Annotated in this window: 61 protein-coding genes (1 of these 61 only partly in view); 30 read left to right on the forward strand and 31 right to left on the reverse strand. The window is 71.2% G+C overall.

Annotation, left to right across the window (positions count from 1 at the left end):
* Positions 1-66: 66 nt before the first annotated feature.
* Genes VM938_00790 through VM938_00825 form a run of 8 tightly spaced genes read right to left on the reverse strand, consistent with a single transcriptional unit; the run spans position 67 to position 4361 of the window.
* On the reverse strand, positions 67-972 hold the full coding sequence (locus tag VM938_00790; GenBank protein ID HVF73554.1) for an ATP-binding protein: 906 nt from the start codon (positions 970-972) through the stop codon (positions 67-69).
* Positions 973-1173, reverse strand: coding sequence for a MoaD/ThiS family protein (locus tag VM938_00795; protein HVF73555.1), 201 nt, complete (start codon positions 1171-1173; stop codon positions 973-975).
* The gene (locus tag VM938_00800) at positions 1170-1376 is read right to left on the reverse strand and encodes a hypothetical protein (protein ID HVF73556.1); all 207 of its coding nucleotides are present in this window, start codon (positions 1374-1376) and stop codon (positions 1170-1172) included. Before VM938_00800 ends, VM938_00795 begins: the two co-directional genes overlap by 4 nt.
* A complete protein-coding gene (locus tag VM938_00805; GenBank protein HVF73557.1) occupies positions 1376-1585 on the reverse strand; it encodes a hypothetical protein in 210 nt (69 codons plus the stop codon). The genes VM938_00800 and VM938_00805 overlap by 1 nt, the downstream gene beginning before the upstream one ends.
* A complete protein-coding gene (locus VM938_00810; protein ID HVF73558.1) occupies positions 1585-1905 on the reverse strand; it encodes a hypothetical protein in 321 nt (106 codons plus the stop codon). Before VM938_00810 ends, VM938_00805 begins: the two co-directional genes overlap by 1 nt.
* A 34-nt stretch (positions 1906-1939) precedes the next feature.
* Positions 1940-2578, reverse strand: coding sequence for an LON peptidase substrate-binding domain-containing protein (locus VM938_00815; protein HVF73559.1), 639 nt, complete (start codon positions 2576-2578; stop codon positions 1940-1942).
* A gap of 2 nt (positions 2579-2580) precedes the next feature.
* Positions 2581-3975, reverse strand: coding sequence for a D-alanyl-D-alanine carboxypeptidase/D-alanyl-D-alanine-endopeptidase (gene dacB / locus VM938_00820; GenBank protein HVF73560.1), 1395 nt, complete (start codon positions 3973-3975; stop codon positions 2581-2583).
* The gene (locus VM938_00825; GenBank protein ID HVF73561.1) at positions 3972-4361 is read right to left on the reverse strand and encodes a PaaI family thioesterase; all 390 of its coding nucleotides are present in this window, start codon (positions 4359-4361) and stop codon (positions 3972-3974) included. Before VM938_00825 ends, dacB begins: the two co-directional genes overlap by 4 nt.
* A gap of 45 nt (positions 4362-4406) precedes the next feature.
* Here VM938_00825 and VM938_00830 point away from each other — a divergent pair, with 45 nt between their 5' ends.
* Positions 4407-4745, forward strand: a complete 339-nt coding sequence (locus VM938_00830) for a hypothetical protein (protein HVF73562.1) — start codon at positions 4407-4409, stop codon at positions 4743-4745.
* Here the strand turns inward: VM938_00830 and VM938_00835 are convergent.
* Positions 4742-5350 carry a TetR family transcriptional regulator gene (locus tag VM938_00835; protein ID HVF73563.1) on the reverse strand — a complete coding sequence of 203 codons (609 nt, stop codon included), beginning with the start codon at positions 5348-5350 and terminating at the stop codon, positions 4742-4744. The two genes, VM938_00830 and VM938_00835, sit on opposite strands and share 4 nt — an antisense overlap.
* 80 nt (positions 5351-5430) lie before the next feature.
* Between VM938_00835 and VM938_00840 the strand changes: the two genes are divergently transcribed.
* The 13 genes from VM938_00840 to VM938_00900 all read left to right on the forward strand — a co-directional run bounded on the left by VM938_00840 (position 5431) and on the right by VM938_00900 (position 20202).
* Positions 5431-6156 (forward strand): fatty acid desaturase, encoded by a 726-nt coding sequence (locus VM938_00840; protein HVF73564.1) that lies wholly within the window; start codon positions 5431-5433, stop codon positions 6154-6156.
* A 21-nt stretch (positions 6157-6177) separates the two neighbouring features.
* Complete coding sequence (locus VM938_00845) at positions 6178-6564, forward strand: hypothetical protein (GenBank protein ID HVF73565.1); 387 nt, start codon at positions 6178-6180, stop codon at positions 6562-6564.
* Positions 6564-7667 (forward strand): FIST N-terminal domain-containing protein, encoded by a 1104-nt coding sequence (locus tag VM938_00850; protein HVF73566.1) that lies wholly within the window; start codon positions 6564-6566, stop codon positions 7665-7667. Before VM938_00845 ends, VM938_00850 begins: the two co-directional genes overlap by 1 nt.
* 44 nt (positions 7668-7711) lie before the next feature.
* Complete coding sequence (tkt, locus tag VM938_00855; protein ID HVF73567.1) at positions 7712-9709, forward strand: transketolase; 1998 nt, start codon at positions 7712-7714, stop codon at positions 9707-9709.
* On the forward strand, positions 9706-10797 hold the full coding sequence (gene tal, locus VM938_00860) for a transaldolase (protein HVF73568.1): 1092 nt from the start codon (positions 9706-9708) through the stop codon (positions 10795-10797). The genes tkt and tal overlap by 4 nt, the downstream gene beginning before the upstream one ends.
* A complete protein-coding gene (locus VM938_00865) occupies positions 10790-12130 on the forward strand; it encodes a hypothetical protein (GenBank protein ID HVF73569.1) in 1341 nt (446 codons plus the stop codon). The genes tal and VM938_00865 overlap by 8 nt, the downstream gene beginning before the upstream one ends.
* Positions 12131-12143: 13 nt before the next feature.
* On the forward strand, positions 12144-13142 hold the full coding sequence (gene gnd, locus VM938_00870; GenBank protein HVF73570.1) for a decarboxylating 6-phosphogluconate dehydrogenase: 999 nt from the start codon (positions 12144-12146) through the stop codon (positions 13140-13142).
* Between the two features lies 1 nt (position 13143).
* On the forward strand, positions 13144-14661 hold the full coding sequence (zwf, locus tag VM938_00875) for a glucose-6-phosphate dehydrogenase (protein ID HVF73571.1): 1518 nt from the start codon (positions 13144-13146) through the stop codon (positions 14659-14661).
* Entirely contained in the window at positions 14646-15620 is a 975-nt protein-coding gene (locus VM938_00880) for a glucose-6-phosphate dehydrogenase assembly protein OpcA (protein HVF73572.1), read from the forward strand. The genes zwf and VM938_00880 overlap by 16 nt, the downstream gene beginning before the upstream one ends.
* Entirely contained in the window at positions 15617-16279 is a 663-nt protein-coding gene (pgl, locus tag VM938_00885) for a 6-phosphogluconolactonase (protein ID HVF73573.1), read from the forward strand. Before VM938_00880 ends, pgl begins: the two co-directional genes overlap by 4 nt.
* 102 nt (positions 16280-16381) lie before the next feature.
* A complete protein-coding gene (locus VM938_00890; GenBank protein HVF73574.1) occupies positions 16382-17194 on the forward strand; it encodes a hypothetical protein in 813 nt (270 codons plus the stop codon).
* Positions 17195-17221: 27 nt separating this feature from the next.
* On the forward strand, positions 17222-19480 hold the full coding sequence (gene cofH / locus VM938_00895) for a 5-amino-6-(D-ribitylamino)uracil--L-tyrosine 4-hydroxyphenyl transferase CofH (GenBank protein ID HVF73575.1): 2259 nt from the start codon (positions 17222-17224) through the stop codon (positions 19478-19480).
* A gap of 5 nt (positions 19481-19485) precedes the next feature.
* On the forward strand, positions 19486-20202 hold the full coding sequence (locus VM938_00900) for an oxygenase MpaB family protein (GenBank protein HVF73576.1): 717 nt from the start codon (positions 19486-19488) through the stop codon (positions 20200-20202).
* Between the two features lie 41 nt (positions 20203-20243).
* Here VM938_00900 and VM938_00905 read toward each other — a convergent pair whose 3' ends face one another.
* Complete coding sequence (locus VM938_00905; GenBank protein ID HVF73577.1) at positions 20244-20417, reverse strand: hypothetical protein; 174 nt, start codon at positions 20415-20417, stop codon at positions 20244-20246.
* A 34-nt stretch (positions 20418-20451) separates the two neighbouring features.
* On the opposite strand from VM938_00905, the gene VM938_00910 reads away from it, so the two are divergent.
* Together VM938_00910 and VM938_00915 are read left to right on the forward strand one after the other, a co-directional pair.
* A complete protein-coding gene (locus VM938_00910; protein HVF73578.1) occupies positions 20452-21525 on the forward strand; it encodes a TIGR00730 family Rossman fold protein in 1074 nt (357 codons plus the stop codon).
* A 98-nt stretch (positions 21526-21623) separates the two neighbouring features.
* Positions 21624-22100 (forward strand): hypothetical protein, encoded by a 477-nt coding sequence (locus tag VM938_00915; protein ID HVF73579.1) that lies wholly within the window; start codon positions 21624-21626, stop codon positions 22098-22100.
* Between the two features lie 79 nt (positions 22101-22179).
* Here the strand turns inward: VM938_00915 and VM938_00920 are convergent, their stop codons facing one another.
* Positions 22180-24315, reverse strand: a complete 2136-nt coding sequence (locus VM938_00920) for an EAL domain-containing protein (GenBank protein HVF73580.1) — start codon at positions 24313-24315, stop codon at positions 22180-22182.
* Between the two features lie 253 nt (positions 24316-24568).
* Between VM938_00920 and VM938_00925 the strand changes: the two genes are divergently transcribed.
* The gene (locus VM938_00925; protein ID HVF73581.1) at positions 24569-26404 is read left to right on the forward strand and encodes an MFS transporter; all 1836 of its coding nucleotides are present in this window, start codon (positions 24569-24571) and stop codon (positions 26402-26404) included.
* Here VM938_00925 and VM938_00930 read toward each other — a convergent pair.
* Genes VM938_00930 through VM938_00950 form a run of 5 tightly spaced genes read right to left on the reverse strand, consistent with a single transcriptional unit; the run spans position 26315 to position 30307 of the window.
* Positions 26315-26743 carry a pyridoxamine 5'-phosphate oxidase family protein gene (locus VM938_00930; protein ID HVF73582.1) on the reverse strand — a complete coding sequence of 143 codons (429 nt, stop codon included), beginning with the start codon at positions 26741-26743 and terminating at the stop codon, positions 26315-26317. The genes VM938_00925 and VM938_00930 overlap by 90 nt on opposite strands.
* Complete coding sequence (locus tag VM938_00935) at positions 26727-26936, reverse strand: hypothetical protein (protein ID HVF73583.1); 210 nt, start codon at positions 26934-26936, stop codon at positions 26727-26729. Before VM938_00935 ends, VM938_00930 begins: the two co-directional genes overlap by 17 nt.
* Complete coding sequence (locus VM938_00940) at positions 26926-28050, reverse strand: heterodisulfide reductase-related iron-sulfur binding cluster (GenBank protein ID HVF73584.1); 1125 nt, start codon at positions 28048-28050, stop codon at positions 26926-26928. Before VM938_00940 ends, VM938_00935 begins: the two co-directional genes overlap by 11 nt.
* The gene (locus VM938_00945) at positions 28047-28895 is read right to left on the reverse strand and encodes an FAD-binding protein (GenBank protein HVF73585.1); all 849 of its coding nucleotides are present in this window, start codon (positions 28893-28895) and stop codon (positions 28047-28049) included. The genes VM938_00940 and VM938_00945 overlap by 4 nt, the downstream gene beginning before the upstream one ends.
* The gene (locus tag VM938_00950) at positions 28886-30307 is read right to left on the reverse strand and encodes an FAD-linked oxidase C-terminal domain-containing protein (GenBank protein HVF73586.1); all 1422 of its coding nucleotides are present in this window, start codon (positions 30305-30307) and stop codon (positions 28886-28888) included. Before VM938_00950 ends, VM938_00945 begins: the two co-directional genes overlap by 10 nt.
* A 30-nt stretch (positions 30308-30337) precedes the next feature.
* On the opposite strand from VM938_00950, the gene VM938_00955 reads away from it, so the two are divergent.
* The 3 genes from VM938_00955 to VM938_00965 are packed head-to-tail and all read left to right on the forward strand — an operon-like array spanning position 30338 to position 33182.
* Complete coding sequence (locus VM938_00955; GenBank protein HVF73587.1) at positions 30338-31717, forward strand: dipeptidase; 1380 nt, start codon at positions 30338-30340, stop codon at positions 31715-31717.
* Complete coding sequence (locus tag VM938_00960; GenBank protein ID HVF73588.1) at positions 31714-32424, forward strand: hypothetical protein; 711 nt, start codon at positions 31714-31716, stop codon at positions 32422-32424. The genes VM938_00955 and VM938_00960 overlap by 4 nt, the downstream gene beginning before the upstream one ends.
* On the forward strand, positions 32421-33182 hold the full coding sequence (locus VM938_00965) for a maleylpyruvate isomerase family mycothiol-dependent enzyme (GenBank protein ID HVF73589.1): 762 nt from the start codon (positions 32421-32423) through the stop codon (positions 33180-33182). The genes VM938_00960 and VM938_00965 overlap by 4 nt, the downstream gene beginning before the upstream one ends.
* A gap of 61 nt (positions 33183-33243) precedes the next feature.
* Here the strand turns inward: VM938_00965 and VM938_00970 are convergent, their stop codons facing one another.
* The 3 genes from VM938_00970 to VM938_00980 are packed head-to-tail and all read right to left on the reverse strand — an operon-like array spanning position 33244 to position 35639.
* Entirely contained in the window at positions 33244-34305 is a 1062-nt protein-coding gene (locus VM938_00970; GenBank protein HVF73590.1) for an ATPase, T2SS/T4P/T4SS family, read from the reverse strand.
* Positions 34306-34353: 48 nt separating this feature from the next.
* Positions 34354-35451 carry a hypothetical protein gene (locus VM938_00975; protein ID HVF73591.1) on the reverse strand — a complete coding sequence of 366 codons (1098 nt, stop codon included), beginning with the start codon at positions 35449-35451 and terminating at the stop codon, positions 34354-34356.
* 11 nt (positions 35452-35462) lie between these two features.
* Positions 35463-35639: a hypothetical protein gene (locus VM938_00980; protein HVF73592.1), complete on the reverse strand. Its 177-nt coding sequence runs from the start codon at positions 35637-35639 to the stop codon at positions 35463-35465.
* Between the two features lie 96 nt (positions 35640-35735).
* Here VM938_00980 and VM938_00985 point away from each other — a divergent pair, with 96 nt between their 5' ends.
* Both VM938_00985 and VM938_00990 read left to right on the forward strand, forming a co-directional pair.
* Positions 35736-35954, forward strand: a complete 219-nt coding sequence (locus VM938_00985) for a hypothetical protein (GenBank protein HVF73593.1) — start codon at positions 35736-35738, stop codon at positions 35952-35954.
* Positions 35955-35974: 20 nt separating this feature from the next.
* Entirely contained in the window at positions 35975-36523 is a 549-nt protein-coding gene (locus tag VM938_00990) for a DUF6338 family protein (GenBank protein HVF73594.1), read from the forward strand.
* A gap of 93 nt (positions 36524-36616) precedes the next feature.
* Here the strand turns inward: VM938_00990 and VM938_00995 are convergent, their stop codons facing one another.
* Both VM938_00995 and VM938_01000 read right to left on the reverse strand, forming a co-directional pair.
* Entirely contained in the window at positions 36617-37816 is a 1200-nt protein-coding gene (locus tag VM938_00995) for an HRDC domain-containing protein (GenBank protein HVF73595.1), read from the reverse strand.
* Positions 37817-37820: 4 nt separating this feature from the next.
* Positions 37821-38915: an AI-2E family transporter gene (locus VM938_01000; protein ID HVF73596.1), complete on the reverse strand. Its 1095-nt coding sequence runs from the start codon at positions 38913-38915 to the stop codon at positions 37821-37823.
* Between the two features lie 19 nt (positions 38916-38934).
* Here VM938_01000 and VM938_01005 point away from each other — a divergent pair, with 19 nt between their 5' ends.
* Positions 38935-39963, forward strand: coding sequence for an AI-2E family transporter (locus tag VM938_01005; GenBank protein HVF73597.1), 1029 nt, complete (start codon positions 38935-38937; stop codon positions 39961-39963).
* 4 nt (positions 39964-39967) lie between these two features.
* Here the strand turns inward: VM938_01005 and VM938_01010 are convergent, their stop codons facing one another.
* The gene (locus VM938_01010; GenBank protein ID HVF73598.1) at positions 39968-40897 is read right to left on the reverse strand and encodes a hypothetical protein; all 930 of its coding nucleotides are present in this window, start codon (positions 40895-40897) and stop codon (positions 39968-39970) included.
* On the opposite strand from VM938_01010, the gene VM938_01015 reads away from it, so the two are divergent.
* Entirely contained in the window at positions 40896-41423 is a 528-nt protein-coding gene (locus tag VM938_01015; GenBank protein HVF73599.1) for a gamma carbonic anhydrase family protein, read from the forward strand. The genes VM938_01010 and VM938_01015 overlap by 2 nt on opposite strands.
* Here the strand turns inward: VM938_01015 and VM938_01020 are convergent.
* A complete protein-coding gene (locus VM938_01020; GenBank protein ID HVF73600.1) occupies positions 41420-41962 on the reverse strand; it encodes a flavin reductase family protein in 543 nt (180 codons plus the stop codon). The two genes, VM938_01015 and VM938_01020, sit on opposite strands and share 4 nt — an antisense overlap.
* 34 nt (positions 41963-41996) lie before the next feature.
* On the opposite strand from VM938_01020, the gene VM938_01025 reads away from it, so the two are divergent.
* Positions 41997-42458: an RDD family protein gene (locus VM938_01025; protein HVF73601.1), complete on the forward strand. Its 462-nt coding sequence runs from the start codon at positions 41997-41999 to the stop codon at positions 42456-42458.
* Positions 42459-42496: 38 nt separating this feature from the next.
* On the forward strand, positions 42497-43000 hold the full coding sequence (locus tag VM938_01030; protein HVF73602.1) for a hypothetical protein: 504 nt from the start codon (positions 42497-42499) through the stop codon (positions 42998-43000).
* Positions 43001-43010: 10 nt separating this feature from the next.
* Here VM938_01030 and VM938_01035 read toward each other — a convergent pair whose 3' ends face one another.
* A complete protein-coding gene (locus VM938_01035; GenBank protein HVF73603.1) occupies positions 43011-45974 on the reverse strand; it encodes a proline dehydrogenase family protein in 2964 nt (987 codons plus the stop codon).
* A complete protein-coding gene (locus VM938_01040; protein HVF73604.1) occupies positions 45958-46398 on the reverse strand; it encodes a DUF3151 family protein in 441 nt (146 codons plus the stop codon). Before VM938_01040 ends, VM938_01035 begins: the two co-directional genes overlap by 17 nt.
* On the opposite strand from VM938_01040, the gene VM938_01045 reads away from it, so the two are divergent.
* Positions 46397-46849, forward strand: coding sequence for an HIT family protein (locus VM938_01045; protein ID HVF73605.1), 453 nt, complete (start codon positions 46397-46399; stop codon positions 46847-46849). The two genes, VM938_01040 and VM938_01045, sit on opposite strands and share 2 nt — an antisense overlap.
* 22 nt (positions 46850-46871) lie before the next feature.
* Positions 46872-47453, forward strand: coding sequence for a L,D-transpeptidase (locus VM938_01050; GenBank protein HVF73606.1), 582 nt, complete (start codon positions 46872-46874; stop codon positions 47451-47453).
* On the opposite strand, the gene tyrS is transcribed toward VM938_01050, so the two are convergent.
* Positions 47443-48696, reverse strand: a complete 1254-nt coding sequence (gene tyrS, locus VM938_01055; GenBank protein ID HVF73607.1) for a tyrosine--tRNA ligase — start codon at positions 48694-48696, stop codon at positions 47443-47445. The two genes, VM938_01050 and tyrS, sit on opposite strands and share 11 nt — an antisense overlap.
* Before the next feature lie 28 nt (positions 48697-48724).
* On the opposite strand from tyrS, the gene VM938_01060 reads away from it, so the two are divergent.
* Positions 48725-49597: a hypothetical protein gene (locus tag VM938_01060; GenBank protein HVF73608.1), complete on the forward strand. Its 873-nt coding sequence runs from the start codon at positions 48725-48727 to the stop codon at positions 49595-49597.
* Between the two features lie 89 nt (positions 49598-49686).
* On the opposite strand, the gene VM938_01065 is transcribed toward VM938_01060, so the two are convergent.
* From VM938_01065 to VM938_01080, 4 genes are all read right to left on the reverse strand, one after another.
* Positions 49687-49926, reverse strand: a complete 240-nt coding sequence (locus tag VM938_01065; protein HVF73609.1) for a hypothetical protein — start codon at positions 49924-49926, stop codon at positions 49687-49689.
* A gap of 170 nt (positions 49927-50096) precedes the next feature.
* Positions 50097-50549 carry a GNAT family N-acetyltransferase gene (locus VM938_01070; GenBank protein HVF73610.1) on the reverse strand — a complete coding sequence of 151 codons (453 nt, stop codon included), beginning with the start codon at positions 50547-50549 and terminating at the stop codon, positions 50097-50099.
* Positions 50470-51978, reverse strand: coding sequence for a GGDEF domain-containing protein (locus tag VM938_01075; GenBank protein HVF73611.1), 1509 nt, complete (start codon positions 51976-51978; stop codon positions 50470-50472). Before VM938_01075 ends, VM938_01070 begins: the two co-directional genes overlap by 80 nt.
* The gene (locus VM938_01080; protein ID HVF73612.1) at positions 51975-52517 is read right to left on the reverse strand and encodes a hypothetical protein; all 543 of its coding nucleotides are present in this window, start codon (positions 52515-52517) and stop codon (positions 51975-51977) included. Before VM938_01080 ends, VM938_01075 begins: the two co-directional genes overlap by 4 nt.
* A 116-nt stretch (positions 52518-52633) precedes the next feature.
* On the opposite strand from VM938_01080, the gene VM938_01085 reads away from it, so the two are divergent.
* Positions 52634-54163, forward strand: coding sequence for an AMP-binding protein (locus tag VM938_01085; GenBank protein HVF73613.1), 1530 nt, complete (start codon positions 52634-52636; stop codon positions 54161-54163).
* A 55-nt stretch (positions 54164-54218) separates the two neighbouring features.
* On the opposite strand, the gene VM938_01090 is transcribed toward VM938_01085, so the two are convergent.
* Positions 54219-54309 carry the final stretch of a transglutaminase-like domain-containing protein gene (locus VM938_01090; protein ID HVF73614.1) on the reverse strand. The gene runs 695 nt beyond the window's last position, so only the last 91 of its 786 coding nucleotides appear in the window; its start codon lies off the right edge, out of view; its stop codon occupies positions 54219-54221.

Below are 54309 nucleotides of genomic sequence, written 5' to 3' on the forward strand. Positions count from 1 at the left end.
CGACGTACTTGCGTCCCTTGGAGTCGACGAACAGGGCCCGCTCGCCCGCGGCAAAGGCGCGCCCATTCACGGAGCGGCCGCCCGCTCGACCAGGCGACAGAACGCGCACACCTCCGCGGTGGTGGGCGCACCGCAGCGATCACACCGGCCGAGGTCGCCACCCTGGGGTACGGCCTCGGCCGCGAACCGCGCGTGCGTGCGGTCGACGAACCCGAAGTAGAACGCGTGCTTGGTGCCGGGCGAGGTTTCTTCGATCGCGTTGAGCGCCTCCTTGTACCCGATGTGCTTGTTGCCGGCCGCCATCGGGCACTCCTCGACGATGTAGTCGATGCCCTTCAGCACGCAGAACGCCGCCATCTCCCGTTCGCCCAGCCGCACCAGCGGCTTGACCTTGCGGGGGAAGCCGTGTTCGCCGGGCAGCACCGGCAACTGGCGGCCCAGGTAGTCGGTCGACCACCGCAACACGTTGCCGAACAGCACGGCGGCCTCGTCGTCGAGATTGTGGCCCGTCGCCACCACGTCGTAGCCGCCGTCGAGCGCCGCCTTGTTGAACAGCGACCGCTTCGACAGCCCGCACGCCGAGCACGGCACCCGCCGCGCCGCCTTCGACCCCGACGGGATGTCGAAGCCGTAGTCGTCGCGTAGGTCGACCTCGATCAGCTTGGCGCCCCGCTTGTCGGCATAGGCCCGGGTCATGCGCCCCGACTCGTCGCTGTACTCGCCGATGCCCAGGCCGAGGTAGAGCCCGTCGGCCTCGTAGCCCATGTCGAGCAAGAGGTCCCACAGGGCCAACGAGTCCTTGCCGCCGGAGACCGCCACGAGCACCCGTTCACCGGGAGCGATCATCTTGAAGTCGTCGATGGTGCGCCGCACCTGTTCCGTGCAGTGGTGGAGAAAGCACGTCGCGCAGAACGAGGCGTTGTGGCGGCGGATGTCCATGACCGCAGGCGCCTTGCAGCGGCGGCACTTCATCTAGGCCGCCCCTCCGGAGATGACGGGGCGCACCTCGACCGAGTCGTCGTCGGCCAGCATGGCGTCGCCGGTTACCAAGGTGTCGCCCTTGATCACCAGGACGGACTCCCGGTTGAGGTCGAGCTGGGCCAACAGCGCGTTGACCCGCAGGGGGCCGGGCACGTCGAGCTCACGTCGGGGGTTCCGAAGGAGGACCTTCACCCCTTCATTGTCGCGTCCCGCTCATGGGCGATGACGACGGACTCCCCTGGTTCCAGTTTCTCGGAGTAGACGACCTCGGGCTCGCTGCCCGAGAGCTTGCGCAGGACCTTCACGCCGAGGGCGGCGCCGCCGATGACCAGCCAGCGCCGGCTCCCCCCCAGCACCCCCAGTTGGAAGCCGCGCCGCAGCAGGAAACGCAGCATCAGACGCGCCGCACCTCGACCACGGTGGTGCGCTTCTTCCCCTTGCGCCGGCCCATGGTGTAGACGAGCGCCACCACGGCGACGGCCACGGCCACGCCCGCGGCCAAGGCGTAGGGCTTGGCGGTGTCGGTGGTGGTGTCGACCTCGCCGCGGATCTCACGCAGCTTGGCCTCGATGTCGCTCCGGGTGACCGGTTCCTGCACGGCCATCACCGCCCCTTTCGTTTGTTGGCGCTGACGGCCCGGGCCGACCAGGCGGCCACCCCCGCACTGACCACCAGGAGGATGGCGTAGGGCGCCCACGACCAGTTGCCGGTGAAGCGGCTGCCGGTCTCGGTCTGCAGGGCCCGCAGCCCGCCCACGGCGAGGAGGACGAGCCCGGTCCCGAACAGCAACGCGCCCGGCACGCCGTAACGCAGGAAACGGCCCAGCCGCTTCAGCGGGTCGACCGTCTCCTGCTTGGCATAGGCGACGACCATCTCCCACAGCTCGCTCGCCAGGGTCGGCAAGCTCTTGTCGGACTGCGCCACGGCATTCCTCCGGTTTCGCCAGATGCGGACGTGCCTATCCCCCCGAGAGCCTGTACGCAAGCAGATCGCCCGCTTCCGACGCCAGCCCGACCAGCAGCCGCACCCGCTCGCCGGGGTCGTGCACCTCCAGCAGCCGTTGGCGGTCGACGGGGCCAAGCGGTGCGAGTGCGGCCAGCTGCCAGGCGGCCACGTCGGGGTCGTCGTCGAGCTCGAAGCGGCTCGACGGACCTGCTTCGCCCAACTCGGCCTGCAGCGACAAGGCGCGCCGCACCGCCCGCGCCGCGGCGTCGATGACGAGGGCGCCGCGCTCGTCGAGCCGGCGCTCCGGCAACGTCTCCACCAGGGCCAGCGGGTACGGGTCGTCGGGCAGCCAGGTGGCGACCCGCACGCGGCGCCGTCCCACCGTCAGCAGTGCCCACCGTCCGTCGGGGAACTCGGTGGCCTCGGTGATGTGGGCCACCGTGCCCACGCCGAACCGGGTGTCGCCCCCGCCCACTTCCGAGCCCCGCTCGATGAGCACGACGCCGAACTCCAGGCCGCTGCTCATGCAGTCGCGGGCCAGCGCCCGGTAGCGCGATTCGAAGATGTGCAGGGGTAGGACGGCATGGGGCAGCAGCACCGTGCTCAACGGGAACATCGGTAACGGCGTGAGGACCGGCGCGTCGTCGGCCATGGCTACGGACGCAGTTCTTCGGGCTTGGGGGCCTCGGGGTAGGCCGCCAACGCGGCGGCCACCGCCTCCTGCAGCGCTCGCCCGACCGCGTCGCGGCCGAAGTCGTTGGCCACCAAGGCGAAGGCCAAGCGGGGACCGTCGGGGGTGGCCGCAGGCGGGTTCATCCATCCGCTGAGCGAGGCAACGTTGTCGAGCGAACCGGTCTTGGCCCGCAGCCGTCCCGCCGCCGGGTGGTTCTGGAAGCGCCGGGCCAAGGTGCCGTCCTGGGCGGCCACCGGCATGCCCGCGGCCAGCGCACCGGTCGGGCCGTCGCGCGCCACGCTCTCGATCAGCACCCGGCAGGTGGCCCGGTCGCCGCGGTCGAGCCCCGACCCGTCGAACAAGGCCAGAGGCTCGGCGGGCAGCCCGGCAGCGGCCACCGTCTCCCGGATGACCCGCAGCCCGGCCTCGGTCGACCCGTCGCCCCCGAATCGGTGGCCCAACTCCTTGACCAACAGCTCGGCCGTCATGTTGTCGCTCTCCCGCAACATCTGGGCCACCACGTCGCGCATGGGCGGCGAGTCGAGCCGGGCCACTGTCGGCCCCGCCTCGGCCCTGCCCTCACCGGCCCCGCCCGCAACCGTCACGCCCCGGGCCTGCAACAGGGCCACCAGCACGGCGGCGGCGTGGGTGGCGGGTGCCGGGGCAGGCTGTGTGCGGGCCCCGAAGGCGGCGAAGCCGTCGTTCACCACCAGCGCGCTCTGCGGCCCGATCTCGCCGTCGGCCCGGTAGCCCGGCTTCCACGTGGGGATGTAGCGCTGCCGGTCGTAACGCGACTCGTCGCCCCGAACCACCCCGGTGACGGTGGTGATGCCTTGCGCCTTGATCTCGTCGGCCAGCCGCTCCAGCGGCGTGAACACCTGGGGCTGGTTGCGGAACGTGGCCGCGTAGTCGGCCGTGCCCAGCAGGGGGTCGCCGCCGCCGACCAGGAAGAGGTCGCCGTCGAGCACGCCGTTCGACGGCGGTCGCGTCGACCGGGCCTCGGTGGTGTAGCGGGCCTCCCGGCCCAGTCGGGTCAGGGCCGCGAACCCGGTCAACAGCTTGAGGTTCGACGCCGGGATGAGCCGTTCGTCGGGTCGCACGTCGTAGAGGCGCCGCCCGTCGCGGTCGACGCTGAGGCACGACCGCCGGTAGGCGGGGTCGGCCAGTGCGGCGTCGAGCCGCGACCGCAGGCGGGCATCGGCGATGGCGCCCGACAACACAACGGGCACTCGCCGCACCGACAGCACCGGCACCTTGGGAGGCGCGGCGGGGACCGCGGAGGCGAGCACCACCGGCTCGGACAGCGCCAACGCGCCCGAGCACAGGGACAGGACGCCGAGGACCGCCGGCAGCCACCACCGCCGCACCGGCGTCACTCCCGGTCGGAGAGGAGGTAGGTGGACGATGCCTTCACCACCATGCGGCCTTCGTCGTCGACGATCTCGGCCTCCACGAACGCGGTGCGCTTGCCGCCGGAGATGACCCAGGCCGTGCACGTGAGGACCGATCCGATCCGGGCGGGGCGCAGGAAGCTGACCTTCATCTCGGCGTTCATGGCGTAGACCTTGCGGCCCTGCACCCACGTCACCGCCGACGCCCCCATGGCGGAGTCGGCCATGGCCCCCAGGAAGCCGCCCTGCACGATGCCGGCCGGGTTGGCGAAGCGTTCGTCGGCCGCCATGCGCCACGTGGTACGGCCCGGCTCCGACTTGTCGGTGCACACCATGCCGAGGGTGAGGTCGCAGTTGGGGGGCACCTGCACGATGACGGAGGCTAGCGACGCTCGCGGTGTGGGTAGGTGCCCCCCATGTCGAGCACTTCCGAGTACGCGTCCGACGGCACCACGCTCGTCGAGGTCATCCGCCAGTTCGAAGCCGACGGTTACGACGGCCAGTTCGCGGCTGCGGCCGAGGGCAAGGTCCACTGCTTCGGCTGCGACATGGACCACAGCGCCGACGAGGTCGCCCTCGACCACCTGCGCCGAACCGAGGGGGCGTCCGACCCCGACGACATGGTGGCGGTGGCGGCGCTGACCTGCGCGCACTGCGGCAACAAGGGCACCTTGGCCCTGAAGTACGGCCCCGAGGCGCCCATGGAAGAAGCCGACGTGCTGGCCCGCCTCGACGACCAACGCCAAGCGGGCTAGGGCTCCAGCGCCGCCCGGAAGAAGCCGCGGATGTGGTCGAGGCGGGCCTCGAGGGCGTCTGTGTCGAGCGGGTCGCGGTCGAGCAACGAGGCCAGCAGCGGCAGGTCGCTGAAGTAGCTGAGCAGGGCCCCGTAGCCGGTGAGCAGGAGCTGCTCGGGGTCGTGGCGCCGGAAGCGGCCTGCGTCCATCTCCTTGGCCAGGAACCCGGCGGCTCGGCTGAGCAGAGGGCGCAGCGCCTGGCCCAGGTCGATGCCCAGGCGGTCGCCGCCTTCCAGCGCCTCACGCCGCACCAGGCGCACGAACTCGGGGTTCTCCATGAAGAAGCGGAAGCCCGCGGTGAGCACGTGGTCGACCTGGTCCCAGCCGTCCTGGGGGCGCTGGATGGCTTCGTCGACGCGGCGGAACCAGTCGCCCATGGAGGCGTTGAAGACCTCTCGGTACAGCGCTTCCTTGGACGGGAAGTGGTGCAGCAGGCTGGGGCGGCGGATGCCGACGGCGGCGGCGATGTCGTTGAGCGAGGTGCCGTCGTAGCCGCGTTCAGCGAACAGGCGGAGGGCCTCCGTGAGGATGACGGTGCGCGTGGGGACCGCCGTCGGGAGAGCCATGAGTTCGAAGGGTACTTGCGCGGGTGACATAAGGGCGCCTTCTGTTCGATCCCTACCTACCGGTAGGTAGGCTGGATTGCATGGTCCTCGCCGTCATCGTCGGGTTGGTGCTCGCCCAGTTCGCCACCCTGGTCACCACCGTCTACCTACACCGTGCCCTGTCGCACCGCGCCGTCTCGTTGGCGCCCGGTGCCATCGCCGTGTTCCGGGTGATCACCTGGATCACCACCGGCATCCGGCCCCGCCAGTGGGTGGCCGTCCACCGCAAGCACCACGCCTTCACCGACGTCGAGGGCGACCCCCACTCCCCTGTGCTCGAGGGCTTCCCCAAGGTGCAGTTCGGCAACGTGATCCTCTACCGCCGCGTGGCCAACGACGCCGCCGCCGTGGCCCGATATGCCCGCGACCTGCCCGCCGACCGCTGGGACCGAGTGCTGTTCGACCGGGCGCTGGTGGGGCTGTCGCTGGGCATCGGCGTGCTGGTGGTGGCCTTCGGCTGGCGCTTCGCGCTCGTCGCCTCCGTCGTGCACACGGCGTCGTACCTGTCGCTCAACGCCGCTATCAACGCCATCGGCCACACCTTCGGCTCCCAGCCCCACCCCAACACCTCGCGCAACAACCAGTGGCTGGCGTGGATCACCTCGGGCGAGGGGCTGCACAACAACCACCACGCGGCTCCCACGTCGGCCCGGCTGGCCCTGCGCCGGGGCGAGGTCGACCCCGGTTGGTGGCTGGTGCGCCTGCTCGAACGTCGCGGGTGGGCCACCGTGCGCCATTCCGAGGTGCACCTGAAAGCTGCTGCCTGACCCAGCACTAGTTTCGGCGGCATGGACATCGTCTCCGCCCTCTTCGCCGAGAACATCAACCTGCGCCAGGCGCCGGGGCCGTCCACCCGCATCGACCTGTCGGGGATCATGTTCTCGATGGCGGCGCCCGAGCCTGCGCCGGTGACCATCGGGCCGCACCTCATCGTGTTCGTCCGCTGCCGTCCCGACGAGGCGGGCCAGGGCATCCTCGAAGTGTCCTTCAAGGACAGCGCCGGCACCGAGGTGGCCCGCAACGCGTCGCCCTTCACCGTCGAGCCGGGCAAGTTCACCTATCGACTGGTGCGGGCCGAGCTCACCTACGAGGACTACGGCACCATCGAGGCCCACTGCCGGGTCGACCGAGGGCCGTTCACCGTCGTGCCCCTCACGCTGCTGCCGCCCGCCTGATGGACCGACGGTTCGCGGCGGCCATCTCCGAGCACCCGGTCACGGCCACGGCGGTGGGCGAGGTGGCGGGCGAGGTGTTGGAACGGCTGGGCGGCGAGCCGCCCGACCTGGCGATGCTGTTCGTGACCGAAGCCCATGCGGGCGCCTTGGAGGACGCCGCCGCTGCGGTGCGGGCCATCCTGTCCCCCGGCGTGCTGCTGGGCTGCGCGGCGGTGGCCGTGGCAGGCCCGGCGCGGGAGGTCGAGGAACAGCCGGGCGTGTCGTTATGGGCGGGCCGGGTCGGGCCGGTGGCGCCCGTGCTGCTGGGGCCGGAGTTGGAGGGCTGGCCGCCCGACGGGCTGGGCTTCACGCCCTCTGCCGTGGTGCTGCTGGGCGACCCGTTCACCTTCCCGGCCGAGACATTCCTGTCGTCGGTGGGGCCGCTGCCGGTGGTGGGCGGCATGGCCTCGGCGGCCCGCGGGCCTGGCGGCAACCGGCTGGCGCTCGACGACCGCATCGTCACTGCGGGGGCGGTGGGCGCCGTGCTCGGCGCGCCGGTGCGCACGGTGGTGTCGCAAGGGTGCCGCCCCATCGGCAGCCCCTACATCGTCACCCGGTCGGAGCGGAACGTGGTCTACGAGTTGGGCGGCAAGCCCGCCGTGGAGCGGCTGCTGCGCATGGGCCTCGACGAGGAAGAGGTGCGCCTGGTCAACCAGGGCCTGCACCTGGGCCTGGTGGTCGACGAGCACAAGGCCGAGTTCGGCCGGGGCGACTTCTTGGTGCGCAACGTGATCGGCGCCGACAAGGACAACGGCGCCATCGCCGTGGGCGACCTGGTGGAGGTGGGCACAACCGCCCAGTACCACGTGCGCGACGCCACTACGGCGGACGAGGACCTGCGCTCGATGCTGGCCGATGCCGGGCCTGCGGCGGGGGCGCTGCTGTTCACCTGCAACGGGCGGGGGTCACGCCTGTTCGGCATGCCCGACCACGACGCCGCCGTGCTCGACGAGGCCTTGGACGGCGCACCGGTGGCCGGGTTCTTCGCCGCCGGCGAGTTCGGCCCCGTCGGCGGGCGCAACTTCCTGCACGGCTTCACCGCCTCGGTGGCGCTGTTCGACTGAGGTCCCCGCTTTTGCTGTCACACCCGGTGGCTAGGGTTGCCGGCATGACCGAGCAGGACCTTGAGCAGGACCTTGAACAGCTGGGCGTCAACGTCATCCGGGGGTTGTCCATGGACGCCCCCCAGGCCGCCAACTCCGGCCACCCCGGCACGGCCATGGCGCTGGCGCCGTTGGCCCACGTCCTGTTCACGCGGGTGATGCGCCACGACCCGTCCGAGCCCGACTGGCCCGACCGCGACCGCTTCATCTTGTCGGCGGGCCACGCCTCGATCCTCCTCTACTCCATGCTCTACCTGACGGGCTACGACCTCACCCTCGACGACATCAAGGCCTTCCGCCAGTACGAGTCGAAGACGCCGGGGCACCCCGAGGTGCACCACACAAAGGGCGTCGAGGTCACCACCGGGCCGTTGGGCCAAGGCTTTGCCAACGCCGTGGGCATGGGCATCGCCGAGCGCTACCTGCGGGCCCGCTTCGGTCCCGAGGTAGCCGACCACCACACCTTCGTCATCTGCTCCGACGGCGACCTGCAGGAGGGCATCAGCCACGAGGCGGCATCGCTGGCCGGCCACCTCGGCCTGGGCCGGCTCGTCTACGTCTACGACGACAACCACATCACCATCGACGGCCCCACCGAGCTGTCGTTCACGGAAGACACGGCCAAGCGCTTCGAGTCCTACGGCTGGCACGTCGACAACCTGGGCGAGGTGGCCAACGACCTCGACGCCTTGGAGGCGGGCCTGCGCCGGGGCATGGAGGTCGACGACCGGCCGTCGCTGCTCATCCTGCGTTCCCACATCGGCTGGCCCGCGCCCAACAAGACCGACACGCCCTCGGCCCACGGCGAGCCCCTGGGCGCAGACGAAATCCGGGCCACCAAAGAACTGTTGGGGCTGCCGCCCGACGAGTCGTTCTGGGTCCCCGACGAGGTGGTCGACTACTACGGCCGCTGCGTGCCCCGGGGCCAGGCACTGCGAGCCGCCTGGCAGAAGCGCTTCGACGGGTGGCAGGGCGACCGCTCCGAGCTCGAGGCCTGCCTGCGGGGCGGCGGGCTGGCCGGGTGGGAGTCGAAGTTGCCCACGTGGTCACCGGGCGCGTCGATCGCAACCCGGGTCGCCAGCGGCGACGTCGTCAACGCCGTCGCCGACGTGGTGCCGGGGCTGCTGTCGGGCGGCGCCGACCTCACCGGCAACACGGGCACCATGCTCAAGGACCGGGGCGTGCAGTCGGCCGCCGATCCGGCCGGGCGTCTCGTCTACTACGGGGTGCGCGAGCACGCCATGGGCGCGGCGATGAACGGCATGGCGTTGCACGGCGGCGTCCTGCCGGTGGGCGGCACCTTCTTCACCTTCAGCGACTACATGCGGGGTTCGGTGCGCCTGGCCGCCATCAGCGAGGCCAAGGTCGTCTACTCGTGGACGCACGACTCCGTGGGCCTGGGCGAAGACGGCCCCACCCATCAACCCATCGAGCAACTGGCCGCCATGCGGGCCATGCCGCAGCTGCGGGTGATGCGCCCCGCCGACGCCAACGAGACCGCTCATGCCTGGCGGGTGATCGTGGAGGGCGACTGCCCGGTGGCGCTGTTGCTCAGCCGCCAGAAGGTGCCGGTGCTGGAAGGCACGGCCGAGGCGGCCGAGGGCGTGGCCCGGGGCGCCTACGTGTTGGAGCCGGGCGGCGACGACCCCGACGTGGTGCTGATCGGCACGGGCTCCGAGGTGGCCGTGTGCGTGGAGGCGGCTCGCCTGCTGGAGGAGGAAGGCGTGGTGGCCCGGGTGGTGTCGATGCCGTGCTGGGAGCTGTTCGAGGACCAGGACGACGACTACCAGGAATCCGTGCTGCCCGACGACGTCCCCGCGTTGGCGGTGGAGGCCGCCACCTCGTTCGGCTGGACGCGCTGGGCCGACCACTCGGTGTCCATCGACCGGTTCGGCGCCTCGGCACCGGGTACGACCGTGTTGGAGAAGCTGGGCTTCACCCCCGACAACGTGGCCAAGGAGGCGAGGGCGCTGCTCGCCGTCTTCGAGGAGGACGACGAATGACCAAGCTGCACGACCTCTACGACCAGTACGGCCAGAGCGCCTGGCTCGACAATCTCAAGCGGGGCTACCTCACCTCCGGCGAGCTGCAACGGCTGGTCGACGCGGGCATCCGCGGGGTGACCTCCAACCCGACGATCTTCCAGAAGGCCATCGCGGGCTCGGCCGACTACGACGACCAGTTCCGCGAGCTGCTCAAGCAGCACACCGTGGAGGACGCCTACTGGGGCATGGTGGTCAAGGACGTCACCGACGCTCTGGCCGTCCTGCGTCCGGTCTACGACTCGTCGAACGGGGTCGACGGCTTCGTGTCGGTCGAGGTGGCGCCGTCGCTGGCGGGCGACACCGAAGGAACCGTCAAGGCCGCTCGTTTCCTGCACGAGCGCATCGACCAGCCCAACCTCTACGTAAAGATCCCCGGCACGCCTGAAGGCGTGCCCGCCATCCGGCAGATGTTCGCCGAGGGCCGGTCGATCAACATCACCTTGATCTTCTCGCTGGCCCGTTACGACGAGGTCATCGAGGCGTACCTGTCCGGGTTGGAGGCGTTCGAGGGCGACCTGTCGCAGGTGCAGAGCGTGGCGTCGTTCTTCGTCAGCCGGGTCGACACCGAGGTCGACCGCCGCCTCGATGCCATCGGCACCGACGAGGCTCGGGCGTTGCGAGGCAAGGCCGCAGTGGCCCAGGCCAAGCTGGCCTACGTGCTGTTCCAGGAGCGGTTCTCGGGGCCGCGCTGGGAGGCCTTGGCCGCCCGGGGCGCCAACCTGCAGCGGCCGCTGTGGGCATCGACGTCCACCAAGGACCCCGACTACCCCGACCTCCTGTACGTCGACAACCTCATCGGGCCCGACACCGTCAACACCCTGCCCGACCCCACCATCGAGGCGTTCCTCGATCACGGCACGGTGGCCCGCACCGTCGACGACGGCCTCGACGAGGCTCGGGAGGCGCTCGACCGCTTGGGCGCCCTGGGCATCGACGTCGAGGACGTGGCCCAGACGTTGGAGAACGAGGGCGTGTCGGCTTTCGTGAAGTCCTTCGACGAACTCATGCAGGCGTTGCACGACAAGGCGGCGGCGCTCGGTGGCTGACCTCTACGAACGGCTGCTCGCCCGCGACGCGGGCCTGTGGCCCGCAGGCAACGTGTCGGCGAACCGACTCGGGTGGCTCGACGTGGCGAGTCGCATGCGCGACGAAGCCGCCGACCTGCGGGCGTGGGCGGCGGGCATCGACGCCGCCCAGGTCGTGCTGTTGGGCATGGGCGGTTCCTCGCTCGGCCCCGAAGTGCTGCGGGCTGCCGTGGGTTCCGACCGACTGGTGGTGCTCGACACCACCGACCCCGAGACCATCGCCTCGGTCGACGCCGACGACGCCTTCTTCCTGGTGTCGTCGAAGTCGGGCGGCACCATCGAGGTCAAGACCCTGTTCGCCCACTTCTGGGACCGGGTGGGCGACGGCCGCCGTTTCGCAGCGATCACCGACCCCGGCACCGCCCTCGACGAACTGGCCACCGACGGCGGCTTCAACCGGGTGTTCCGCAACCCACCCGACATCGGCGGGCGTTACTCGGTCCTGTCGTACTTCGGCATGGTGCCCGCTGCCCTGCTGGGCATCGACGTGGCCGAGGTGTGCGAGCGGGCGTTGGCCGTCGACGGCCACGAGGCGGTCGAGCTCGGCTTGGCCATGGGCGAGGCGGCCAAGACAGGCCGCGACAAGGTGACGGTGGTGGTGCCCGAGCCGTTCGCCGCCTTCGGTCTGTGGGTCGAGCAGCTCATCGCCGAGTCGACCGGCAAGCAGGGCACGGGTTGCATCCCGGTGCCCACCACCGAGGTCGAGACAGGCGACGACCGCCACGTGGTCGGGCTGGAGATCGACGACGTGGCCGCCTTGGGCGCCGAGTTCCAGCGGTGGGAGATCGCCACCGCGGTGGCCGGGCACGTGCTCGGCATCGACCCCTTCGACGAGCCCAACGTCAGCGAGTCCAAAGAGAACACGGCCAAGGTCCTCGACTCGCTGCCGTTGCAGCCCCCGCCAGCAGAGGACCCGGGCACAGTGGGGGCGTGGCTGCGTTCGCAGGTGCGGCCGGGCGACTACGTATCGGTGCAGGCCTACCTCCCCTACGGAAGTTCGCTGGAGCCCCTGCGCCGGGCGCTGCGCGACGGGCTCGACGGCATGGCCGTCAACGCGGGCTACGGACCCCGGTTCTTGCACTCGACGGGACAGCTGCACAAGGGCGGCCCCGACTCCGTGGTCGCGGTGCAGGTGGTGGGGCGCACGCCGGCCCCGGCCCTGCCCATCCCCGACTATCCCTACGACTTCGGCACCCTCATCGGCGCCCAGGCGGTGGGCGACTACCAGAGCCTCCAGGCCCACGGCCGCCGCGTCCTGCGGGTGGCCGTCGACGACCTCAAGGAGATCAGTTGATCCGCGGTCGCCGATGAAGATCGGGATGGTGGGGCTGGGGCGCATGGGCGGCAACATGACCAAGCGCCTGATCGAGCGGGGCCACCAGGTGGTGGCCTACGACCGCAACTTCGAGTCGGTGGCCGCCGCCGAAGCCGACGGCGCCACGGGGGCGAGTGACCTGCCCGACCTGGTGGCCAAGCTGGAACAACCCCGGGCGGTGTGGGTGATGGTGCCGTCGGGTGATCCCACCCGAACCACGGTCGAGGAACTGAGCGGCCTTCTGGCCTCGGGCGACACCATCATCGACGGCGGCAACTCCCGCTACACCGACGCCGTCCTGCGCTCCGCAGCGTTGGCCGAGCGGGGCATCGGCTACGTCGATGCAGGGGTGTCGGGCGGCGTGTGGGGCCTTAAGGTCGGCTACTGCCTGATGGTCGGCGGCGACCCCGCCTTCGTCACCCCGCTGGAGCCCGTCTTCACCGCCTTGGCACCGGACGACGGCTATGCCCACGTGGGGCCGTCGGGGGCCGGCCACTTCACCAAGATGGTCCACAACGGCATCGAGTACGGCCTGCTCCAGGCCTACGCCGAAGGCTTCGCATTGCTGGAGGCGGCCGAGGAGATGGACCTCGACCTCCACCAAATTGCCTCGTTGTGGAACCACGGCTCGGTGGTGCGCTCCTGGCTGTTGGAGCTGGCCGAGCTCGCCCTGAGCACCCCCGAGGAGTTCCGCAACATCCGGGGCTGGGTGGAGGACTCGGGCGAGGGCCGCTGGACCGTGCAGGAGTCGATCGACCGGGCCGTGGCCACCCCGGTCATCACCGCCAGCCTCTACGCCCGCTTCGCCTCCCGCGACGACGAGCGCATGGCGGCGCGCATCGTCGCCGCGCTGCGCAACCAGTTCGGGGGGCACCGCTTCCTCACCGAGTCCGCCGCGGGCGAGGTGGCCCGCGAGCACGACCTGGAGGACGCGGGCATCACCGCTCCGGAGGCGTCGGCGAGCGACGCCGGGGGCCACGAACCGACCTGACATGACGGCCGACGAGAACCCTCTGGCGGAGGTGGGCGACGCGGGCGAACGCCGGGCGCCCCCGTGCATCCTCGTGGTGTTCGGAGCCTCGGGCGACCTCACCGCCCGCAAGCTCATGCCCGCCTTGGCCGAGTTGGCGGCCGAACGCCGCCTGCCCCCGGCCTTCAGCGTGGTGGGCGTGGCCCGCACCGAGATGTCCGACGACGACTTCCGCTCCCGCATGCTCGAAGCGGTCGACAAGCCGGGCGCGGCGTGGGAGAGCCTGGTCGGCGGCTTCCGCTATGTGGCAGGCGACTACGGCGACCCCGGCACCTTCGAGCGCCTCCGCACCGCCGTCGAGGAGATCGACGCCGAGCGGGGCACGGGCGGCAACCTCGTGCACTACCTGGCCACCGTCCCCCAAGTGTTCGGCACCGTGGCCGAGGGCTTGGCCGCCCAAGGCCTGCACCGCCCCGACAACGGCGAGAGCTTCGTCCGAGTGGTGGTCGAAAAGCCCTACGGCCGCGACCTGGCCAGCGCACGCGACCTCGACAAGGCCATGCACGCGGCGTTCGACGAGAGCCAGATCTACCGGATCGACCACTACCTGGGGAAGGAGACGGTCCAGAACGTCCTCGCCCTCCGTTTCGCCAACGCCATCTTCGAGCCCATCTGGAACCGCCGGTACGTCGACCACGTCCAGATCACCGTGGCCGAGTCGTTGGGCGTGGGGCACCGGGGCGGGTTCTACGAGGGCGCGGGCGCGCTGCGCGACATCGTGCAGAACCACGTCCTCCAGGTGCTGGCCCTCACCGTCATGGAGCCCCCCGCCACCATCGATGCCCAGGGCATCCGCGACGAGAAGGTCAAGGCCCTGCGGGCGGTCGACGTGCTCACCGTCGACGAGGTGCCCAACGAGGTGGTGCGGGCCCAGTACGAGCCGGGCTGGGTGGAAGGCGACGAGGTCGTGGGCTACCGCCAGGAGGAAGGCGTGGCCGCCGACAGCCACACCGAGACCTACATGGCCATGCGCCTGCGGGTCGACAACTGGCGCTGGGCGGGTGTGCCCTTCTACCTGCGCACCGGCAAGCGCCTGCCCAAGCGGGTCACCGAGGTGGCGATGCAGTTCCACGAGGTGCCCCACCTGCCCTTCGGCTCCAAGGAGACCCGGGGCCTCGGCCCCAACGCCCTCGTGCTGCGCATCCAGCCCGACGAAGGCATCACCCTGCGCTTCGGCGCCAAGGTGCCGGGCCAGGCCTTCCAAGTCCGCTCGGTGTCGATGGACTTCTCCTACGGCGCCGCCTTCCTGGAGGAGACGCCCGAGGCCTACGAGCGCCTGCTGCTCGACGCCATGGTGGGCGATCCCACCCTGTTCATCCGCTCCGACGAGGTGGAGCAGGCCTGGCGCATCGTGGAGCCCCTGCTGACAGCGTGGGACGACCCGCAGTTCCCGCTGGCCCACTACCCGGCGGGCTCGTGGGGCCCGCCCGAGGCCGACCGCCTCCTGGCCCGCGACGGACGGCGATGGCGCAGCCCGTAGGCGCCTGCGAGCTGGCGGCGTGGCAAGGCGAGGGCGTGCGGGTGAGCACGATCCTCGACGCCCTCGACCGCATGCGCCACGGCGAGCAGCGCACCGCCACCCGCACCAGCGTCGTGAACCTGGTGGCCATCGCCACCGACGACGCCGAGGAGCGCAGGGCCTGCGAGGCCACGCTGCGCCTGGGCGGACGCCACCCCGGTCGCACCGTGGTGGTGCGCTGTGCGAACCCCGACGACGCCGAGTCGCGCATCGACGCCGAGGTGGTCCTCCAAGGCAGCGAGGCCGAAGGCGTCGACATCTGGTGGGAGGAAGTCCGCCTGCACGTCACCGGCCCGGCCGCCCGCCACCTCGACTCCCTGGTCGAGCCGCTGACGCTGCCCGAGATCCCCACGGCGGTGTGGTTCGTGGGCCGCCTCCCCTCCCCGGCCGACCCGTTGCTGGCCACCGCCGACGTGGTGCTGGTCGACACCAAGGAGGCACCCACCGAGTTCGCCGCGGTGGCCGAGCTGGTGCAGCGCTACCCCGTCGTCGACCTCACCTGGATCCGCCTCCAGCCATGGCGGCGCCTGCTCGCCGCCCTGTTCGACGGCTCCGCCTACGGCCCGTTCGTGCGCCAGGTCACAACCGCAGAGGTGTCGGGCAAGGAAGGCCCCCGTCGCCTCCTGGCCGGGTGGTTGGCCGAGCGCCTCGACCTGCTCCCGGCGGCGGTGAAGGTGCGCGACGACCGGCACGTCTCCATCCGGCTCATCGCGGGCCCCGCCACCTTCACCGTCACCCGCCGCCCCGGCGAACGCATGGTGCGGGCGGGCGCCCACGTCGAAGGCGGCCCTTCCCACGACGACGTGCTCAGCCTGCCCGACGAGTCGCTCCCCTGGTCGCTGGGCGAGGCCCTCACCCACCTCGGCCGCGACCGCGGGTACGAGCGCGCCCTCCAGTCCCTCCTAGGCTTCGCGCCGTGAACGGAGAGCTCGTCGTCGTCGACGACGTGCCCGGCGAATTCGCCGAGCGCGTCATCGAGTGCTTCCACACCCGCCCGGGCGAGGCGTTCTCCATCGCGCTCTCGGGTGGCGCCACGGCCCGCCGGTGCTACGAGCGGTTGGCCGCCGACGGCGCCGCCCAGATCGACTGGTGGGCCGTCGACGTCTACTGGGGCGACGAACGCTGCGTGCCCGCCGACCACGCCGACTCCAACGAGCGGCTCGGGCGGGAGGCCCTGCTGGAACGGGTGGGGGCGGCCAACTCGGTGCACCCCATGCGCTGCGAGGAAGGCCCCGACCCCTACCAGATGCGGGTGGGCGAACTGGGGCGGTTCGACCTGGTGCACCTCGGGCTGGGCGCCGACGGCCACACCGCGTCGCTGTTCCCCGGCTCGCACGGGCTGGAGGCCGACCCCGGCCGCCTGGTCACCCTCAGCGACGACCCCTCCGGCCGCTACCCGCACCAGCGCATGACGCTGACGCTGTCGGGCATCGCCCGGGCCCGAGTGGTGCTGTTCACCGTGGTCGGTGAGGACAAGCGCGACGCCGTGGCCCGCATCGCCGCCGGTGAGGACCTGCCCGCCGCCCGGGTGCGGGCCGACCGGGTTGTCTGGCTGGTCGACCCCACCGCCGCGCCGTAGGCACTTTCCCCTCAAGCGCCCCCCGAGCGTTGCCGAAGGACTAGTCCTAGGCCGCCACTGTGCGTGGCTGGCCCGCGGACAGGGATGAGGAGCGGAACTCGGATGGCCCAGCCCAAGGCCAACTGGAAGCGCAGCCGGCTGGCGACCGGTGGCGCCATCGTGCTGCTGGCAGGGCTGTGGACCGGCCCCCAGATGGCCGACGCCGCCTCGGTGAAGCCCGCCGAGGCCACTCCCCGCGCCGGTGCCGAGCAGTCCAAGCCCGACAACCCCCAGCAGAAGAACAAGCCCACCACCACCACGACCACGACCAAGCCCCCGAGCACCGGGGGCGGCGGTGGCGGCGGGGGCGGGGGCGGGGGCGGGGGCGGCGGGACCACTTCACCCGGCAGCGGCACCGGCGGCGGCGGCGGTTCCGCGACCCCGGGCGGCGGCGGTTCTCCCGGCACCGGGGGCGGCAAGGCCACGACGCCTCCGCCTGCGACGGCCACCCCGGCGCCTGCGCCGAGCGCGCCTGCACCCTCCGCAAGCACCCCTGCACCGCGGTCCAGCACGCCCCGCGGCGACGGCGGGCCCAACGGCTCTCGGCCCGGCACGCGTCCGGCCCCCGCTGCGGCAGCCCCCTCGGTGGCCCCGCCCAACGGCCCTGGCGAGAGCACGGTGGCCGCCTTGCGTGGCCCCGACGGCGCCGCCCAGGCCACGGCCCGCTCCATGGGCGGCAGCCAAGGCGTCTCCGGTGTCGGCGGCCCGGCGTTCTACGCCCAGTTGGCCGCCGCGCCCAGCCCGCTGGCGTCCGACGACAACCCGGGCAACCCCTACGTGACCTTCACCATCCTCACCATCTTCGGCGTGGCCGTGTGCTTCACCGGCCGGCGTCGGGTGCGGGAGGACGAGGGCCCCGTCGTCGCATTCGCGTAACCAGCGGGCGCACCTAGTGTGGCGGCCATGAGCTCGCCCCAGCTCGACATGCCGCTCGAGGAATTGCTGGCCGCCGCCGCGGCCCGGCGCGACGCCACCTTCGGCACCCGCATCACCTACTCGCCCAAGGTCTTCATCCCGCTCACCCACCTGTGCCGCGACCGCTGCGGCTACTGCACCTTCGCCCAGCCTCCCGCCCGGGTGCAGGCCCCCTACCTCTCGCCCGACGAGGTGGTGGCGATCGCCCACGCGGGTGCTGCCGTCGGCTGCCACGAGGCCTTGTTCACCCTGGGCGAACGCCCCGAGGAGCGTTTCCCGGTGGCCCGCCAGTGGCTGGCCGAGCACGGCTACGCATCCACGGTCGACTACCTCGTCGCCATGTGCGCCTTGGTCCGCGACGAGACGGGCCTCCTCCCCCACGCCAACGCGGGCGCCCTGTTCCCCGATGAACTGGCCCGGCTGCGGGAGGTGTCGGCGAGCCAGGGGATGATGCTGGAGACCCTGGCCGACGTGCCCGCCCATCGGGGCTCGCCCGACAAGGAACCTGCCCGCCGCCTCGCCACCCTGGAAGCGGCCGGCACCCTCGCCATTCCCTTCACCACCGGCATCCTCTGCGGCATCGGCGAGACCCGCGCCGACCGGGTCGAGGCGCTGGAAGCCATCGCGGCGGCCCACCGGCGCCACGGCCACGTGCAGGAGGTGATCGTCCAGAACTTCCTGCCCAAGCCCGGCACGGCCATGCACAACGCGCCGCCGTGCCCCGACGACGAGTACCTGTGGTCGGTGGCCGCCGCTCGCCTCATCCTCCCGCCCGAGGTCCACCTGCAGGCGCCGCCCAACCTGACCGACGACTTCGGCCGCCTGCTCGAAGCGGGCATCGACGACTGGGGCGGCGTCTCGCCCGTCACTCCCGACCACGTCAACCCCGAGCGCCCGTGGCCCGCCATCGACCGCCTGCGGGCAGCCACCGAAGCTCGCGGCTTCACCCTCGCCCCCCGCCTCACCATCTATCCCGAGTACGCGCTGGCCCCCGAACGGTGGCTGGCCGAGCCTCTGCGCTTCGCCGTGCTCGACCGCAGCGACGCCGAGTCACTGGGCCGCGAGCCGGGCGAGGCCTGGTACTCGGGCGCCGACGTCGAGCCGCCCACCCTGTTGCCGTCGGCGCCCCGCGCCGGCGGCCGGGTCAACGAGGTGCTGGCCGGCGTCCTGCTCGGACAGGAGCCCGGCGTCGACGAGCTCACCGCCTTGTTCGGCGCCCGTGGCCCCGAGGTGGCGGCGGTAGCCGAGGTGGCCGACGAACTGCGAGCCCGCGCCGTCGGCGACACCGTCACCTGGGTCTCGAACCGCAACATCAACTACACCAACGTCTGCACCTTCAAGTGCAAGTTCTGCGCCTTCTCCAAGGGTCCGCTGTCGCTCAACCTGCGGGGCACGCCGTACCTGCTGGAGCTGAGTGACATCACCGATCGGGTGGTCGAGGCCGAGGAGCGCGGCGCCACCGAGGTGTGCCTGCAAGGCGGCATCCACCCGAGCTTCGACGGCGACTACTACCTCGAGGTCATCAAAGCGGTGCGGGCGGCGTCGCCCACCATCCACATCCACGGCTTCACCGCGCTGGAGGTGACCGAGGGGGCCAAGCGCCTGGGCGAGCCGCTGGCCGACTACCTGCGCCGGCTCATGGACGCCGGGCTCAAGACGTTGCCGGGCACCGCCGCCGAGATCCTCGACGACGAGATCCGCGCCGTCCTGTGCCCCGACAAGATCGACACGCAGGAGTGGCTCGACGCCCACCGCACGGCGCACTCGGTGGGCCTACGGAGCAACATCACGATCATGTTCGGCTCCATCGAACAACCCGTGCACTGGGCCCGCCACATGGTGCGCACCCGCGACCTGCAGAAGGAGACGGGCGGGTTCACCGAGTTCGTGCCGCTGCCCTTCGTACACATGGCCTCGCCCATCTACCTGCAACGCAAGTCACGCCGCGGCCCCACGTTCCGGGAGACGTTGCTCATGCACGCGGTGGCCCGCATCGCCTACGACGGTTGGGTGCCCAACATCCAGGTGTCGTGGGTGAAGACGGGTGCCACAGGCGCGCAGCAGGTGCTGCGGGCGGGAGCCAACGACCTGGGCGGCACGCTCATGGACGAGAACATCTCCCGGGCCGCGGGCGCCGCCCATGGCCAGTTGATGGACGAGGACGGCTTCCGCTCCATCGTCGAGCCGTTGGGCCGTACGCTCGAACAGCGCACCACCCTCTACGGCCGGGTGGCGGCCACGGCGTGACCGACATGTTCGCCCCCGACTCGGTGGTTCGGCGGGTCGACGGCGAACGCGTGCTGCTGCTGGGCGGCGGCCGGGCCTTGTTGATGCAGCTGGCCCATCCCTTGGTGGCCCGGGGCGTGGCCGAGCACAGCGGCTTCAAGGAAGACCCGTTCGCCCGCCTGCGGCGCACGTTGGAGGCCAGCTACACCATCAGCTTCGGCACGGTGGAACAGGCCGAGCGCATTGCCGCGGTCGTGCGCACGGTGCACGACCGGGTGCGGGGCGAGGGCTACGAAGCCAACGACCCCGCGTTGCTCATGTGGGTGCACGCCACCCTGATCGACACCGCCCTGCGGGTGTACGGCCGCTTCCACGGGCGCCTCTCGGCCGCCGATGCCGAGCGCTACTACCAGGAGTCGACCCGCAAGGCCGAGCTCCTGGGCTGCTCCCGAGCGGAGCAGCCCGACGACCTGGCCGCCTTCAAGCGCTACGTGCGCCACATGGTGGCGACACTGACGGTCAGCGACCAGGCCCGCCGCCTGGGCCGGGCCATCGTCACGCCCAAGGTCCCCGTTGTCGGCCGCGTCGGCCGCGACCTCACGGCGGGACTGCTGCCCGCTCCCCTGCGCCGCCAGTACGGCCTGCCCTGGCACCCGGTGCAGGACGCCGCCCTGGAAGCGGCCGCCCTGGCCAGCCGCCTCACCCTCCCCTGGATGCCGGCGACCCTCCGCCGCGCCGGCTGACCCCACCCCTCGGTTCTGGCCTCAACGGCTTGGGGGTCGGGCTACTCCCACCACTCTTGGGGCAGCTTGCCCTCGATGGCGCGGATGTTGGCGCGCACGCACGGGCTGCAGTGGTACTCCACCCGCTTGCCCTCGGTGGCCATCGACCACCCCTCCGGCAGCCCGTCGTCGGGGCACTCGGCCTGGGTGCCGCAACGGGAGCAGGTGCGGAGCACGGCAGCCGAGGGTAGCTGCGAAGCTGTGAGCACGATGAGCGACCGCCTCCCCCGTTACCGCACGGGCGACGACGCCCTCGACGCCAAGCTGGTCGAACTGCTCGATGCCGCGGGCGCCGAGCGCGACCGCGACCAGCTGTTCGAGATCCTGGTGACCGGGCTGCGCCTGGCCACCGACGACGTCGCCCGCCTCGACCTCAAGATCGTCAACGCCGCCCTCAAGGAGATGCGCGAGGCGTTCAAGGTCTTCGCCCCCTACCGCGACGTCCCCAAGGTCACCATGTTCGGCTCGGCCCGCACCCTGCCCGAGGACCCGCTGTACGCCCAGGCCCGCGACCTGGCCGCCGCCCTGGCCGCCCGCCACTGGATGGTGGTCACCGGCGCAGGCCCGGGCATCATGGCGGCGGGCCTGGAAGGGGCCGGCCGCGAAGCCTCCATCGGCGTCAACATTCGCCTCCCCTTCGAGCAAGGGGCCAACGAGTTCATCCTGGGCGACCCCAAGCTCGTGGAGATGAAGTACTTCTTCACCCGCAAGCTCATGCTGGTCAAGGAGTCCGACGGCTTCGTCGCCCTGCCCGGCGGGTTCGGCACCCTCGACGAGGCGCTCGAACTGCTCACCCTGGTGCAGACGGGCAAGGCCGATCCCGTGCCGATCGTCCTGCTCGAAGTCCCGGGCGGCACCTACTGGCAGGCGTTCCAGCGGTTCATGGACCAAGAGGTGGGTGAACGGGGGCTCATCTCGGCCGACGACCGCGACCTGTACTTCATCACCGACGACGTGCAGGAAGCGGCCGACGAAATCCTCGGCTTCTACCGCAACTACCACTCCCGTCGCTTCGTGCGCGACGAGTTGGTCATCCGCCTTCGGGCCCAGCCCACCGACGAAGAAGTCGCCGTCCTCGACGAGGAGTTCGCCGACATCTGCACGGAAGGCGGCTTTCGCGCCACAGCCGCGCTGCCCCCCGAGGTGTCGACGCACGACCACGTCGAACTCCCCCGCATCGCCTTCAAGTTCGACCTCATGCACCACGGGCGGCTGCGCCAGCTCATCGACCGTGTCAATCGATTCTCAAGTGCGCCGCCGCCAGGGTCGATGCCTGAACGGTGAAAACGTGTGAGGGCTGCGGCATGCCGGCGCCGAGCAGCACCCGTCGATGCGGGTACTGCGAGCGCCCCTTCGCTGTAGTCGGACCGGTCGCATATCGGTTGAGCGCCGTCGGTGACGGCTTCCGGTGGACGATCGACGGCGAAGAGGTGGCCACGGCCACCCACCACGAGGGCAACTGGGACGTCTTCGACCTCGAAGGCACGCGCCCGGCGCTGACCCTCGTGCCCGTCGAAGTCGACGGCAGCACCCGGGTCGCCCTGGTCGACCACCGCAGCCGGCTGGTCGCCACCTTCGCCCCCGACGAGCGCGAGGGCAATGGCATCGGCGTCATCCGTGACGGCTACGACCGCATCCTCATGCTGGTGCGGGGCGACGGCCCCACCGGGATCCACGTGATCGACTCGTTGGGCAACGTGTTGGCGCTCGCCAGCCGGTTCAACGACGACGAGCGCGCCGGGCTCGACGTGCTCGTGCTCTCAGGCTCTACCGACCCCAACGCGGGCGCCCTCCTGGTGCTCGGCGTCAGCCTCCTCATGGAGCTGGTCCGGGTCGGCGCCCTCCGCCGCGCCGCCTGAGCCACCCCCTCTCCGTTCTGGCCTGTCATTCGCGCCGCATGCGGCGCGAATGACAGGCCAGAACCGATTTGTGGGGGCGTCAGCCGCGGGCGCCCTGGGCTTCGCCCAGTCGGAGGCAGACTTCCTCGACGCTGGGCAACGTGCCCACCGGGTCGGGCGACGAGGGCTCGGCGGCGATGGGTACCGACGCCAGCCACGACGCCAGCTCGTCGGCGGGCTTGGGCTTGCACAGGTAGTAGCCCTGGGCGACGTCGCAGCCCAGCGCCACCAGACGGGCCCACGCCTCTTCGGTCTCCACGCCCTCGGCGACGACCCGCAGCCCCAACGACCGGGCCAGCCCGATGGTCGAGCGCACGATGAGGGCGTCGCTTTCGTCGGACGTGATGTTCATCACGAACGACTTGTCGATCTTGATCTCGGTCACCGGCAGCCGCTTGAGGTACGCCAGCGACGAGTAACCCACGCCGAAGTCGTCGAGCGACAGCCCCACCCCGAGCGACGACAGCCGAGCCAGCACCGTCATGGCCCGCAGCGGGTCGGCCATGATCACGCTCTCGGTGATCTCCAACTCCAGCATGCGGGATTCGATGCCCCACTTGTCGAGCAGCTCGGCCACCTCGTCGGCGAACGAGGGGTCGTAGAGGTTGCGCACCGACAGGTTGACGGCCACCCCCAGGCGCAACCCGTCGTCCTGCCACGCCCGGCACTGGGCCAGCGACTGGTCGAGCACCCACAGGGTGAGCGTGCGGATCAGCCCGGTGTGCTCGGCCAAGGGGATGAACTCGTCGGGCGGGACGAGCCCGTGTTCGGCATGCTCCCAGCGCACCAGCGCCTCCACGCCCCGGATGCCGCCGGTGCGCATGTCGGCCTTGGGCTGGTAGTGCACGACGAGGTTGCCCTCTTCGATCCCCCGCCGCAGCTCGCCCAGCAAGGCCAAGCGCCGCGGGCTGTGGCGGTCGCGGTCGGCGTGGTACACCTCGTAGCCGCCCCGGCTCTCCTTGGCCACGTACATGGCCACGTCGGCCCGCTGCATGAGGGTGTCGACCGTGTGCCCGTGCTCGGGGAACAGGGCGATGCCGATCGAGGCCTCGATGTCGAAGTTCCACCCCTTGAGGACGAAGGGCTCCTCCAGCACGCTCACGATCTTGCGGGCCACCTGCGCAGCGGCGGCCTCGCCGGCCACGGTGGGCAGGAGGATGGCGAACTCGTCGCCGCCCAGGCGGGCGATGGTGTCGCCCTCTCGCAGCGTCGACTGCAGGCGGGCGCCCACCTGCTGCAGCAACAGGTCGCCGATGTGGTGGCCCAAGGTGTCGTTGACGTCCTTGAACCGGTCGAGGTCGAGGATCATCACCGCAGCGGGCACGTCGGTGCGCTTGCCGTTGATCACCGCTTGGTGCACCCGGTCGCGGAACAGGCGCCGGTTGGGCAGGTTGGTCAGCGCGTCGTGCAACGCCTGGTGGCGCTCCATCGACACCGAAGCCGACGAGTACACCGCCACCATGGGCAGGGCGAACAACGGCACCAGCACCAGGCTGAACTCGGCGCTCACCACCACGACGGGCGCCAGCCCGAGGAGGATGGCGGCGATGGTGGCCTGGAACAGCAAGTCGTGGCGCAGGTACTCCAGCACCGGTGTCTCCTGGGCCAAGGCCAGCGCCACGCCGGTAACGGCGTTGTTCACCACGAAGTAGACGACGCCCGCGGCGAGGATGCCGAGCAGGTCGGCGGGCAGGAACGCTGTCGTCGTCGTGCGGGGCACGTCGACCAGCAGTTGCAACGCCAGCGCCGAGGCCGACAGCGACAGCGCGTACTGCGAGACGTTGAAGAACGACTTCCACCACGGCTTGCGCCGCAGCAGCGCAGGGACGAGCGCGGCGAGGGTTCGCACCACCAGCGCGGGCCCAAGGCCCGCGGTCAGCAGGATGGCGAAGGTGAACGTCGCCGAGGTGACGATTTCCTCTTGTTCGTCACGGCGGGGAATGCGGATGGGCCGCAAGTCGCCGAGGAGGACGAAGGCGGCGAACACCAGCAGCGGGCCGAGGTGCGGCGACACCGGCTGCGAGAACCCGCGCCAGGCGCCGAGGACCAACACCGCCGATCCCACCGCGGTGACCGCGTGGACGTAACGGCGCACACCCGACAGCGACAGCACATGGGCGACACGCGGCCGCCCGTTCCGTTCCAAGGGAACGTCGGCCGCTTGCAGGGCGCGCACCGCTACCACTGACGATCTGCGCCGAGGACCACTACCAGCGTGGCCAAGGTGCCAAGCGTGCAGCCGGCGCGCACGAGGCGAGCACGAAGTCTGTTCATACCGTCACCTCCTCTCTTCCTGCCCGACCCCGGGAGGTGGGCCTGCACAGGTCATTTCGACCCGTCCGTCCGTTTCCTTGAGAGGAAATGACTAGTTCTTTCGGACTAAGGGTCCATGGCCTGCCTGCCGATACTTCTCTGTGCTCTTCGGGGTCATGGCCGTGTGCATCTTGACGGTGCCGTTGGCCGGTGGACGCCTACTGGAGTTCGCAGGCCTGCGCTTCCGCCACCCCGAGCTCCTCTTCGCCGCCTTCGGCGTGCAGTTCGCCATCTTCAAGCTGTGGCGCCACGAGCCCGAGTGGTTCGACCCGCTGCTCTACGGCGGCTCCTACGCGCTCGGCCTTGCCTTCCTGGCCCTCAACCGCAAGGTGCCCGGCCTGTGGCTGGTAGCCATCGGGGCCGCCTGCAACGCCGCGGCCATCGCCGCCAACGGCGGCGTCATGCCCGGCTCGGTCGACGCCTTCAATGCCGCCGGGTTGGTCCCCTCGCCCGACCACTTCGTGAACTCCCGGGCGGTGGAAGGCGCCCACCTGCTGTTCCTGGGCGACGTGTTCGCCGTGCCCGACTGGCTACCCATCCACAACGTGTTCAGCCTGGGCGACCTGCTCATCGTGCTGGGGGCCTTCGTCGGGCTCCACCGCATCAGCGGGTCGCGGCTGCTGCCGTCAGGGAGCGGGCAGTTCAGCGAGCTGGTGCACGAGCGCAACTTCATGCGGCTGTGGCTGGCCCAGGCCGTGTCGAACCAGGGCGACTGGGTCTACTCGCTCGGTGTCGTCGCCAGCCTGGCCAAGCAGGACGCCGGGGCGGGCACGCTCGCTGTGCTCGTCGTCATGCAGGCTGCACCCCGGGCGGTGGCGGGCGCCTTCGGCGGGCCGTTGGTCGACCGCCTGCACCGTAAGCAGTTGATGATCGTGGCCGACTTGGTGCGAGCGGGCGCGGTGGCATCGCTGTTGCTCACCGACACACCGCGGCTGGGGCACCTCTACGCGGTGGCGGCCTGCCTCGGACTGTTCGCCGCCCTCTTCCAGCCGAGCCTGCAAGCCTCGATCCCCAACGTGGTGCCGCCCCATCGCCTGGTGGCAGCCAACGCGTTGGTGTCGGTCACCTTCCAGTTGGCGGTCATGGTCGGCCCGGTGGTGGGCGCGCTGCTGGTGGCCCACGTCGGGCTCGGCACCGCCTTCGCCGTGAACGCGCTGTCGTTCGTGGTGTCGGGGGTGCTGGTCGCCTCGATGCGCCTGCCCGACCACCGCACCACTGCGCCCAGTTCGTCGCCAATCGAAGACCTGCGCGAGGGGTTCCGGTACGTGCGCTCCACGCCGACCGTGCGCGGCGTGCTGCTCGTCACCGGCTTGGTCATGTTCGCCGCCGCCATCCGTGGCCCGCTGGAACCGCTGTTCCTGCTGCGGGTGCTCGACGCCGACATCGCCACCTTGGGACTGCCTGCGGCCATCTGGGGCCTGGGCATGCTGCTGGGCTCGTCGGCCGCGCCCGCCGCCGCTCGGGCCTGGTCGCGCGAACGGCTGCTCACCGTCAGCATCTGCGTGGTGGGCATCGCCGTGCTGGGGGCGTCGCAGGTGCACGTGCTGTCGTCGCTGCTGTGCCTGTGGCTGCTGGCCGGTTCCGGCAATGCCATCGGCACCGTCGCCTACCAGTCGCTGCTCCAGCAACGCACGCCCGACAGCTTGCGGGGCCGCACCATGGCGGCCTCGGAGATGGTGCTCGACCTCGCCTACCTGGGCGGCGTCTCGGTGGCCGGCTGGCTGGGCAGCCAACTCGGGCTGCGCTTCGCCCTGGGTGTGTCGGGCTCGATCTTCCTCACCGCGGCGGTGACCAGCCACCTGGTGCTGGGCAGTGGGCACAAGGCCCCCGCCTCGCGCCTGCGCACCGTGCCGCGGCCGCCGCTAGTACCGCTTGCGCGTGGTGACATCCTCGCCGGGCCGCCACCACTGGATGACCAGGTGGTCGAGCGGCTCGCCGGGGCGCAGCAATGACACCTCGGTGATGTCGACGTGCCACCGGTCGTGGGGATCGTCGTTCACCAGCACCGCTCGCCCGGCGACCTTGGCGTCACCGTCTTTGACCTCTTTGTCGACGCTCGCTGCGTGCAACGCCAGCCGCGGGTCGCGCCGGAGGTCTGCTCCCTTGCGCGAGCCCGCCATCATGCCCAGCACCAGCTCGCCGTCCTCGAAGGTGGGCTCGACGCCGGTGATGCGCGGCGAGCCGTCCGTGCGCAAGGTGGCCAGGAAGGCGAGGCCGGTGGCCTCGAACCGCGCTCGCACCAAGGCGGCGAGCTCGGGGGCAGCCGCCTCGACGTCAGCCCAACTCGTCATGCGAATCAGGCTCGCGCAGGATGGCGGCCGCCTTCTCGACGGCTCGACGAGCGCGCGTCAGGCGCTTCTCGTCGACGGGCAACTCGTTGCCCCCTGCGTCGATCGACTCCCGCAGCCGGGCGATGGCCAAATCGGCCAACTCCTCGGCGATGCCTTCCAACCGACCTCGTATCTCGTCGAACTCACCGGCCATTGCGCAGCACCTCGTCCACGATCTCCAACGGGTGCCTGACGGTAAGGCCTGCGGCGGCCAGGTGCATGGCACACCCGGGGTTGGCCGAGGCCACCACGGGAGCGCCGGTGCGCTGCACGGCGGCCACCTTGCGATCGCGGATGGCGCCCGCCATCTCCGCGTGCTGCGCGGCGTAGGCGCCGCCCGCGCCGCAGCACAAGCCGTCGTCGTCGAGCTCGGCCAGCTCGGCGTAGAGGCCGAGCACCATGCGCACCGCGTCGTGGGCGCCCTGCACATGGCGCAAGTGGCACGGGTCCTGCACGGCCACCCGCCGGCGGAAGTGGCCTGTGGGCAGCTTGTCGACGCGAGGTGCCAGCCACTCGTGCACGTCGAGCACCCGAGCGGAGAACTCCCGCGCCGCCTTGCTGCCCAGCAGGTGCCCGTAGTCCTTCAGGGCGGCGCCGCAGCCCGCCGAGTCGACGAGGATCGGGGCCTCGCCGGGCATGGCCGCCATGGTGCGTTCGGCCAGGCGCCGGGCGTCGGCCTTGAGGCCCGCGTGCACGTGCAAGGCGCCGCAACAGGCGGCCTCGGAGACGGCGACGCCCGCGCCCGCAGCCTCCAGCACCCGCTTGACCGCGGCGTGGGTGTCGCGCATCCAGGCGTCCATGACGCAGCCGGTAAAGAGCCACACGTCGGTGCCGCTGGATTCCAGCACGGGCCGACGGAGCGGGAGCCGGGGCAGGCCGAAGCGACGAGGCACCAGGCCGAACCGTTGGGCCACGGCCAGTGCCGTGCTCAGGGCCAGGAGGAGCCGGTGGTAGCCCAGCACGGCGTACGCCACACGCCGCCACCACGGCTGGCCGACGGCCTCACGAGCACCTTCCATGAGCCTGCCGAACGGCACCGACGACGGGCAGGCCACTTCGCAGCCCCGGCACTGCACGCACAAGTCCATATACGTCTCGAACTCGGCGCCCGGCGCGGCGCCGTCCCACTGCACCGCTCGCATGGCGCCGATCCGGCCGCGGGGCGATGCCGACTCGTCGCCGGTGACGCGGTAGGTCGGGCAGTGCGGCAGGCACAGCCCGCAGGCCACGCACGAGGCGAGGTCGGCATCGTCGAGGCGCAGCTTCATGCCACTCTCCTTCCCGGGTTGAGCCGGCCCGTGGGGTCGAACAGTTCCTTCACCCGGGCGTGCAGGTCGGGGCGGTCGGGCGCGGCAAGCGGTGGCGGGTCGTGCAGGTGGACGGTGCCGACGCCGAGCTCGGCGACAAATCGGCCGGTGAGCATGGGCAGCTTGGACGGACGCAGCGAGCGCCGGTAGCGGGGCAGCGCCGGTGGTCCTTCGACTTCGTCCCATCCGAGGGCGATGTCGACCGGGTGCCCTTCGAGCAGCACCCAACTGGTGCCGCCGTCCCACAGCACCGCGGACGGGCGATGGAGCGTGCGGTGGTCGACCAGGCCCTCGCGTCGGTACCACTTCGATGCCTTGGGCGTGGGTTGCACCCGCAGCACCACTTCGGCCAGCACGCCGATGGTTCCCAGCGAACCGACGAGCAGGCGGCAAAGGTCGAAGCCGCTGACGTTCTTGACCACCGGACCGCCCGCCTTCACCAGCCGCCCGTCGGCCGTCACGAACCGGGCTTCGAGCAGGGTGTCGCGCACCGGCCCGTACCGCAGGCGACGCAGGCCCGACTGCCCGACTGCCAACACGCCGCCGACGGTGGCGTCAGCGGAACGGGGATCGAGCGGCACCATCTGGCCGTGCTCGGTGAGCGCGGCGTCGAGCTCTGCCATGGTCGTGCCCGCCCGCACGCGCACCGTCATCTCGGCGGGCTCGTAGGCGACGATGCCTGAGGGCGCCTTGACCTCCCGGGCGTCGGGGTCGGGCGCGCCGCCGACGTCCCACTGGGTGCGGCTCCCGACGGGCACGACGGGGCCGTCGGCGCCCACCTCGGCGGCGAAGGCGGTCAGATCCATGCGCCCTCCGGGACCCGTTGCAGGTCGCCGCACCGGGCGCCCGCGGGCAGCACCTTGGCCGGGTTGCAGACGCCGTCGGGGTCGAAGACCTCGCGGGCGCGGGCTTGGGCGTCGAGGTCGTCGGGCCCGAAGAGCAGGCTCATGTAGTCGCGTTTCTCCAAGCCGATGCCGTGTTCCCCCGACAGCACGCCGCCCACGGCGATGCACGCTTCGAGGATCTCCGTCCCCGCGGCGTGCACCCGTTCCATGGCCCCGGGTTCCCGGCGGTCGAAGACGATGAGCGGGTGGAGGTTGCCGTCGCCCGCGTGGAAGACGTTCATCATCACCAGGCGGTGGCGGGCGCCGATCTCGTAGACCTTGTTCATCACCTCCACCAGCCGGGTGCGAGGCACCACGGTGTCGTGCAGGTAGTAGTTGGGGGCGATGCGGGCGATGGCGCCGAAGGCCGACTTGCGGCCTTTCCAGAGCAGGGCGCGCTCGGTCAGGTCGGCGGCCACCCGGATGGTGCGGGCACCGTTGGCCCGGCACACATCGGCCACCGCGGCGGCGTCGGCTTCGGTGCCCGCGGGCCGGCCGTCGACCTCGACCAGGAGGATGGCGGCGGCGTCGAGGGGGAAGCCTGCGTGCACGTAGGCCTCGACCGCTTTGGTGATCTCGGCGTCCATCATCTCCAGTGCGGCAGGCACGATGCCCGCGGCGATGATCCCGCTCACCGCGGCGGCGGCGTCCTCCACCGACGTGAAGTCGGCCAGCAGCGTGCGCACCGTGGACGGCACCGGGGTGAGGCGAACGGCGATGCGGGTGGCGATGCCCATGGTGCCTTCGCTGCCGACGAACAGGCCGCGTAGGTCGTAGCCGGGCGGGTCGGGGTCGAGGCCGCCGAGCATGGCCAGGGAACCGTCGGGCAGCACCACCTCGATGGCGAGGACGTGGGCGCTGGTGACGCCGTAGGCCAAGCAGTGCGGGCCGCCGGAGTTGTTGGCCACGTTGCCGCCGACCGAGCACGACTGCTGGCTCGACGGGTCGGGGGCGAAGTGCAGGCCAAGGTGGGCGACGGCGCGTGACAGGTCGAGGTTGAGGACGCCGGGCTCCACCCACGCCATTCGGTCCTCGACGTCGAAGTCGAGGATGCGGTTCATGCGGGTGGTCACGATGACCACGGGATCGCCCACCGGCACGGCCCCGCCCGCCAAGCCGGTGCCCGAGCCGCGGGGGACGATCGGATGGCCGTGGGCGCGGGCGATGCGCACCGCCGCCTGCACCTCGGCCGTCGACTCCGGGAAGCACACGGCGGCCGGTGTGCCTTCGAGCACCGACGCGTCACGGCCGTAGAGCGTCATGGCCAGCGGCTCGGCCCGCACCCGCGCCGGCGCCAGCGCGGCTTCGAGGTCGGCGACCAGTGCGGACGGCACAGCGTCAAGTCTGGCCTACCCTCTGAGGCAATGTCCGACCTGCGCCTCGCCGCTTACGTGGAGGCCGAGCGGGAGCGGATCGTCGACACCCTGTTCGACTTCCTCCGCATCCCCTCCATCTCCGCCCAACCCGAGCACGCGCCCGACGTGCGGCGGTCGGCCGACTTCATGGCGGCCATGCTGCGCGAGGCGGGCATGGAGCACGTCGAGGTGATCGAGACGCCGGGCGCCCCCGCCGTCTACGCCGACTGGCTGCACGCAGGCCCCGACGCCCCCACCGTGCTCGTCTACGGGCACCACGACGTGCAGCCCGTCGACCCCCTCGACGAATGGCGCTCTCCCCCGTTCGAGCCGGTGATCGTCGACGGCGAGTGCCTGGCCCGGGGCGCCATCGACGACAAGGGCCAGATGGCCTACGAGATCGAGGCGGCCCGAGGCCTGCTGCAACTCGAGGGCCGCCTGCCCGTCAACCTCAAGTTCCTCGTCGAGGGCGAAGAAGAGGTGGGCAGCCCCAACTTCGAGCCACTGCTGGTGGCCGAGCGCGATCGCTTCGCCTGCGACGTGGCCGTCGTCTCCGACACCGGCATGTGGTCGCTCGACGTGCCGTCCACCACCGTGGGCATGCGGGGCCTTGTGGCCTTCGATGTGCAGGTGCGCACCGCGGACATCGACCTGCACTCCGGCTTGTTCGGCGGCGCCGTGCTCAACCCGGCCCACCTGCTGGCCCGCATCGTCACGGCCCTGCACGACGACGACGGCCGCGTCACCCTGCCCGGCTTCTACGACGACGTGCGGCCGTTGACCGCGGCCGAAGAGGAGTCGCTGCGGGCGCTCCCCTTCGACGAGGACGAGTGGAAGCGCCAGGGCGGCATCCGGGTGACCGAAGGCGAGGCGGGCCGCTCGGTGCTCGAGCGCACATGGACCCGGCCCACGTGCGACGTGGTCGGCCTGTCGTCGGGCTACGCAGGCGAGGGCATCAAGACCATCGTGGCCGCCACCGGGCGCCTCAAGGTGAGCTTCCGCCTGGTGCCCGACCAGCAGCCCGCCAAGGTGATGGCGGCCTTCGAGCAATGGCTGCGGGCTCGCATCCCCGAGGGCGTCGAAGTGGTCGTGCGGCCCGAGGGCTCGGGCGTCGGTCCCGCTCTGACGCCGGTCGACCATCCCGCCGTCGGCGCCCTCTGCCGCACCATCGAGCGGGTCTGGGGCAAGCCGCCCTTGTTCACCCGCAGCGGCGGCAGCGGGCCCGAGGAGGCACTGGGCCGGGTGCTCGACGCACCGGTGATCTTCCTCGGCGTCGGCTTGCCCGACGACCGCATCCATGCTCCCAACGAGCGCATGGTGATGGACCAGTTCTGGAAAGGCCTCCTCGCCGCAGGCGAGCTGTGGCACGAGTTGGGGGAACGGCGATGACGACGCACGAATGGGTGAGCTTCGAGGACCCAGAAGAGGACCGCACCTGGGTCTTCGACGTGACCTTTTTGGCCAGCCCGTGGACCTGCATCTTCGGACGGGGGTGCCAAGGGGTGCTGACCGGCCCGGCGCCCGAGCTGGTGCAGGGGTGCTGTTCCTACGGCGCCCACTTCACCGACATGGACGACGTGAAGCGGGTCGAGGCGGTGGCCGCCACGTTGACCGCCGAGCAGTGGCAGTACCGGGCGCAAGGGCGGCGGCGTGGCGTGTGGCGCGAGACGGTCGACGGCGAGCTGGTGTCGCGGCTGGTCGACGACGCCTGCATCATGCTCAACCGCCCCGGCTTCCCGGGCGGCGCCGGCTGCTCGTTGCACCGCGCTGCCCTCGATCGCGGCGAGCGGCCGCTCGACCTGAAGCCCAACGTGTGCTGGCAGGTGCCGTTGCGGCGGGAGGACACGACTGACGACGCGGGCCATGTCACCTCCACCGTGCGCCAGTGGGACCGCAAGCACTGGGGCGAAGGCGGCGACGAGTTCCACTGGTGGTGCACGGAGTCGCCCGAGGCGTTCGTGGGCGCCGTGCCGGTCTACGCCGAGATGCGCCACGAGCTGGTGGAGCTGACCAGCGAGGCGGCCTACGACATGTTCGTGTCGTACGTGGCCACACGAACCACCACGTTCCTGCCCCACCCGGCGCTGAAGCGATGAACCCGGCGGCCCCCGACGACATCCTGGCCGACTACGAGGCCGAGCAGCAGGCGCTCTACGACGTGCTCCTGGGGCTCAGCGACGAGCAGTGGCGCCTGCCCACGCCTGCCGAAGGGTGGGACGTGCGCGACTCGGTGTCGCACCTGGCCGACACCGAGGAGGTCGCCGTCGACACCATGACCGACGGCCCGCGGTCGTTGAACGTGGAGGCCGCCCGCTACGGCAGCGGCGAGGCCTTCACCGAGGCGGGCTGCGAGCGGGGCCGGACGATGAGCGGTCCCGAGGTGCGGGAGTGGTGGTGGACCGCCGCGGCGCGGTGCCGGACCGAGCTGGCGGCCTTCGACCGCAAGGGGCGGGTGCCGTGGGGGCTCGGCATGGGTTGGCGGGCGTTCGTGACCGCCCGGCTCATGGAGCACTGGGCTCACGGGCTCGACGTGCGCACTGCCGTGGGTGCGGCGGCCGACGACACCGACCGGCTGCGCCACATCGCCTGGATCTGCGTCAACGCCCTGCCGTATGCGTTCCGGGTGGCCGACGTGACGCCGCCTGCTGACCGCACGCTGCGGGTGGAGGTCACCGGCCCGTCAGGCGACATGTGGGCGTTCGGACCCGACGACGCCACCGACCGCGTCACCGGCCCCGCAGGCGAGTGGTGCCGACTGGCGGTGCAGCGCATCACCCGGGCGGAAGCGCCGGGACTGGAGGCCGACGGCCCGCTGGCCGAGCTGGCCCTGTCGCACGCCCGCGCCTTCCTGTAGGCCGAGCGCTTCTGGCACCGAGATCGCGCCCGTGGGGCGGCGATCTCGGTTCCAGAACGGATCACATCAGGCCGCGGGATTCGAGGACGGCCGCGAAGCCGGGCCAGTCGGGGGTTGCGGCCAGGGCCGCCCGTTCGTCGATCGTGCCCGCCTCCAACAGCGAGGCCAGCGCCTGGTTGAGCGTCTGCACCATGGCGGCCCGCAGTTCGACGGGCTCGTCGTTCATGATGGCCGCCTGTACGGCGGGCGTGACCCGCAGCAGCTCGACCGCAGGCACCCGTTCGGCCCCCGCCTTGGCGGGAACGAGCCGGATCGACACCGCCCCCACCAGCGCGCCGGCCAGGGCCAGGCGGGCGTGAGGCTGGTCGTTCTCGGGGTACTGCCCGACGACGGCGGCCACCGCGCTGGGCACGTCGCCCGCCCGCACGCCCGCTATCACCAGGCATCCCGCCTCCGACGCGGCCAGCGCGGCGTCGGCCACGTCACGGCCGTCAATGTCGCCGATGACCACCACGTCGGGGTCCTGGCGCAGCGCCGAGCGCACGCCGAGGGCCACGCCGGGGGTGTCGGTGCCCACTTGGCGCTGGGAGATGGCGGCCAGGTCGTCCTTGTGCAGCACCTCGACGGGGTCCTCCACGGTGACGATGTGGCACGCCCGGGTGTGGTTCACGTGGTCGACCATGGCGGCGAGGGTGGTGGTCACGCCCGCGCCTGCAGGCCCGGCCACCAGCACGAAGCCCCGTTCGACCGAGGCCAACTCCCCCAGCTCAGGCGGTAGGCCCAGCTCGGCGAACGAGCGGGCGGCCATGGTGACCCGGCGCAGGATGAGGGCGATCGAGCCCCGCTGGAGGTAGGCAGCCACCCGGAAGCGGCCAAGCCCGTGGACCGAATAGGTGCACTCGGCCTCGCGGTGCTCGAGGAAATGGTCCTTGGCGCCCGACGTCAGCACGCCCGCCGCCATGGCGTCGATAGTGGCCTTGTCGAGGGCGGGCTCGTCGGGGATGGTGTCGAGGGTGCCCTTGACCCGTAGGCGCGGCGGTGAGCCGACCTTCAGGTGCAGGTCGGTCCCGCCATCCTTCTCGGCCAGGAGCCGGAGGTAGCCGTCCACTCGGTCGTGCGCCATGACTGTGCTTCCACCATCGTCACGCAACGACCGTTGCCTGAGAAGTCCCTATCCGCGGAAGCCCTGCATGCCCGGCCACGAGTCGGCGGCCGTGGTGCGCCAGTCGTACAGGCTGCCGCCCAGGCTCCCCGTGTCGATGGCCGCCTTGCGGTACGCCTCCACGTCGGCAGGCGTGGTGCCCGCGCCCAGGCCGCCAATGGGGTGAACGGGGACATTGGCCCCCAGATGGGCTCGCAGCCGGTCGACGTTCTCCTTGGTGTAGCGGTAGGCGTCGCGGTAGCCGGAGGACTGCTTGCGGTTGGTCCAGTAGCCCATCGTCATCCACACGTCGTAGTGCGGCGCGATGGCCTGGTAGGGAAAGTTGGGCCAGTAGCTGGTGTTGACCACGTCGAGCACGACCGGCGGCAGCACGATGGCCGAGATGGTGCGGCCCGGCAGCGCCTTGCGCAGGGCGGCGCTGAGCTCGACCAGGCGCCGGTTGCGCTCGTTGACGTCCTTCACGTTGCGGGCTTCGATGTCGACGCCGAGGCTGTCGACGTTGTGCAGGGCGGCGATGGCCACCATGCGCTGGAGGTCGCGCTGGAGGTCCTCCAGGGTGGGCAGGTACCACGCCACCACCTTGATGCCACGGGCCTTGGCCCGGTCGAGCATGGGCTGGAGCAGGTCGGGGTCGACGACGTCGGTCGTGCTGTCCCACTTCGAGGCCTGGATGTAGAGCGTCTGCACGCCCCGCTCGGCCATGCGGTCGACGTCGGCGACGCCCACCACCGGCCTGCCGCCGGTGTAGGTGCGGGTCCAGTCGTAGACGTCGACCCACGTGCCCATGCCCCGGTACGGCGCCAGCCCGGCGGGCACGGCCGGGGGGTTCAGGGGCGGCACGCCGAGCGCCGAGGCTGTGGTGCGAGGGCGAGGCGGGGCGGGCTTGGCCGTGGTCGGCGGGGGCGGCGCCGTCGTGGTGGTCGGCGCCACGGTCGTGGTGGTCGACGAGGTGGTGGTCGCCGCCTCGGCCAGCCCGAGGGCGGCCAGGTCAGGGCCGGGGACGGTGGGCTGGGCGGTCGATCGAGGCTCGGCGTGGGTGGCGGCCGCGATCACCGACAGCGCCAGGAGCGCGCCGCATGCCGCCGCCAGTGCCCGCTCGCCCCCCATGAAACGCGGCGTCAGCCGTCGTCCTCGACAAGCTCCTCGTCGTCGGTGGCCAGGCACCACGAGGCGTGGTCGGTGCCAGGCTCGGCGTTGCACTCGGGGCACGGCTCGGAGGAGGTCGGGCGCTCCCCCAAGCTCACTTGCTTGAGTGCGCGGGCCTCTTCGAAGCGGCGATGCCGACCCTTCTTCACGAGCAGCTCCCCGGGTGTCAGAGGTTCCGGTCTTCGAGCGGACAGTGTAGTGGGGCTCGACGGGTGCAGTGACAGCCCGGCGCTAGGGTCGGCGCCATGCCCGACGAGCTCGACGTCGATGCCATGATCCAGCGCTTCCGCGACCGCGCCAAGGCGGTGCGGAACCGTGGCGTGCCGCCGCTGGAAGGCGAGGACCGCAAGCGTTTCATCGAGGCCGCCCGCCTCGACTACATGGACTACGCCATGCTCGGCGACGCCCAGGCCAGCCTGGACGACGGGGTCCTGACGCTGAAAATCGACCTCCGCCCCAAGTAATTCTCATGTAGTCTCATGCTATGCCGGACGGGGTGGAGGCAGTGGCGGTGGCACTGGTGGCGATCGTGCCCGGTGCCACCTACACCTGGAGCTTCGAACGCCAAGCAGGCGCCTTCGGGTTGGCCGCCGTCGACCGCATGCTGCGCTTCCTCACCGCCTCGCTGGCCTTCCACCTGGTACTCGGCTGGCTGGAGTACCTGGCGTGGCGCACGTTGGCCGGCGACCGACTCCTGGCCGGCCAGTTCGCCGTGGTGTGGGCTGCGGCCGTCGTCCTCGTCGGCCTCCCTCTGATCGTCGGATGGACCCTCGGCACGTTGTGGGCGTCGCAGGACACACCTGACCGCCACACTCGACTCCGCCGCATGGCGATGGGACGACGTCCGGATGATCGAGATATTTCCGATGGAGGTCGAGAGATGAAACCGCGCATTCCTGTCGGGACCGTCGGCGGCTACCGCGGCGGCCGAATTCCCGAGGGCATGACAATCCCCGTGCCCACGTCGAAGGGGGCGTCGGTGAATCGTCCGGTGGCGAAGAAGAAGACGGCGAAGAAGAAGTCCGAATCCTGAGCGCGCCGTGGTGGCAGCGGGGGGTCGTCGACCAGGGCTACCCAGCACCTCGACCCTCTCGCCGGGTCGAGTCGACCCTGTAGGCACCCGCCTCTACGACGGCGCGGTGCCCGCCTCGGGGGCCTTGCTGCTGTCGACCGGGGTGTAGGACCGGGCTTCGAGCACCAGCCCGCCCCGGCCGTCGAAGGCCAGCGCGGCGTGGCCGCCCACCAGGTGGCGCACCGGCGTGCCCACCAACTCGTCGCGCCAGCCTGTAGCCAGCTTGGCGTCCTCGTCGCCGCGCAGGAACGAGTGCAGGTCGCCCCGCGTGCCCAGCAACGTGGCGTCGATGTCGAGCTCGCTCGACAGTTGCCCGATCCACGCCGACACCAGGGTGACGGCGGGTCGCAGGTGGCGGTCGAGGTCGTCTGTGGCAGGCAGCCGTACGTCGGAGCCCGACAAGGCCTGCCCCCGGTTGACCGCGTCCATGATCTCCTGGCCCAGCTCGCCCTTGACGTGACGGCCGTCGAGCCCCCGCACGCCGCCCAGCTCCGACAGCGACCGGGGCGGCCGGTGGGCGATGCCCGCCACCGCCATGTCGGGCAGCACGAACCGAGGCGGCACGTCGAGCTCGGCGGCGCGACGCTCCCGCCAGGCGGCCAGCTCCTGGGCCACGCCCCGGGCCTTGCCCCGCAACTGCCTGCTCTCCTTGATGCGCCACCACGCGATGGCCGGGTCCTGCGGCCCCCGGGCCCGGCGCAGCAGCAACTCGCACTCCTCCTCGGCCCAGGCCAGGCGCCCCCGCTCCTCCAACCCCGCCGAGATGCGCTCGTAGAGCTCGATGAGGTGGAGCACATCGGACGCCGCGTACGACTGCTGCTCGTCGGTCAGCGGCCGACGGGTCCAGTCGGTCAGGCGGTCGCCCTTGGGCAAGCGGAAGCCGAGCAGCTTCTCCACCAGCGTGAGCAACGAGGGCGACGACATGCCCAAGAAGCCCGCGGCCAACTGGGTGTCGAACAGCCGCCGGGGCGTGGCTCCACATGCCTGGTCGAGCACTTCGAGGTCTTGGTCCGCCGCGTGCAGGATGGCCAAGGCATCGCCGCGCAGGACCTCGGCGAACGGCGCCAAGTCGACGGCGAAGGGGTCGACGAGCACCAGCCCGTCGGCCCAGGCGATCTGCAACAGCGCCAGTTGTGGGAAGTAGGTGCGCTCCCGGTGGAACTCGGTGTCGAGGGCGTAGCGCTCGGCCGAGAGCAATTCGTTGACCACGGCCTCGAAACGGGCCTGGTCGTCGATCCATTCGTGCTGCGACACAGCGTCAGTCTTTCGGTTCGGGGGGACGGCGGAGTTCGACGTACACGGCTTTGGCCGCACCGACCAACGGCACGGCGAGCAAGGCGCCCACCACGCCGCCTGCCGAAACGCCGACGAGGGCCGCCGTCATCGTGGCAGGCGGCGACAGCTTGACCGCTTGGCCGACCAGCAAGGGCTGCAGCACGTTGTTCTCGATCTGCAGGTAGACGACGAAGAACACGGCGCACGCCAAGCCTGTGGGCACGCCTTGGGTGAAGCCGAGCAGCACGAACGGGATGCCGCCCGCGGCGCCGCCGATCTGCGGGATGAGGTCCCACAGCGCCACCCACACCGCGGCCAGCGGCGTCAGCGGCACGCCGAGCAGCAAGCCGACGATCAACACCGTGATCCCGGCGATGCCTGCTACGAACAGCGACCCGGCCACGTAATGGCCGACGACGCGGTAGGCGAGGCGGGCCACCTGGTCGCCTTGGCGCCGGTGTTCCAAGGGCAACAGCCGCCGCGCCCCCTTCAGCAGGCGAGGCCCGTCGAGCAAGAGCGTGACGGCCACCAAGAAGGTGAGCAGCACGGCCAGCAGCCCGTCGGCCACCCGTCGTGCCCCCCGTTCCAACGGCGTGGTGTCGCCCCGCAGCCGTTCGGGGAGCCGCTCGATGCCCCGCTGCAACTTGGCCGGGGCGTCGGACTCGACGAGGTCGTCGCCGACGACGGGCAGGTCGCCCAACTGCGCTACCACTGTGGGCAATTCGCGTCCGAGGTCCTGGGCCTGGCGCACCGCGGGCGGCACCAGCAGGAACCCGATGAGGGCGAACACGGCCGCCAACCCCGCCACCACGACGCCGAGGCCGCCCGCCCTCCCGACGCGCAGCCGCCGCGACACGATGTCGACCAACGGGTTGACGGCGAGGGCCAGGATCGTGCCGATGGCCAGTGCGGCCAAGGTGCGCGGCACCGACCGCACGAAACCGGTCAAGGCGATCAAGGCCACGAAGGCGGCCAAGACGGCGAGCACCGAGCGCCAGTCGAGGTCGACCACGCGCACCGGGGGCGGTGCGGAGACGGGCGGGTTGTCGGGAACCGGTGCCCGCTCCGGTGCAGCCATCGCCGTACTGTAAACGCCGATGGCCGACCCGATGCCGACCGAGCGCCTGCGCATCACGGCCCGCTCCTTGGTGGTGGCCGTCGCCATGCTGGGCGCCACCCTCACCGTCCTGCGCATGATCGCCGCTTCCCAGCGGGTGATCGGCTGGATGCTGGTGGCGGCCGCGGCGGCCGGGTTGCTCCAGCCCTTGGTGGCCCGCCTCGACCGCCGGGTGCCGCACGGCATTGCCGTTGCCGTGGTCTTCCTCAGTGCCCTCGCCTGCGTCGGGGTCATCGGCTACGGGACGGTCGACGGCGTGGTGCGTGAGACCCGTCACCTGCAAGACGCCGCCCCCCGCGCTGCCGAACAACTCGAACGCGAGGGCCGCTTCGCCGAGGTGGCCCAGGACATCCACCTCACCGAGCGGGTGCGCCGCTTCGTGGAAGACGCGCCGGAACGGCTGCGTGGCGGCACCCCTGCGGACGCGCTTCGTGCCGCGGCCACCCGCGGCGTTGCCTACCTCGCCACCGGCGTGCTCACGCTGTTCCTGCTTCTCCACGGGGCGCGCATCGCACGAGGCGCCCTGCAGCAGGTGCACGACGCCGAGCGGCGCGAGCGCATCGAGCAGGTGGCTGTGGCGGTGTTCCGCCGGGGCTTCGGCTACGCCCGGGGCGCCATCGCCATGGCGGCGCTCTCGGGGCTGTTCGCCTATTGCGTGGCCTCGGCCACCGACGTGCCGGGCCCCGCACCACTGGGACTGTGGGTCGCCCTGTGGGACCTCGTCCCCGTGGTGGGGGCCGTCATCGGCGGGCTCCCCATCGTCGTGCTGGCCGCGGCCACCTCCCCCACACAAGGGCTCGTCGTGCTGCTTGCCTTCGTCGCCTACGAGGTACTGGAGACGCTCGTCCTGCAGCGGTGGGTGGAGCGACGTTCCGTGCGCGTCGGACCGTTCCTCACCATTGCCGCCGGCGTCGCAGGCCTCGAGTTGTACGGCGTCGGCGGCGCCCTCGTCGGCTTGCTGGCCGTGACGCTGGCCGTCGCCCTCGTCGACGAACTGGCCGAGGACTAACCCTTTACCCGCCGTTGCGCAGGCGGGTCAGGTCGGCGCGGTCGGCGGCGTCGAAGGTGCGTGACGGCGGCCCGCCCAGCGCCTGGCCCACGACGCTCGACTCCACCGCCCAGTACATGACGGAGTCGCGGTTGGGGGAATGGCCGGGGTACTCGGGATCGGCCCGTCCGGTGTTGAGGGCGAGGTCGACCAAGCCGAGCAGGTGGCCGATCTCGTGGACGACGACGGCTTCTTCGATGGTGGCCGACGAGGCGAAAGGCGAACCTGCGCCGCGCACCGCCTCCTTGAAGATGGCGGCGGTGTCGCCGCGTACGGCGACGCCCAGCACCTTCTCCTCGTCGGCGAAGTCGCCTGTGAGGTACAGGAGCCGGATCACCGCTTGGCTGCTGGTGTGGGGCGTGCGGCTGTAACGGTCCGACAGCTGGCGGATCTGTTCGGCGCTCGTGGTCTCGCCGCCGGTCGGGACGGCCACCGGGCCCGCCAGTGAGACCGGCTTGCCGCTCACCTCGCGCAGCGTCGCGGCCAGGTGGTCAAGGGCCGACTGTCGGGGTTCGGCCCCCTGCTGGACCAGCACCTCCACCACGATGTTGGTGGCCGGTTGGGGCCGTAGCAGCGTGCGGGCGAAGGCCCCCACGCCCCCCTTGGCCCCGCTGTCGGGCGCATTGGGCGGCGGCGAGGGACGCATGGTCGTGGGGGACGACCCGTTGCGCACCGTGGTCGGCGTGCCGCCACCGCCGCCGTTGCCGTCGCCGCGGGTGGTCGTAGGGCCGTTGCCGCCGGGGGGCACCGTGGTGGTCCCCTCGTCGACGATCATCGGCGTGCCGTCGGGGTTCGTCGGCGCCGGACCTTGGCCGCCTTCGCCGTTGCGGTCCTTGGCGCACCCGGCCATGACCAGGGCGAGGCACACGAAGACCACGGCTACTGTCCGGCGCATGCCGCTCTTCTCCTTCGAGGGCAAGTCGCCTCGCGTCCACCCGGATGCCTTCATCGCTCCCACGGCCACCATTGTGGGCGACGTGGAGATCGAGGCGGGCGCGTCGGTCTGGTACGGGGCGGTGTTGCGCGCCGATTACTCCCCGGTGATCGTGCGCACGGGGGCCAACGTGCAGGACGGTTCGGTGCTCCACGGCGGCCCCGGTTCCCACACCGAGATCGGTCCCGGCGCCACCGTGGCCCACTTGTGCGTCATCCACTCGGCCCTGTTGGGCGAGGAATGCCTGGTGGCCAACGGCGCCACCGTGCTCGACGGCGCCCGCATTGGGGCACGTGCGCTGGTGGCCGCCCACTCCCTGGTCTCGGCCGGCCAGTTCGTGCCCGAGGGGTTCCTGGTGGCGGGCGCGCCCGCCGAGGTGAAGCGCCCCGTCGAGGGGTCGCCCGCCGAGATGTGGGTGCGGATGAACCCGCCCGCCTACGCGGAGCTCGCTCAGCGGCACCTGCGCGGCATCACACGCATCGACTAGCCGCCGTAGTTCATGCGGGTGTCCTCCATGCGGAGCACCGGCGTGTCCTCGGGCTTCTGGAAGCCGGCGTCGACGATCTCGCCCAGGAACAACGTGTGGTTGCCGACCTCCACCTCTTGGCGCAGTTCGCAGTCGAGGTAGGCCACGGCTTGGTTGAGGATGGGCGCACCGGTGCGGCCGTCGTGGTACGAAAAGCCGTTGAGGGTGCGGGCTTCGGCATCCACCTCTACCGGCTTGGTGAACTTGCGCACGATGGCCCGGTCCTCGCGGTCGACGATGTTGAGGCTGAATACCCGGCCCTCCCTCACCAGCTCGGCGGTGAACGCGTCGCGCTCCACGCTCACGCCGACGACCTTGGGGTCGAAGCTGACCTGCATGGCCCAGTTCAACGTCATGCCGTTGCGCCGCTCCCCCGCCCGGGAGCCCATGACGTAGAGGCCGCCGGGCATGGTCCACAACACCCGGCGGCGGCGGCGGTCGTACTCGTCGGGGTCGGCACCTTCAGGGAACGGGCCGACTGGTCCTTCCTTCACAGGCATGGCGCCGACCGTAGTGCGGTAGTTAGATGCCGCCATGACCGAGGCCGAGCCGCCCTACCGCCCCAGTGCCGCAGAGCTGGCGGCCCGGCCCCCGCTGCCGCCGTCGCTGGCGGAAGACCCGGTGCTGCCGAACGGGCTCGTCGTGTCGTCGTACGGCCAGCGCTTCTTCGGCAGTGTGCTCGACGCCGTGCTGTTGGTCGTGCTCCTCGGGATCGGCTACCTGGCATGGGCAGTATGGGCCTGGAGCAGGGGCACCTCGCCGGGCAAGCAGGTGCTGCGCATGCGCGTGGTCGACGCCCGCACCGGCGACGACGTCACGTGGGGGCGCATGTTCGTGCGCGAGTTCGTGCTCGAGATCCTGGTCTTCACGGTCGTCTCGTTCTTCACCTTGGGCCTGCTCGGCCTCATCGGCAGCGGCCTGATCTTCGCCGGCCAGTGGCGGCAGACGGCGTGGGACCGCATGGCCAAGACCGTCGTGGTCGGGGTCAGTCGGTAGGGCCGGGCCGAACTGCGGAAAAGGGGTAAAGCCAAGGTATGCCCGGTCGAAGAACGAGCGTCGTCGGGCTCACTGTCATCGTGGTGGCGGGCGTGATCGGCACCGCCGCATGGATGCTCGACAAGCGCTTTGGCACCCTGCCGCCTTGCCGAGAGTCGTCACCGCCTGCCGGCGCCCCGGACCCGAGGGATCTTTCGGCCGAGGAGAAGTCAGCGGTGGAGCAGATCGTGAGGGCCGACCCGACCATCGCCAAGATCGCCCGCGGACAGCCGCTTGCCGTCACTGCCATGGCCGAGTACCAGGCGGAGACGGGCATGACTGCCGGCGCCGCCCTTGTCGGTTGGCGTGACCCGGTCACCGCCCCCGCGCCGCTCTTCCTCGGCGTCACCGACGACCAGCCTGGCGGACGATGGAAGAACGTGACCAACGTGGCGGTGTCCGTCGACCTCGACCGGCGCACCATCTCCAAGATTCGTCCTGGCCCCGGTGCCGAATCAGATGGCGTGAGGCACGAACCGGCAGACTGCGCGAGCGACCATTGACCGGTAGAGGTCAGTCGGTAGGGGCGAACCCTTGGCGCAAGGTGTTCTCGGTGATCACGCGTGGGTCGAGGAACTGCAGGAGGTAGTCGGGGCCGCCGGCTTTGGAGCCCACGCCCGACATGCCGTAGCCGCCGAAGGGCTGGCGTCCCACTACCGCCCCGGTGGTGCCCCGGTTGACGTAGACGTTGCCCGCCCGCAGCTTGTCGGCCGCGTAACGGATGTGGGCGGGCGAACGCGACATCACCCCTGCCGTGAGGGCGTAGTCGGTGTCGTTGGCCAAGGCCACGGCGTGTTCGAAGTCGTCGGCCCGGAACACCGTCAGCACCGGCCCGAACACCTCGTCGCGGGCCAGCGACGAGTCGGTCGACACGTCGCCCACGATGGTGGGGCCGATGAACCAACCTTCCTCGGGCACGTCACGCCGTCGTAGGTACACCGTGCCCTCGGCGCCGTCGACCACCGCGTCGATGCGCTTCCATGCGTCGGCGTCGATGACCGGCCCCACGTCGACCGACGGCGAGCGGGGGTGGCCGATGCGAAGCTGCGAGGTGTAGCCGACCAAGCGCTCGACGGTGGCGTCGTAGGCGTCGCCCACCACGATCAACCGAGAGGCGGCCGAGCACTTCTGCCCGGCGAAGCCGAAGGCCGATGCAGCGATGGCAGGCACTGCTTGGTCGAGGTCGGCGTCGTTGTCGACGAGGAATGCGTTCTTGCCGCCGAGCTCGGCTACCACCCGCTTGACGTGGCGTTGGCTCGCGCCGTGCACGGCGGCCGCCTTGATGATCGACAGCCCCACGTCCTTGGAGCCGGTGAAGGTGACGAACGAGACGTCGGGGTGCGACACCAGGTAGGCGCCCACGTCCTCGCCGATGCCGGGCAGGAAGCCGAGCACGCCCGGGGGCAGCCCGCCCGCTTCGAGCGCTTCCACCAACCGGTAGGCGATGGCCGGCGTCTGCTCGGCGGGCTTGAGGATCACCGCGTTGCCCGCCACCAGCGCAGCCACGGCCATGCCCGTGGGGATGGCCAACGGGAAGTTCCACGGGGCGATGACCACGCCCACGCCCTTGCCCTGGTAGCGCAGCACGTTGTGCTCGCCCGGCGGCGACTCGACGGAGCCGCCCGCGTCGAGGCGCAGCATCTCCCGGCTGTAGTACTCGCAGAAGTCGATGGCCTCGCAGACGTCGCCGTCGGCCTCCTTCCACGGCTTGCCCGCTTCGAAGAGCATGAGGGCCGCCAGTTCGTTGCGCCGGTGGCGCATCCAGGCGGCGGCCCGGAAGAGGACGGCGGCCCGCTCGGCCGCAGGCGTCTCCCGCCACCGCTCCACTTGGCGGCAGGCGGCGGCCAATGCGGCGTCGGCTTCTTCCCGCCCACACGACGCCGAGGTGGCCACGACCGTCGAGGGCGACGCCGGGTCGACCGACTCGATGCGCGCTGCGGTGTGCACCCGCTTGCCGTCGATCACCGCGGGGATGTCGAGCCCGAAACGGGCCGACGACACCGCCGAGCCGAACGCGTCGCGCACCTCGGCCCGCCGCCACTCGGCATGGGGCTCGTGGGCATAGGCGCCCGGCGAACTCGGGTCGGTGTCGGGCCGCACGGTGGGTGGTTCCTGAGGCGGGATGCGGTCGACGTTCGGAGCCTGCAGGAGTTCGTCGAGGTCGCGCCTCTCAGCGAAGCGGGCCCGCACGAACGACTCGTTCGACGTGTTCTCCAGCAGCCGCCGCACCAGGTACGCCATGCCGGGCACCAGCTCGCCCACCGGTGCGTAGATGCGCAGGCGGAACCCCAACCGGCGTATGGCCGCCTGGATGGGCTCGGCCATGCCGTAGAGCATCTGCAGCTCGTAGCCGGTGTCGGGGATGCCCTTGGCCCGGGCGTACTCCACCGCGTAGGCCAGCGAGCGCAGGTTGTGCGAGCCGAAGGCGGCCCGCACCTCTCCGTGGTGGTCGTGCAGCAGACGGGTGCACCGCTCGAAATTGGCGTCGGTCTCGTCCTTGCGCTGGAACACCGGGGGGTCCCATCCCTCGGCCGTCGAGGTGATGGTCTCGGCGTCCCAGTAGGCGCCTTTCACCAGGCGCACAGTGACGGGCATGGCCCGGAACGACGACCAGGCGATGAGCTCGGCCACGTCGTCAACCGAGTCCTTGAGGTAGGCCTGCACGACGACGCCCGCGTCGAGCGAGGCGAACTCCGGTTCGTCGAGCAGGTCGCGGAACAACTCCAACGTGAGGTCCTTCACGTCGTAGTGCTCCATGTCGAAGTAGACGAAGGCTCCCCGTTCGGCGGCCAGGCGCAGCAAGGGGCGCAGCCGGCCTTTGGCCTGCGCCAGCCCCTCTTCCCGCGTCAGCGGCGAGTACAGCGATGCCAGCGCGGTGGGCTTGAGGCTGACGTTCACGCGGGGCAGCGGCCCGAGGTCGTCGCGTTCGAGGTGGTCGTCGGGCGCCCACGACGGCGCGGCGTCGAGCAATGCGGACAGCAGCTCGTGCACCCTCGCCGCGTAGCGGTCGGCCTCGGCCTCGGTCACCGTCTTCTCGCCCAGCAGGTCGCAGGTGAAGGCGCTGCCTTGCCGCCACAGCCGGTGCAGCCCGTCGACTGCCTCCGAGGCCGTCGAGCCCACGATGAACTGCTGGGCCATGCGGGTGATGTTGCGACGGGCCATCGAGGCCGACAGGTGGTCGCCCATCGGCACCCGCTCGGCCAGGTCGATCCCGAGCCCCATGAGCTTGGGGGTGTCGCCGCCCTCGAAGTACTCGTCGATGTGGCGCAGCACGTCGGCGTCGCCGCTGGCACTGGTGGCCGGGAAGACATCGACGAAGCGGAACAACTGGGTCTTGAACGACGGGTGCGACATGGCGTAGCCGAGCATGCGCTCGGTCCACCACGACATCTTGAAGACGTGGGCTTCCTCGCCCGTGCCGAGCTCCGCCACGCGACGGGCGAACGCCGTCACGTCGGCGTCACGGGGCGAGGCCATGCCCCCAGTCGGGGTCGAGCTGGCGCAGGAAGACTGCGCACCGATCCTCTTCGTCGGCCTCGCCTATCGCAGCGGCCGCGTGGCGCAGGCCGGCCAAAGCCAAGAGGAAGCCGCGGTTGGTCTCGTGGCGCCAGCGCACGTAGCCCGAGCCCCGCCACCCGGCACCACGCAAGGCGTCGAGGCCGCGGTGGTAGCCCACCCGGAAGCAGGCGTAGGCCTCGATGTCGTCGCGGCCCAACTCGCCGAGGCGCGCCCAGCCGTCGACGAAGCGCGGGAACGTCGCCACCACCGACGCCACCGCGTCGCGTCGGCGCTCAGGAGGTTCGGCCAAGGCGGCGGCCAACCGTTCGGCTGCTTCGGGGGGCGGAGGCGGGAGCACCGTCTCAGGCAAGCCGCTCGACAGGTGCACAGGCGCGTCCGACATGGCAGCGATCGTAGGCTCGCCGTTCACCGTGCCTCGTTCATGTGTGTTCTGTGCCATCCGCGACGGCGACCTGCCCGCCCACCTCGTGCTCGACGAGCCGCATGCGCTGGCGTTCCTCGACACCACCCCGCTCTTCCCCGGCCACGTGCTGTTGGTACCGCGCACGCACTACGACACGTTTCCGGACGTGCCCGCCGACGAAGTGGGGCCGCTGTTCGCCACCGCGCAGCGTCTCGCCGTCGCCGTGCGCGATGCCATGGAGGCCCAGGGCACGTTCGTGGCCATGAACAACGTGGTGAGCCAATCGGTCCCCCACCTGCACGTGCACGTGGTGCCGCGTACGAAGGGCGACGGGCTTCGCGGCTTCTTCTGGCCCCGCACGAAGTACGCATCGGCGGACGAAGCGGACGGCGTGGCCGCCCGAATCAGAGAATTCCTAGGCACGGGCTAGGCGCGTCTGTACCTTCGGCGCCATGGCACGGCGAACGACGTTGGTGGCGGCCCTGGTCGCCGTCCTCACTCTCCTGGGCGGCATGCCGCTGGCCATGGGCATCCCCACGCAACGCCCGCCCGAGAGCCGGCGCGCGGGCCCGTCCACACCGGGCCAGCAGCCCACCCGTGAGTGGAAGCGGCCGCCCAAGGACAACGGCCCGCCGCTGCCCGCCGGCTCGGGCAGCGGCCGGCGCATCGTCTACTCGGTCACACAGCAGCGGGTGTGGCTGGTCGACAACGTGCCGGCCAACCACATCGAGAAGTCGTACCTGGTGTCGGGCCGGGCGGGCACGCCGAGCGCAGGCACCTACCGGGTGTATTCGAAGTCGCGGTACTCGACAAGCGGCTCGCTGCGCCTGGAGTACATGGTGCGCTTCGCCCACGGCCGCACACTGGCGATCGGCTTCCACTCGATACCGCAACGGCCCGACGGATCGTTGGTGCAGAGCGAGGCGGAATTGGGCCAGTACCGCAGCAGCGGCTGCGTGCGGCAGCGCTTGAGCGACGCCGCTTACCTCTGGAACTTCGCGCCGGTCGGCACCACCGTCGTCGTCACCCGGTGAGCACCACGAGGGCGAGCTCCCGCTTGCCCCGTCGCAGCACCACGAACCGGTCGTGCAGGGCGTCGTCGCGTGCGAGCTCGCGGTCCTCGCTCTGCTGGCGGCCGTTGACGTAGATGCCCTTCTGCTGCAAGGCCCGGCGGGCATCGCCCTTCGACCCCGACAGGCCCGTTGCGACCAGCGCGTCGACCAACGACGCGCCCGCGGCGACGGTGGCCGAGGGTGCGTCGGCCAGCACCGACAGCAGGGTGGCTTCGTCGAGTGAGGCGATCTCGTCGGTGAACAGCACGGCCGCCGCGTGCTCGGCCTTGGCTGCTTCGTCGGCCCCGTGCACCAGCGCCGTCACCTCGCGAGCCAGCGTGCGTTGCGCCTCTCGGCGCTCCGGGTGCTCGGCAGTGGCGGCGTCGAGGGCTTCGATCTCCTCGTGCGACAGCCAGGTGAAGTAGCGCAGGTACTGGCCGACGACGGCGTCCTCGCTGCGAACGAAGTATTGGTAGAAGGCATACGGCGTGGTCTTGGCCGGATCGAGCCACACCGCGCCCGACTCGGTCTTGCCGAACTTGGTGCCGTCGGCCTTGAGCACCAGCGGCGAGGTGAGCCCGTAGGCGTGTTCGCCCCGGAGGCGGCGGATGAGGTCGACGCCCATGGTGATGTTGCCCCACTGGTCGCTGCCGCCCATCTGCAGGCGGCAGCCGTGGTCGTCGAACAGGCGGAGGAAGTCGTAGGCCTGCAACAGCATGTAGCTGAACTCGGTGAACGAGATCCCCTGCTCGCGGTCCTCCAGGCGGGCCCGCACCGATTCCTTGGCCACCATCTGGTTCACCGTGAAGTGCTTGCCGATGTCGCGCAGGAAGTCGAGCAGCGGGATCGACCACAACCACTCGCCGTTGTCGAGCAGCATGGCGCCCGCCTCGAAGTCGAGGAAGCGGCCGAGTTGGGCGCGGATGGCCTCGAGGTTGGCGGTGAGCTGCTCGCGGGTGAGCAGGTTGCGCTCCTCCGACTTGCCGCCGGGGTCGCCGATCATGCCGGTGCCGCCGCCCGCCAAGGAGATGGGCCGGTGGCCTGCCTGCTGGAAGCGGCGCAGCGTGCACATCTGCAGCAGGTGGCCGACGTGCAGGCTGTCGGCGGTGGGGTCGAACCCGATGTAGACGGTGAGCGAGTCGTTGTCGATCAGCTTCGGCAGGTCGGCGTCGGTCGTCTGATGCACGAGCCCGCGCCACTGCAAGTCTTCGAACAGCCCACTCATAAGCGAGGCAGCCTACGATTCCGAGGGCATGCGCATCCGCACATTCCGGCCCCGCTTCCCGGTGAACCTGCGGCTCACGCTGGTTCCCGTGCGCCGAGGCAGTGCGGACCCCACCATGCGGCTCGGCCCCGACGGGGCATGGCGGGCCACCCGCACGCCCGACGGGCCGGGGTCGGAGCACGTCGTGGCCGGGGGCGGCGAGGTGACGGTGCGGGCCTGGGGGCCGGGCGCCGACTGGCTGGTCGAGCATGCGCCTGCGTTGGTGGGAGCCGACGACGACGACTCGTCGTTCGTGGCCCACCACCCGATCGTGGCCGACCTGCACCGGCGGCTGCGGGGGCTGCGGCTGCCCCGGACGGGCGCCGTGGTGGAGGCGCTGGTGCCGTCGATCCTCGAGCAGAAGGTCATCGGCCTGGAAGCCCGCCGGTCGTATGCCTCGTTGGTGCGGCGGCTGGGCGAGCCCGCGCCGGGACCGGTCGACCTGCTGGTGCCGCCGCCGCCCGAGGCGTGGGCGCAGGCACCGTCGTGGACGTTCCACCGCTGTGGCGTCGAGCGCAAGCGGGCCGACACCGTGCGGGTCGCCTGCTCGGCGGCCCGACGGCTGGAGGAGGCGCCCGAGCGCATGACGGCGCTGCCCGGCATCGGCCCGTGGACGGCGGCCGAGGTGGCAGGCGTAGCCCTCGGTGACCCCGACGCCGTCAGCGTGGGCGACTACCACCTGCCCAACCAGGTGAGCTGGGCGTTGGCGGGCGAGCCCCGCGGCGACGATGCCCGCATGCTGGAGCTGCTCGAGCCCTACCGGGGCCACCGCGGCCGCGTGCTGCGGTTGCTGGCCGCAGGCGGCATAGGCGCCCCCCGCTACGGCCCCCGCCTCCCCCTCCAGCGCATCGCCCGCCTCTAGTCCCGAAAATGCACTCGGTCACCGGAATGAGTGTGTGAGCGCTGGACGGCATGGGCCGATGAGGTTTCCGGCCCATGCCGTCCAGCCCTTTAGTAGCAGCGGAAGACGATGCGGGGGTCGTACTCCACGGGCGTGCCTGGCGTCCGGTTGACGTTCACCCGCCCAACGCAAACGGGGTACGCATCTCCAAAGACCTTCAGGTCGACGGAGGCCGCGGCCGACGCGGTGCCGATTGGGCTCACTGAAGGGCTGGAGTTCACGCACACCGACACAAAATCGTCGGGGATGGTCGGCGACGTGCAGACCGAGGCGGCCGACACAGGTGCCATGGCCCCACTCAGCCCAATGCCACCAAGACTCAGTGCAGCGCCCGCGATGGTGAGACGTTTAAAGCGATTCATGAAGAAACTTTCCCCCTATAGAAGTGCCTGAATGGCACCCTGGATGAGGTTGTTCTTCACGGGGGCCATCCCCACCTCTTTGGGAACGGGCTGGTGAGCTACGTACTCGGGACGTCGTAGACGACGACGTGGTGGGGCAGGTGCACTTCGCCGGTGACGAAGCCGTCGCCCACCACCTGCCAGCCGTGGCGTTCGTAGAACCGGAGCGCGGTGTCGCGGCCGTTGGCCCACACCACCTCGGCGCCCAGGCCACGCAGGCGCGCCACGGCCTCGTCGAGCAACGCCGTTCCCGCGCCCCGTCCTTGTACCGACTCGTCGACGGCCATGCCCCGCAGGCGCCACGCCACCGCGCCCGGCCGGAACGGGGTGCGCTCCGGCAAGAACGAGGCCACGCCCACCATCACGTCGTCGTCGAAGGCGGCCAAGTGGAAGGCGCCGTCGACTAAGTCCTCCGGGAAGACGACGTTGGAGTCAGCCCTGTCCCCGCGCAGCACTTGCCTGCGCAGGTCGTGGGTTGCCTCGGCGGGTACGGCGTCGATGCGGAACGGCATGCCGAGACGATCGCGCACGGGCGCGCACCGTCCGGTCACGGCCCGTCCGCTTGGCGGCGTAGAGGGCGTCGTCGGCCGTGCGCAACAACTCGTCGGCGGAGGTGGCGTGGGCGGGCAGCGCAGCCACACCGGCGCTCATGGTGACGTCGACGGTGGCCGCCACCGCCGCCCGCAGGCGCTCGGCCACCCGATACGCCTCACCGGCACCGCACGCGGGCAACAGCACGGCGAACTCCTCGCCACCGTAACGAGCAGGCAGGTCGGCATCGCGGCAGGCGTCAGCCAGGGCCGCGGCCACGGCGCGCAGCACGGCGTCGCCCCCTTGGTGGCCCAACGTGTCGTTGACGGCCTTGAAGTGGTCGATGTCGAACATGGCCAAGCTGACGGCCTCGCCGCTGCGCGCGGCCCTGGCGACCTCCCGGTCCAGCGCCTCCTCGAAGGCCCGGCGGTTCGACAGCCCGGTCAGCGCGTCCACGTGCGCCAAGCGGCCCACCTCGTCGAGCAGGGCGGCGTTGCGCAACGCCAGCGCGGCGTGGGCGGCCAGCTTCGCCACCGCGGCGACCACCCGGCCCCGCATGCGGACGCGGCGACCGCCGCCCTGCTCGAGTACCAAGGCGCCGACGGGGGCACCACCGGCCACCATCGGCACCACGACGAGGTTGGTGGCGAACGGCAAGGCGGCATCCAGCAGCCCGTCGTCGTCACCCAAGACGTGTACCAAGGCGGGCACCCGGGTTTCCCATGTGCGGCCGAGCACGCCGAGCGGCGACCCGTCCGGTCCCTCCAGCACCGTCTCCACGTCGCCCGTGCGCACCCGGCAGCGCGGCCCGAGCACGACCGCACCGCGGGCGAAGCCGAAGAAGCGCACGGCGTGCGCCAGCAACAGCGATGCCACTTCGTCGGCGTTGCGCGTCTCCTCCAACTCGGCGGCCAGCTCGGCATGCGCCCGTAGCTCGGCCTTGCCCCGACGCAACTCCCGCTCGCTGACCGAGGAGAACGCCGCGGTGCCCAAGGCCACCAGCCACACGCCCAGCGACTGCACGGGGTCGACGGCCACGCCGAGGACGCCTGCGGCGAACTGCAGGAGCGTGTGCCAGGCCACGATCTTCAGCCCGGTGCGATACGACAACAGGAGGGTCACGGCCACCACGTGGAGGTGCAGCAGGAACCACAGGCTCGGCGCGTCGGCCAGCGCGGTGGCCAGCCAGATGCCGTCGACCAGGAGCATGACGTTGACCACGGCGATGCCTCGGACGCGAGCGGTGCGCCTCGCCAACTCGGCGCCGACGGCCACGGCCACGTAGGTCGCCGTGGTGGCAGCCGCATGGCCGCCGCCGACGACCACGGCGGCCATCACCAGGCGCACGACGGTGAGCACGAGCAGGCGATCGGCCAGGGGGACGAGCTCGGACTCGGCGGGCCGGTTCATTCGAAGGCCAACAGGTCGTCGTGGACGGAGATGGGGGCAGCGGCCAACTTCGGGTCGCGACGGTCGAGCCTGCCCTGCACCATGACGAAAGCCGACACCAAGGCCGCAAGGGCGAGGGGGAATCCGAGGTCGCGAGCGATGGGCACGGCGCCGTTGTCCCCGGTGTCCGCCGAGGCCTGCTGCTCCTCGCGGGCGGCCGCGGGCGCCACCACTGCTGCCACGGTCGTCGGGGGCGCAGGCTTGGGCGCGACACGCTGACGCCGGGTCTCGGTCCGAGCGGTGGTGGGCCGGGCTGCCGTCGTCGCCGGCGGTGACGCCGAAGGGGGCGAAGGCGCAAGCGTCGTCGGCGTCGGTGTTGTCGTGCCGCCGGTCTCCGGCCCCGCAGGTGCTTCGGCGATCGCTGTCGGCAGCGTCACCCCGGGCACCGTCGGGACCTGGGCGGCCGCCGGTGCCGCTGAAAGCAGGGCGAGCAGGCCTGCAGCTACTACGCCGCGCACCGACTGCCGTTGCCGTCGAGCCCTGTGATCGCCGTGGTCCATGGGCACCCCTTACCGCGCAGCGCCTCATAGTGGTATCGGCACGTCGTGGCGGGAAGTACGCGCCGATGCCCACTTCGGACGATTGCCGCAAGGCGCCCGGCACGTAGCCTTTCGCCATGCACCCCGGAACCCATGCCGCCACGCAGCCCGACAAGCCCGCATACGTCATGGCCGGCAGCGGTGACGTCGTCACCTACCGGCAGCTCGACGAAGGCGCCAACCGGCTGGCGCAGGTGCTCTGGGACCGGGGCCTGCGCCCCGGCGACAGCATCTGCATCTGCATGGAGAACAACGCCACGTTCATCGAGACGCTGTGGGCCGGACACCGCTCGGGCCTCTACTACACAGCGGCCAGCAGCCGCCTGACGCCGAACGAGCTGGCCTACATCGTCGGCGACTGTGGGGCCAAGGCACTGCTCACGTCGTACGAGAAGCGGGAACTGGCGGCGTCAGTGCTCCCCGAGGTCGACGTCGACACCCGCCTCATGGTGGGCGGCACCGTCGACGGGTTCGAGTCGTACGAAGACGTCGTGGGCACGGCGTCGTCGGACCCGCTGGCTGAGCAACCCGAGGGCCGCGACATGCTCTATTCGTCGGGCACCACGGGGCGGCCCAAGGGCGTGAAGACGCCGCTCCCCGGTCGCCCTGTAGGCGGGCCGACCGCCGTCACCCTGCTCGGCATGGGCCTGTACGGCTTCGAGGCCGACATGACCTACCTGTCGCCCGCGCCGCTGTACCACGCCGCGCCGCTGCGCTTCACAATGGCGGTCACCCAGGCCGGAGGCACGGCGATCGTCATGGAGCACTTCGACCCGGTCGAGTTCCTCGAGCTTGTCGAGCGCCATCGGGTCACCCACGTCCAGGTGGTGCCGACCATGTTCGTGCGGCTGCTCAAGCTGCCCGAAGAGGTGCGGTCCCGTTACGACGTGTCGTCGCTGCGCTACGTCATCCACGCTGCCGCCCCGTGCCCCGCACCGGTGAAGGAACAGATGATCGACTGGTTCGGGCCGGTCATCTACGAGTACTACGCGGCCACCGAGGGCAACGGCTTCGTGGCCTGCAACTCCGAGGAATGGGTCGCTCACCGCGGCACCGTGGGCAAGCCGCTCATCGGGATCGTGCACATCGCCGACGACGAAGGCAACGAACTGCCGCCCGGCCAGTCGGGCACCGTGTGGTTCGAAGGGGCGACCGATTTCGAGTACCACAACGACCCCGAGAAGACCCGTCAGTCGCGCAACGAACAGGGCTGGTCGACGGTGGGCGACGTCGGTTACGTCGACGACGACGGCTACCTCTACCTCACCGACCGCAAGGCGTACATGATCATCACCGGCGGCGTGAACGTGTATCCGCAGGAAGCCGAGAACGTGTTGGTCACGCACCCCAAGGTGATGGACGCCGCCGTGTTCGGGGTGCCCAACGAGGACTTCGGTGAAGAGGTCAAGGCCGTGGTGCAGCCCGTCGACATGGCCGACGCAGGCCCCGAGCTCGAGCGGGAGCTCATCGCCTACTGCCGCTCGCAACTGGCCGACGTGAAGTGCCCGCGCTCGATCGACTTCGAGGCGGAGCTCCCCCGCCACCCCACCGGCAAGCTCTACAAGCGCTTGCTCAAGGACCGCTACTGGGCCGCCGCCGGCCGCTGACCCCACGCCCCGAGTACATAGCGCTTCAGAACGAAGCGCTATGTACTCGAAGCGGTCAGTTGAGGCGGGCGCGGAGGCGGCGGGCGCGGGCGACGGCCTTGGCGGCGGCGTCCTCGGGCAGTTGGGTGGCCATGTCCTCCAACGTC

It is taken from the genome of Acidimicrobiales bacterium, from assembly GCA_035536915.1.
In the GTDB taxonomy this organism is placed as follows: Bacteria; Actinomycetota; Acidimicrobiia; order Acidimicrobiales; family JAHWLA01; genus JAHWLA01.

Bases quoted from the DNA above. Each gene is read 5' to 3' on its own strand.
- VM938_01045 (HVF73605.1), top strand. From the start codon at position 46,397: ATGGCAGCGATCGTAGGCTCGCCGTTCACCGTGCCTCGTTCATGTGTG.
- VM938_00985 (HVF73593.1), top strand. From the start codon at position 35,736: ATGCCCGACGAGCTCGACGTCGATGCCATGATCCAGCGCTTCCGCGAC.
- VM938_01075 (HVF73611.1), bottom strand. From the start codon at position 51,978: ATGAACCGGCCCGCCGAGTCCGAGCTCGTCCCCCTGGCCGATCGCCTG.
- tal (HVF73568.1), top strand. From the start codon at position 9,706: ATGACCAAGCTGCACGACCTCTACGACCAGTACGGCCAGAGCGCCTGG.
- VM938_00990 (HVF73594.1), top strand. From the start codon at position 35,975: ATGCCGGACGGGGTGGAGGCAGTGGCGGTGGCACTGGTGGCGATCGTG.
- VM938_00930 (HVF73582.1), bottom strand. From the start codon at position 26,743: ATGACGAGTTGGGCTGACGTCGAGGCGGCTGCCCCCGAGCTCGCCGCC.
- VM938_00960 (HVF73588.1), top strand. From the start codon at position 31,714: ATGACGACGCACGAATGGGTGAGCTTCGAGGACCCAGAAGAGGACCGC.
- VM938_00965 (HVF73589.1), top strand. From the start codon at position 32,421: ATGAACCCGGCGGCCCCCGACGACATCCTGGCCGACTACGAGGCCGAG.
- tyrS (HVF73607.1), bottom strand. From the start codon at position 48,696: ATGAGTGGGCTGTTCGAAGACTTGCAGTGGCGCGGGCTCGTGCATCAG.
- VM938_01035 (HVF73603.1), bottom strand. From the start codon at position 45,974: ATGGCCTCGCCCCGTGACGCCGACGTGACGGCGTTCGCCCGTCGCGTG.
- VM938_00805 (HVF73557.1), bottom strand. From the start codon at position 1,585: ATGGCCGTGCAGGAACCGGTCACCCGGAGCGACATCGAGGCCAAGCTG.
- VM938_00790 (HVF73554.1), bottom strand. From the start codon at position 972: ATGAAGTGCCGCCGCTGCAAGGCGCCTGCGGTCATGGACATCCGCCGC.
- VM938_00880 (HVF73572.1), top strand. From the start codon at position 14,646: ATGGCGCAGCCCGTAGGCGCCTGCGAGCTGGCGGCGTGGCAAGGCGAG.
- VM938_00910 (HVF73578.1), top strand. From the start codon at position 20,452: ATGAGCGACCGCCTCCCCCGTTACCGCACGGGCGACGACGCCCTCGAC.
- cofH (HVF73575.1), top strand. From the start codon at position 17,222: ATGAGCTCGCCCCAGCTCGACATGCCGCTCGAGGAATTGCTGGCCGCC.
- VM938_00940 (HVF73584.1), bottom strand. From the start codon at position 28,050: ATGAAGCTGCGCCTCGACGATGCCGACCTCGCCTCGTGCGTGGCCTGC.
- VM938_01060 (HVF73608.1), top strand. From the start codon at position 48,725: ATGCGCATCCGCACATTCCGGCCCCGCTTCCCGGTGAACCTGCGGCTC.
- tkt (HVF73567.1), top strand. From the start codon at position 7,712: ATGACCGAGCAGGACCTTGAGCAGGACCTTGAACAGCTGGGCGTCAAC.
- VM938_00935 (HVF73583.1), bottom strand. From the start codon at position 26,936: ATGGCCGGTGAGTTCGACGAGATACGAGGTCGGTTGGAAGGCATCGCC.
- VM938_01070 (HVF73610.1), bottom strand. From the start codon at position 50,549: ATGCCGTTCCGCATCGACGCCGTACCCGCCGAGGCAACCCACGACCTG.
- VM938_00850 (HVF73566.1), top strand. From the start codon at position 6,564: ATGGACCGACGGTTCGCGGCGGCCATCTCCGAGCACCCGGTCACGGCC.
- VM938_00945 (HVF73585.1), bottom strand. From the start codon at position 28,895: ATGGATCTGACCGCCTTCGCCGCCGAGGTGGGCGCCGACGGCCCCGTC.
- VM938_00800 (HVF73556.1), bottom strand. From the start codon at position 1,376: ATGCTGCGTTTCCTGCTGCGGCGCGGCTTCCAACTGGGGGTGCTGGGG.
- VM938_00815 (HVF73559.1), bottom strand. From the start codon at position 2,578: ATGGCCGACGACGCGCCGGTCCTCACGCCGTTACCGATGTTCCCGTTG.
- VM938_00900 (HVF73576.1), top strand. From the start codon at position 19,486: ATGTTCGCCCCCGACTCGGTGGTTCGGCGGGTCGACGGCGAACGCGTG.
- VM938_00975 (HVF73591.1), bottom strand. From the start codon at position 35,451: ATGGGGGGCGAGCGGGCACTGGCGGCGGCATGCGGCGCGCTCCTGGCG.
- VM938_00840 (HVF73564.1), top strand. From the start codon at position 5,431: ATGGTCCTCGCCGTCATCGTCGGGTTGGTGCTCGCCCAGTTCGCCACC.
- VM938_00955 (HVF73587.1), top strand. From the start codon at position 30,338: ATGTCCGACCTGCGCCTCGCCGCTTACGTGGAGGCCGAGCGGGAGCGG.
- VM938_00845 (HVF73565.1), top strand. From the start codon at position 6,178: ATGGACATCGTCTCCGCCCTCTTCGCCGAGAACATCAACCTGCGCCAG.
- VM938_00830 (HVF73562.1), top strand. From the start codon at position 4,407: ATGTCGAGCACTTCCGAGTACGCGTCCGACGGCACCACGCTCGTCGAG.
- VM938_01000 (HVF73596.1), bottom strand. From the start codon at position 38,915: ATGGCTGCACCGGAGCGGGCACCGGTTCCCGACAACCCGCCCGTCTCC.
- VM938_01010 (HVF73598.1), bottom strand. From the start codon at position 40,897: ATGCGCCGGACAGTAGCCGTGGTCTTCGTGTGCCTCGCCCTGGTCATG.
- zwf (HVF73571.1), top strand. From the start codon at position 13,144: ATGACGGCCGACGAGAACCCTCTGGCGGAGGTGGGCGACGCGGGCGAA.
- VM938_00835 (HVF73563.1), bottom strand. From the start codon at position 5,350: ATGGCTCTCCCGACGGCGGTCCCCACGCGCACCGTCATCCTCACGGAG.
- VM938_00890 (HVF73574.1), top strand. From the start codon at position 16,382: ATGGCCCAGCCCAAGGCCAACTGGAAGCGCAGCCGGCTGGCGACCGGT.
- VM938_01050 (HVF73606.1), top strand. From the start codon at position 46,872: ATGGCACGGCGAACGACGTTGGTGGCGGCCCTGGTCGCCGTCCTCACT.
- VM938_01015 (HVF73599.1), top strand. From the start codon at position 40,896: ATGCCGCTCTTCTCCTTCGAGGGCAAGTCGCCTCGCGTCCACCCGGAT.
- VM938_01030 (HVF73602.1), top strand. From the start codon at position 42,497: ATGCCCGGTCGAAGAACGAGCGTCGTCGGGCTCACTGTCATCGTGGTG.
- VM938_01005 (HVF73597.1), top strand. From the start codon at position 38,935: ATGGCCGACCCGATGCCGACCGAGCGCCTGCGCATCACGGCCCGCTCC.
- gnd (HVF73570.1), top strand. From the start codon at position 12,144: ATGAAGATCGGGATGGTGGGGCTGGGGCGCATGGGCGGCAACATGACC.
- VM938_01065 (HVF73609.1), bottom strand. From the start codon at position 49,926: ATGGCACCTGTGTCGGCCGCCTCGGTCTGCACGTCGCCGACCATCCCC.
- VM938_01020 (HVF73600.1), bottom strand. From the start codon at position 41,962: ATGCCTGTGAAGGAAGGACCAGTCGGCCCGTTCCCTGAAGGTGCCGAC.
- VM938_00925 (HVF73581.1), top strand. From the start codon at position 24,569: ATGGCCGTGTGCATCTTGACGGTGCCGTTGGCCGGTGGACGCCTACTG.
- VM938_01085 (HVF73613.1), top strand. From the start codon at position 52,634: ATGCACCCCGGAACCCATGCCGCCACGCAGCCCGACAAGCCCGCATAC.
- VM938_00970 (HVF73590.1), bottom strand. From the start codon at position 34,305: ATGGCGCACGACCGAGTGGACGGCTACCTCCGGCTCCTGGCCGAGAAG.
- VM938_01040 (HVF73604.1), bottom strand. From the start codon at position 46,398: ATGTCGGACGCGCCTGTGCACCTGTCGAGCGGCTTGCCTGAGACGGTG.
- VM938_01025 (HVF73601.1), top strand. From the start codon at position 41,997: ATGACCGAGGCCGAGCCGCCCTACCGCCCCAGTGCCGCAGAGCTGGCG.
- VM938_01080 (HVF73612.1), bottom strand. From the start codon at position 52,517: ATGGACCACGGCGATCACAGGGCTCGACGGCAACGGCAGTCGGTGCGC.